The organism is Alkalicoccus luteus, assembly GCF_012034335.1.
Lineage (GTDB): Bacteria > Bacillota > Bacilli > Bacillales > Salisediminibacteriaceae > Alkalicoccus > Alkalicoccus luteus_A.
This window is the reverse complement of record NZ_JAATHJ010000010.1, coordinates 56463-99409: the sequence shown is the minus strand read 5'-3', so window position 1 is coordinate 99409 and position 42947 is coordinate 56463. Positions and strand designations below refer to the sequence as shown.

The following is a 42947-nucleotide window of genomic DNA, read 5'->3' as shown; positions in this document are numbered from 1 at the left end:
CGGCTGTATTTGGCACGGATGTAATTCCGTTTGAAATTACAGGTATTCCGACGGGACGTATTACTTACGGACACCGGTTTCTCGGCGATGCTGCTGACATATCGAACGCAGATGATTACGAAGAAGAGCTTCTTGGTCAGCACGTAATTGCAGATCCGGAAAAGCGGAAAAACGCGATCCGCACCCAGATTCAGGATATCGCAGAGGAGGCAGGGTGGCAGGTACCGATTGAGGAAGGGCTGCTGGAAGAGGTGACAAATCTCGTTGAGTATCCAACTGCGCTTTCGGGATCGTTCGACGAAAGCTTTTTAAAAGTTCCGGATGAAGTACTGATTACATCCATGAGAGAGCATCAGCGATATTTTCCTGTTAAAAACAAGCAGGGTCAGCTTGCGCCGCATTTTATTACGGTGCGAAACGGCGATCATCTTCATTTAGATAATGTCCGCCGTGGAAATGAAAAAGTGCTGCGGGCAAGACTTGCAGACGCAGAATTCTTTTTTGAAGAAGATTTAAAGCATTCCCTTGAGTCACGACTGCCGAAGCTGGCATCGATTGTCTATCACGAGGAGCTTGGATCTATGGCCGATAAAACGGCCCGCATAGAAGCGGGTGCCTTGCAGCTTGCATCCCTTCTTCACGGAGAAGGAACGCTTCAGCAAACCGTGCAGAGAGCAGCAAGATTGTCAAAGGTTGATCTCGTCACTCACATGGTAGATGAATTTCCCGAGCTTGAAGGACTGATGGGTGAATATTATGCCATTCATGACGGTGAAGAGCAGGAAACGGCCAAGGCCATCAGGGAGCACTACCTTCCAAAGCAGGCAGGTGACGCGCTGCCGGATTCGGAGGCAGGCAGAATAGTCAGTGCAGCGGATAAGCTCGATACTGTATTAACGAGCATTGGAATCGGCCGGATTCCGACAGGTTCTCAGGATCCATATGGGTTAAGACGTCAGGCCGCAGCCGTTCTGCAGATTTATCTCGATGGCAACTGGTCCTTCGATTTGTTCGCGTTTATTCAGAAACTGCTCGGCCTGCTGGATGAAAACAAGCTTCTGAACCGACCGCATGAAGACGTGTTTAAAGATGTAAAGGACTTCTTTGAGCTTCGCTTTCGTCAGCTGCTAAAAGACAGAGGTATCCGCTATGATGTAACAGATGCGGTCATTTCGTCTGGCTGGAGCCTTCCTGCTCAGGCCGTCGCAAAAGGTGATTTTTTAATGAGCCAGCTGAGTGTGGAAGAATTTAAAAAGGACACAGAGGCATTCAGCCGGGTGACAAATATCTCTAAAAAGAGTTCGCCTGGACGCCCTGATCCTGCTCTGTTCAAGGAAGATCAGGAAAGCAGTCTTGCCGAAGCCTGTATTCAAGTTGAGGAACCGCTTCAAACTGCGCTCATGGAGAGAAATGTGGAGCAGGCATACCGCCACCTGCAAAGTATCGTGCCTGTTATCAATGCGTATTTTGATCACGTGATGGTAATGGCAGATGATGAGCAGCTTAAACAAAACAGACTGTTTCAAATGCATCAGACGGCTTCGCTGATCAGGCAGTTTGCTGATTTCCAACAGATCGTGTTCCATTCCGAGTAACTGCGTCAGTGATAAGAGAGGCGGTGGCATCATGGAATTATCCGCAAGGCAGCAGAAAATTGTAGAAATCGTGAAAGAGAAAGGGCCTATTACCGGCGAAAAAATAGCTGATATGCTCGCCTTAACAAGGGCTACGCTCAGACCTGACCTCACCGTGTTAACCATGTCCGGCTATCTCGATGCCCGGCCGAGAGTGGGTTATTACTATACTGGTAAAACCGGGGGACAGCTTTTCAAGGACAAGCTGCTTAAACTGAAGGTGAAAGACTTCCAGTCCATTCCGGTTGTGATAACTGAAGCAGCTTCGGTTTATGACGCTATCGTGTCTATGTTTTTAGAAGATGTCGGCACCCTGTTTGTAACAGATAATCAAAACAAGCTGGTCGGCATCGTATCCCGCAAAGATTTACTGAGAGCAAGTATGGGTAAACAGGATCTCGAAGGTATACCGGTCAGCATCATCATGACCCGCATGCCGAACGTAACTGTTTGCTATCCGGAAGAAACAATGCTGGAGACAGCCAATAAACTGATCAGCAAACAAATCGACGGTCTGCCGGTAGTCAAGCAGGATGCAGATGGCAAACTGGATGTAATTGGGCGATTAACGAAAACGAATATTACAAAAGCTTTCGTTGAACTGAGCAGAGAAGATGGATAAAAGGAGTGGACGCGCATGAAGGAGCAGGAGCATGTCACCGTATATGTCATGTCTGATTCAGTTGGAGAAACAGCTGAACTCGTAGTGAAGGCTGCGATCAGCCAGTTTGAAGAATCGATGACTTCCATCCGCCGGATTCCGTACGTCGAGGATACGGGAACGGTGGATGAAGTGATTTCTGAAGCCAGAGAGAACAATGGTCTGATCGCATTTACATTTGTGATTCCTGAAACCCGTGAGTATGTTCTGAAGCGGGCATCAGAAGAGAACCTTCCAGTTTACGACATTTTAAGCCCGCTGCTGTCCCTTATGGAAGATCGGCTGCAGACGAAACCGAAAAATGAATCCGGACTAATCCACACGCTTGATGAAGACTACTTTCGAAAAGTAGAGGCCATTGAGTTTGCTGTAAAGTATGATGATGGGCGTGATCCTCGCGGGATACTAAGGGCGGATGTCGTGCTGGTTGGTGTGTCGAGGACGTCAAAAACTCCCTTGTCTCAATACCTGGCGCATAAACGTCTGAAAGTAGCTAACGTGCCGCTTGTTCCAGAGGTGGAACCGCCTGAAGAGCTTTTCTCTATTCCGCCTGAAAAAATAATCGGGCTGAAAATCAGTCCGGAAAAACTAAATGGCATCCGGGCAGAGCGGTTAAAAGCACTCGGTCTGAAAGCAGAGGCAAATTATGCCACGATTCAACGGATTGAGGAGGAACTGTCTTACTCAGACAAGATTATGAACCGCATCGGCTGTCAGGTGCTGGACGTCTCTACAAAAGCAGTAGAAGAGACTGCCAACATCATTTATCAGATGGTACAGACGAGAAATTCATAATTACAATCATTTTTCTTCCCAAAACGACAAAAAACAATTATAATGAAATATTGTGGTTAGTTGCAATTCAGGAAGCGAACGAGGATGTTTCGCTCAGGCTTCCATTTCGCCGCCAATATGGAGCACTTTCATTATGTGTCGTGTACGAGCGAAATTTCCACTCGGTTATTTCATGTTAACAGGCAGGAAAAACAAAGCGGGGATCGAATATATTAAATATGAATCAATTACATGTATACGCAGACGGGGATTCGATTCCTGTTGTACCTCAGCTCATAAAGCTATCTGGACAGCTCGGCTTTAAGCTGGTGCTGGTTCACTCTCATGCCCACACACGTGCATCACTGCCGGACTCCGTAAAGACGATCATCGTTGACCAGGGAGCTGATGCAGCTGATTTTCGAATGATCAGTGAATCGGCTGCAGGCGACATTGCTGTTACAGATGATCTTGGTCTTGCTTCTATTCTTTCTGCCAGAGGAGTATACGTTATCCACTCGAACGGTATCCGCTTCAGGGAGGAAGCAGCGGATGCCGTTCTCGAATGGCGTCATGCCAAAAAAGAAGCGCGGCGCCGAGGAAATTACGGTAAAGGTCCTTCCAAACGAAAGCGAACGGCTGATAGTCAGTTTGAAGTCCAGTTCATTCAATTATTTGAAGCTTTGAAAGAAGGCGGGGATAAAGGATGAGCCGTCATATTCCCGAAGAAACGGTGGAAGCAGTCCGAAAAGAACTCGATATCGTGGACGTAATCAGTGAATACGTGGATTTAAAAAAGCAGGGACGCAATTTTTCAGGATTGTGTCCTTTTCATGGGGAGAAAACACCTTCTTTTTCTGTTTCTCAGGAGAAACAGCTTTATCACTGCTTCGGATGCGGAGCAGGAGGCAACGTGGTGACGTTTGTAATGGAGTATGAAGGACTTTCTTTTCCTGAAGCTGTGCAGCAGCTTGCCGGCAAAACAAGCGTTGAGATACCGGAAGAGGCTGTTTTAAAGGAAGACGAAGAAGAGAATCCCCGATCCTCCTGGTATAAAGGACACGAGCTGGCAGCAAAGCTTTACCATCACCTGTTGCTGGAGTCTCCGGAAGGGAAAAGAGCGAGGGAGTATTTAAGAGCTCGCGGCTTTACCCGAAAAATGATTGAAACGTTCCAGATCGGTTTCGCGCCCGAATCCTGGAATTTCCTTACTGATTTTCTTCGAAAGAGGGGATTTGAACCTGATGATATGGCGGAAGCTGGTTTGCTTGCCCGTAAAGGGGACGACGGCAGACCGTTCGACCGCTTCCGGGGGAGAATAATGTTTCCTATCTGGGATAAGCGGGGCAAAGTGATCGCTTTCGGCGGCCGGGTCCTCGATGAAGGCAGCCCCAAATATTTAAACAGTCCGGAGTCTGACGTTTTTAATAAAGGACGGCTCCTGTATCACTTTCATGGAGCCAGACCGTCAATCCGCCGCAAAAATGAAGCCGTTTTGTTTGAAGGATACGTCGATGTTATTTCCGCTTACCGCGCGGGTATAGAACATGGTACAGGTTCGCTCGGAACAGCGTTATCCCAGGAACAGGCCCGGATGATCAGACGCAATGCCGATAAAGTAATCCTCTGCTTTGATGGGGACAACGCAGGACGTCAGGCTTCCTGGAAAAATGCAGATATTCTGCAGGCAGCCGGACTTGAAGTTGCTGTGGCCATGCTTCCTCAGGGAATGGATCCGGACGACTATATTCAGCATCATGGTCCCGAACGATTCGCTGAAACGATAGTCGGCAGACCTCTGACTATGATGGAATTTAAATCGGCTTTTTTGAAAGAAAGCAAAAATATGGATATGGAAGCCGATCAGCTGAAATATGTGGAAGAAATGCTGAAGGAAATCGCTGCTCTTCCAAAAGCGATTGAGCAGGATCATTACCTGAGGCAGCTGCAGGAAGAATTTTCTCTCTCTTATGACGTTCTTAAGCAGGAATTAGGGGAGAAGATCAAGAATACTGTTAAAGCCCGTACAAAGCAAAAGAAAGCAGCTATACAAACGGAATCACAACAGCATGCAGGGCGCAGGCTGATGACCGCAGATGAACGGGCAGAAAGTGATTTAATCAGTTTTATGATGCATTCTCAGGATGCGGCAGCTTTTGTAGAAGAGAGAGTTGGCGCTTCCTTTCAGCAGGAAACGTTTCAGGCACTGGCAGCATTGTTATACAGTTATTACGCAGCCGGCAATGAGAGTGACCCGGCTGCATTTATCAGCTCGGTTGAAGATCCGGGGCTGAAAAAAGAAGCAGCTGCACTTGCAATGAAACAGGTTCACCAGGACCTGCCGGAGCAGGTGCTTGAAGATTACGCCGACCAGATCCTTCATCGTGCGCCAATTAAACGGCGTATTGAAGAGCTTCAGGATCTGATGAAGCGTACGTCTGACGTAGAAGAGCTTAAGCAGTACATTAACCAGCTTGTGGAGCTGAAATCAAAGCTTCACAGCTGATCATGCCGTTGTGATCATGAGGAAGGAGGGGTCGTATGGCTGAGAAACCAATCCGTCCATTGACGGAAGGCGATTTGACCATCGATCAGGTAAAGGAACAGTTACTGGAGTCCGGAAAAAAGCGAGGCTCATTGACATACGCTGAAATTACCGAACGTCTGGGAGCGTTTGATCAGGACTCGGAGCAGATGGATGATTTCTTTGAATACCTTGGAGAGCAGGGGGTTGAAATCATTAACGAGAGTGAATCCGTGCCGAGTATTCAGCAGGTGCAAAAGGAAGACGCAATCGATTTAAACGACCTCAGCGTGCCGCCGGGCATTAAGATTAATGATCCTGTCAGGATGTATCTGAAGGAAATCGGCCGTGTTCCGCTTCTGTCAGCCGCCGAAGAAATTGAGCTGGCAAAACGAATTGAAAACGGAGATGAAGAGGCGAAGAGACGTTTAGCTGAAGCAAACCTTCGTCTTGTCGTCAGCATTGCCAAGCGCTATGTCGGTCGTGGTATGCTGTTCCTTGATTTAATCCAGGAAGGAAATATGGGGCTGATTAAAGCGGTTGAGAAATTCGACTATGATAAAGGCTTTAAATTCAGTACCTATGCCACCTGGTGGATCAGACAGGCTATTACACGTGCGATTGCTGACCAGGCCAGAACGATCCGTATCCCTGTTCATATGGTAGAGACGATCAATAAACTTATCCGGGTTCAGCGTCAGCTGCTTCAGGATCTTGGCCGCGAGCCGACGCCTGAAGAAGTATCGAAGGAAATGGACTTGACACCGGATAAAGTTCGTGAAATTTTAAAGATTGCACAGGAGCCTGTTTCACTGGAAACACCTATCGGTGAAGAGGATGACTCTCACCTTGGAGATTTCATCGAAGATCAGGAAGCGCTGGCCCCATCTGATGCTGCTGCATATGAGCTGTTAAAAGAGCAGCTGGAAGATGTGTTGGATACTCTTACCGACCGTGAAGAGAACGTGCTTCGACTTCGATTCGGTCTGGACGACGGCAGAACAAGAACGCTTGAGGAAGTCGGTAAAGTTTTCGGGGTTACTCGTGAGCGAATTCGACAGATCGAAGCTAAAGCACTTCGCAAGCTGCGTCATCCAAGCAGAAGCAAGCGTTTGAAAGACTTTCTGGAATAAAGGTGTTTCTGCATCCCTGCCGCTTCCAGCAGCAGGGATGTTTTTTTCCATCCCATGTTCAACATAATGGATACATACGCATGCAAAGCAGCTGATATGACCAGCGTATCGGTGTAAACGAACAATGAAAGGTAGAAAAAAAGCTTCTGCAGAAGAGGAGCGGGTACGATGTCAGACAACGAGGTAATTGTGAAAGAGATCAGAAAGTGGCAGAAAAATCGCATGCTGCCTGATCACTACTGTCAATTTCTTCTGAAGCTCTATGCGGAGGAGCAATCGCTGCCTAGAGCAAAACCGTGGGGAAAGGCAGCTGCTCTGACAGCTGTTCTCGCAGCATTATTAGCAGCCGTTTTTATGCTGCCCGTTCCACCCGGCACGCTTGCAGCTGCTGTAACCGCCCTGACTGCCGGTATACTGGCTTATCGGAGCAGAATCGATGCAGGGCTTGTGCATCATGTGTATTCTACTGCGGCTGCACTGCTGCTGCTTGCGGCGGCAGTACAAGTGAGTAATTGGTTAGCGCTGAATCCCGAGCAGACCGGAATGTTAACGGGGGCCGCGGCGGCAGCTTGGGTAGCCGCGGGCTTTTTGTTTAAAAGCATGTATTTGATTGCTGCCGGTACAGCCGGCATAGCGGTACTGCTGTTTTTCCTATTAGCTGGATCGTAATAGACCGGAAAGGATGGAACATGCATGGAAATAATCGGGCATCGGGGATTCAAACGTAAGTTCCCGGAAAATACGATGCTTTCCTTTAAGAAAGCGGCTGAATATCCAATAGACGGTATTGAATGTGACGTTCATTTTTCGAGCGACTATGTTCCAGTAATCATCCATGATCCAACTGTTGACCGTACGACGTATAAAAGCGGAAGCGTAAACGGATTCGCCGCTGAAGAATTATTACATATGCAGGCGGACCGTGAGTATCATAATCGGCATCCGCAAGCAGTCATTCCCTCCCTGGAAGAACTGTGTGCCTGGATAGCAGGCACACAGCTGACACTCCACCTGGAGCTGAAACAGCAGGAGCATGTGGCGGGCGGCATATTTGCGGAAGGGTGTCTCGCTGTCCTGCGTAAGCACGGATTGATTGAACGTACGGTCATTTCTACTTTTTATCATGAGTATATTTCAGAAATAAAGCGCAGAGAGCCTGCTGTTGAAACGGCGCTGCTTACAAAAACACCGTTTCGGCGCGGCGGGAAGTATGCTCAGAAAATATTGGCAGACGGCATTCATATCCGCCACGGCGTTCAGTCTTCCATGTACTATCGTCCGTGGACGAAACAGGGGCTTACGGTGAGAGCTTACAATTGTAAAACAAAAGCGGACTTTTCGAGATGCAGGCGCAGCGGCCTGACAGGGATTATTACCGATGATCCGGCTTTGATGACCAGTCTGATGAAACTATGAGCATTTTGTGAACAAACGCTTTCAAAAGGAAGAAAGCTTCTTTTGAAATCTCTTTTCATCCTTTCGTATTTCATATACAATAAAAGAGAGCTCAGCTCGGGCACTTATACAAAGCCTTAATTTATCGCATCGGAACGTAAGGGAGGTACATAGCAATGAGAGGTGGACCATTATTTCCATTTGCAGCCACGGCTGCGCTGGGTCTTCTGCTCGTTTTCTTCCTTTCTCTCGTCGGACTGAATATCGGCGGGGAAGAGGCAGCTGAAAATGGAAACGAAAACGAAGAAAACGCTCAGGAAGAAGAATTTGATGATCCGATTGAACTCGGTGAACATCTGTATGTAGGAAACTGCGCTTCCTGTCACGGCGGTGATTTGGAAGGCGGTACCGGACCTGCACTAGATGGAGGAGCTTACTCCGAGGATGAGATTGTTGCTGCAATCAACGAAGGGCCAGGTTCGATGCCTGCAGGCCTTGTTGATGACGGAGAAGAAGCGGAAGCTGTGGCGGAGTACATTCTGTCTCAGGAATAAGTGTGAACGAACAGGGCTGTCACCATCGAAAGAGGGAGACAGCCCTGTTCGTGTATTTACACGTGAGCCTCAGGCCTGAATGCCGCCTGAGGCTCTTTTATGACATCTAACTGGCCTTGCTGCTAGGAGCGCAGCAAGTCCTCATTTGTAATATGAGTGATGTTTGATACGATAAAGGTTCAGTACACGGCAGCAGACAATCAAATCTGATCATTCTGCAGAGCGGCAGAGGCTGCGTGCTTTAACGTAATGTGATATCATTTTCTCTTAGAAGAGTTGAAAAAAGTTCAGGAAATAAGGTGACAATAGTGAACGAACAGCATTTATCCAGACGATTGGAAAAAGTCGCAGAATATGTACTGCATGAAGGGACTATTGCAGATATAGGATCAGACCATGCATATCTGCCGGTTTATCTCGTTGGCAATGGTATATGTGAGTATGCGATTGCCGGAGAAGTGAATGAAGGTCCTCTTGCTTCCGCAAAAGAAAAGATCAGACAGAATCAGCTTCAGGATAAAGTGGAAGCGAGACTCGGAAATGGGCTGGAGGTTCTGGAAGGCCGTAAAGCCGATACGGTAGTTGTAGCCGGTATGGGCGGCCCTCTTATCGCTGATATCCTGGAAAACGGTCAGTCGTATCTGCCTGATGTAAAACGCCTGGTCCTTCAGCCGAACATAGCTGCTGATCATGTCAGACGCTGGCTTTATAAAAATGGCTGGTCGCTTATTGAAGAAGCAGCTGTTGAAGAAGAAGGCCACGTATATGAAGTATTGTGTGCGGACAGATCAGGAGTGAATCCTTATAGTAAGGATGAATTTGAAAAGCAAATGTGGCTAGGGCCTTATTTAATGAAACAGCGCAATGCAGCGTTTATGAGCAAATGGAAAAAAGAATATGATCAGCTCCTGAGAATTCAAGCGCAGCTGCAAATGGCAGAAAACGCCCGTACATTTGAGCGTCAGAAGGAAATGAAGCAGAAACTAACCTGGCTGGAGGAGGTATTGGCATGACGGATACACACGTGCAGACAGTATTGCAGTTTATGGAACGGCATGCACCGAAACGCTTCGCAGTAGAAGGAGATCCAATCGGTCTTCAAATCGGTTCAGTAAAAAAACGAACAGCAAAAATCATGGTGACACTCGATGTACTCGAACCAGTCGTAGATGAAGCAATAGCGAATGGAGTCGATATGATCATTGCGCATCATCCGCTCTTATTCCGGCCAATCAAGCAGCTCAACACGGATACTTCTTATGGCAGGGCTGTTGAAAAGCTCATCAAACATGATGTTACCGTGTTTGCCGCCCATACCAATCTCGATGTAGCAGACGGGGGCGTCAACGATATGATGGCCAATGCACTCGGAATTCGTGATACGAAACCGCTGGCGCCTGTAACAGAGGACAGCTTGAAGAAAATAGCCGTATTTGTACCGCGAAATCATGCCGACGCTGTAAGAGAAGCACTGGGTCAGGCTGGAGCGGGCCATATTGGCGACTACAGTCACTGCTCCTTCTCGACAGATGGAAAAGGCGCATTTGTACCGGGAAGCGGTGCGAACCCTTATATTGGTTCAAAAGGCAGCATGGAGCGTCCTGAAGAAGAGCGGATTGAAACAGTGTTTCCAGCATCAATTGAACGGAATGTAATCCGGGCAATGCTGGATGCCCATCCTTACGAAGAAGCCGCTTACGATATCTATTCTCTCGAAAACCCGGGTAAAACGTATGGATTAGGCCGGATTGGCAAGCTGGATGAAACAATCACGCTTCGTGAATTCACCGAGCGAGTGAAGCAGGCTTTCGGAGTGAATGGACTGAGAGTAGTGGGGGACCTGGATAAAAAGGTTAAGAAGGCCGCTGTATTAGGCGGAGACGGAAACAAGTATACGATGCACGCTCTTCGAGAAGGAGCGGACGTTTACGTTACCGGCGATCTCTATTTTCATGTCGCGCATGATGCCTGGATGGAAGGCCTTGCGATGATCGACCCGGGCCACCATGTGGAACAGATTATGAAAAAGGAGCTTGCCGAACAGCTTCAGTCATGGCTTGAGGAACAGAAAAGTTCGACAGAAGTAATCATTTCAGAAATCAATACAGATCCATTTCAATTTTTATAGGTTCGTTAAAGAAAGCCCGGAGACTGTCTCCGGGCTTTCAGGCTGGTGTGCCCGGCATGTCTGGCAGCTTGGTGGTGAAAGTCCACTACGGGCTTGGCAATGGGAACCGTTAGCGAATGGCAAGGGTGTCCGGGGCGACCCGGAATCTGAAGGAAGCCGGACGCAAACACACGCGGTAACGAACAGAAACAGGATACAAGGCTGAATAGGGAGGGATGAGTCTGCCAGCCAAGACGAAATCCCACATTGCCCGAATCCCGTTCAGTAAATTCTGTGCCGACGAGTGGAAAGCGGTCAGACTTACCCGGGGAGATCTGTATGGAATGCTCTAACGAGTAACGATTACCGTGAGGCAATCCTGAACATACAGAAGTCAGTTCAAGTCATAGTACCGGGGACGATCCCTGAAAAGGGAAACGAGGGAAGGACTTGACGGTTGGTATCTCCATGTCCGCAGACGTGTGAAGTTGTGATGATCACAGACAACGGAATTGAATTTCCGGCTGCTCCCGGAAGGATAGAGTGGAAATCGAACGTACTGGGAGAGCGTGTAGCAACCTTTGCGGGGAAGCGACAAGGAAGGAAGATGCCATCGAACCGCCGTGTACGAGATCCGTACGCACGGTGGTGTGAGAGGACGGGGGTTAGCCACCCCCTTCTACTCGATTTGAAAAAGTCTTACAACTTACATGTTTATTCGTTTAGTTGTATTTCCTCTCTGTTTACCGGCGGAAGCTTGCCGTGGGCTGGCCTTCAGCTATTTCTCAGGGTGACCCCTGAGAAAGGATCTTCAGACTGCGCGGCTTCCACTGGCGTCTCCGCCGGACACATCGGGGAAACGGCTCTGCTTCTTGGAGAACAACGTCACACTAGGCAGCCGTGACTGTTTTTTCCGTTTATCATGCATTCGATGAAGGACTGGCAGCCCTATTCAACATCGAAACGTTTCATCGGGAAAGTTCTATCCTGAATGGAAGCCGATCGTGCGGTCCTAACCAGGTACGTGAAACGCACTGCCAGCTGCCGACATCGGAGGATCTCGACTCCAGGAGGATCAGAACGAGGCGAAGATCCAGCGCTTCCGACAGCAGGAGGAAGCGGTTAGCTGAGCCCGTTCCCTCCGGAAAGCGAGTGTCCGCAGATACAGGCAGATGCAACGTTATTCACTTAAAATGACTTTATCCACACTCTGAAAGCCCGGAGACAAACTGTCTCCGGGCTTTCTTGATCATCACGAAGCTATTTTCCAGCTGTGCGCTTTTTACGGATTTTCGGAAGTATTTTCGAGAGCTTAACTGTGCTCGTTGTATCCCACGTATGCGGGTCGTCTTCGTCAAACTGATCTAAAAACCGGATCACTTCTTTTGTGATGAGCGTAGGTGTGCTGGCGCCTGCTGTAACGGCAACTTTAGTAATTCCTTTCAACCATTCCAGATTAATGTCGTTTACATTGCTGATCCGGTAAGCTTCGGTTCCGGCTACCTCTTTTGACACTTGAGCAAGCCGGTTCGAATTATTACTTTTTGGATCTCCGACGACAAGAAGGAGGTCTGCTTCGCCAGCCTGTTCTGAAACAGCTTCCTGACGAACCTGAGTTGCGTTGCAGATCTCGTTGTGAATCTCCGCATGCGGATAACGGTTATGGGCAGCTTCAATCAGATGGCGGACATCCCACTGGCTCATCGTTGTCTGATTGGTAATGATGATTTTCTCCGAATCGATGTGCAGGTTTTCGACGTCATCCATATTTTCTACAAGATGAACGATGTCAGGCGCTACACCGATCGCACCTTCTGGTTCCGGATGGCCGCGTTTGCCGATATAAATAAATTCGTAGCCCTGGTCTTTTCTGCCTCGGATTAAATCATGCGTCACAGTAACATCGGGACACGTAGCATCAATCGTTTTGAGACCTTTATCGGCAGCCAGCTTACGTACTTCAGGCGATACGCCGTGAGCAGTAAAGATAACGGTTCCCTTTTCAACCTTTTTAAGTATGTCAAGACGGTTAGGTCCGTCGAGAGTAATGACACCATCTTCTTCAAAAGCATCTGTAACATGCTTATTGTGCACAATCATTCCTAAAATATAGATCGGACGCGGCAGATTTGGATCTGCGGCAGCCTCTTTTGCCATCACCATCGCATCTACTACACCATAGCAGTAACCTCGAGGTGAGATTTTCATAACTTCCATTGGCGGTACTCCTCCTCCGGTATAACTTCGTACTGCACCCTATTATAATACGGGAGGGCTTCCCTGACAAACACCGTACAGGAGATTACAGCCTTTCTTTCAGCAAAGCGTCCATTGGACTGTCGAGCATGTTGGCTGCTTCTGTTTCAGATGCATCGTGAACGAGCATCAGTTCGCTGATCAGCAGCTTTCTCGAAAGCTCGAGGCTCTTTTTTTCCTGCATATGAAGCTTCTGATGGATGGTTTTTTTACATGTCAACTCGAAAAAAACGTCTGCACAGTCATCCATGGAGCCTGAACGAAGACGTTCATCCTGCCGTCCCGATGGCTTAGGAAATTCATCAACAGGATCGCGTTCTGAAAGGGATGCGAGAAGAGAATCGCATTCTGTCTGGGTATTCGCAGGTCGTAAACCGGATTCCTGAATCGTCTTTTCCGGCAGGCTGAGTGTAATTTTCTGAAGAGGAAAGAAAATAACAAAGTAGAACTGTTCTTCGTTGAGAATTGTTTTTCTGGATACGTCTTTTACCTTCCCCGCACCGTGGCCGGGGTATACAACGTTATCTCCAACTGTAAACATCAGCGTTCCTCCATTCTTTCCATAGTGATTTAAGTTTATCATATAATGGTAAAAAGCACACGAAAACCTATAGTCCAGAGCAAAGAATCGTGCTAAAATAAACTGTTAGGTTAGAAACGGCTATACAAAGCAAAGGATGATAGAAGATGACAAACCATAATTTCGAGCGGTTCCAGCTGAGAGCGGAATTAATCGATCGTTTAAAGACAAACAACATTTCACAGCCTACAGAAATACAGGAGCGGCTTATTCCGTCCATTCTGCGCGGCCAGGACGTAATCGGTAAATCACAGACAGGAACCGGAAAAACACTCGCTTTTCTGCTTCCTCTATTGACGAACGTCAATCCGGCAGACAAGAAAACACAGTATATCATTACAGCACCAACGCGGGAGCTCGCTTCACAGCTGTATGGCGTTCTGCAGGACTATGCTCCTGATGATGTCACATCGATCTTGGTCACGGGTGGAACAGACCGTGTACGGATGCTGGATAAAGTATCTGCAGGCCAGCACATTATTGTCGGCACCCCGGGCAGAGTTCTCGATATGATCCGGGAGCAGGCGCTAAAAACAGACACGGTAAAAGGATTTATCGTCGATGAAGCAGATCAGATGCTGGAACTGGGCTTTTTAGAGGAAGTCAACGGGATTGCTGCTTCTCTGCATGATGATACGCAGCTGATGGTCTTTTCCGCTACAATCCCGGAAAGTCTCATGCCATTTCTGAAAAAGTACATGAGTCAGCCAAAGCAAATTGAAGTAAAACCGAAGGAACTTTCACCCGAAAATCTCGTTCACTGGCTGATCAGTGACAAAGACCGTCCAAAAGAGGAAGTGATTGTAAAGCTGACAGAACGGATTAACCCGTTTCTTGCGATCGTTTTTTGTAATACGAAAGAAACGGCAGACTCAATTTACTCCGTTCTGTTAGATAAAGGGCTCAATGTGGATCTTTTGCACGGCGGCATTGCGCCCCGTAAGCGCAAAAAAGTGCTGAAGCGCCTGCAGGATGCGGACGTTCAGTATCTCGTCGCAACAGATCTTATAGCAAGAGGAATCGATATTACAGGCGTCAGTCACATCATTAATGCAGAGATTCCGACAGAGCTGGATTACTACATTCATCGGTCCGGACGCACTGCGAGAGCCGGCTGGGACGGTCTTAGTATTACGCTGTTCAGCAGAAGTGATGAAGCAGCGATTGCAAAGCTCAGACAAAAAGGAATCACGTTTGAGTACAAAGAATGGAAGCAGGGCGGCTGGGTCACTGTGGAAAGACGGTCGGAAAACCGTCCGGCGAAGCAGACACCTATGCCCATGAAGCGTAAAGGTACTAAAGTGAAGCCTGCATATAAGAAAAAAGCCCGCGCGAAAGCAGAGCGGGAGCATAAGCGAAAGCGCAGAATTGAACGACGCAGCACTGCCAAAGACACACGCGGCCGCAAGTGATGAATGCAAGGGAGGATAACACATTGCTTATAGGATCTCATGTTTCAATGAATGGGAAGAAAATGCTCCAGGGAGCAAGCGAGGAAGCTGCTTCCTACGGAGCCACTACCTTTATGATTTATACGGGAGCACCCCAGAACACCCGCAGAAAGCCGATCGAAGAATTGAATATAGAGGCGGGCAGCCTTCATATGAAGGAAAATGGCATGTCCGACATTGTCGTTCACGCTCCGTATATTATTAACATAGCAAATACGGTTAAACCGGAAACTTTTCAGCTGGGAATCGACTTTTTAAGAAGCGAAATAGACCGGACTGAGGCACTCGGATCCCGTCAGATTGTGCTTCATCCCGGAGCTCACGTCGGAGCTGGAGCAGAAACGGGCATTCAGAAAATTATTGAAGGCCTGAACGAAGTAATAGATCCTGATCAGGATGTTCAGATTGCGCTGGAAACGATGGCTGGTAAAGGTTCCGAATGCGGACGCAGCTTTGAAGAGTTAGCCGCTATTATCGACGGTGTGACGCATAATGAAAAGCTTTCCGTATGTTTTGATACGTGCCACGTGCATGATGCAGGGTATGATCTCGTCCACGACCTGGATGGCGTATTGGATAAGTTTGACCGTACGGTAGGTTTGGACCGTATCAAAGTTGTTCATGTCAATGACAGCAAGAATGAGTGCGGGGCAGGAAAAGACCGTCATGAGAATATCGGTTTCGGGCATATTGGTTTTGAGGCGCTTGAACGTATTATCTATCACGATACATTCAGCCAGGTGCCGAAAATACTGGAAACGCCTTATGTCGGAGAAGACAAGAAAAATAAAAAAGCTCCGTATAAGCATGAAATAAACATGATCAAAAATCGGCAATTTGACAGCTCACTGAAGGAAAAAATTCAACAGCTGTAAGCTGCAAATACGTTCCGCCTGTTCACCTGAGCAGGCGGATTTTTCTGGTTTTTGTGTGCTGCTCTTGCATTCGTAATGCCATGAGTTTCTTCAAAAGATATTCAAATGAGCAAAATCGTCACAACTAGCAATTCCGGTGATGTAACGCCTGACCCTGCGCTCAGGCTGTCTCTGAAACTGAAAGGACATAGCCGCACTGTCGACTCAGGAATATCGAGCCGAACCTTAACACCTAAACTGATTAAAAGAGTCTGACGGTCTGCAAGCAGAGCAGATAAACATCGATTGCATCTAAGCATCTTCTGCCTTATAATTGAGTTATGATAAAAAAGTTTCCTTTGTGCAACTTTTGGAAGCTGGTACAGGAGGTGCTGCAAATGCAGAATACAATTTCAGTAAAAGACCTCTCCGTCCACTATTACGGAAAGCAGGCGCTGCAACATATCTCATTTGATATAGGGGCAGGGCGAATTATCGGAATCGTAGGACCTAACGGAGCTGGCAAATCCACGTTGATGAAATCCATGCTGGGTCTGGAAAAATACAGCGGAAGCGTGCAATTTTCCGGAGAGCCGGTAGATAAACACCGCAGCAACATTGCCTATGTGCCTCAGCGTTCTGATATTGACTGGGATTTTCCTGTTCTTGTGAAGGACGTGGTAACAATGGGGCGGTTTGTTCATGTTCCATGGTACCGCAGACTCGCGCAGTCAGATAAAAAGAAGGCACTTGAAGCCCTCAAGCAAGTGGGAATGGAGCAGTTTGCCGGAAGGCAGATCGGAGAATTATCAGGAGGCCAGCAGCAGCGAGTGTTTATCGCCAGGGCTCTGGCTCAGGACACCGATTATTTCTTTCTCGACGAACCGTTCGTAGGCATTGATATGAACTCTGAAAAAATTATCGTCAGTTTGTTGAAGAAATTAAAAAACGAGGGAAAAACCATTTTCGTTGTTCACCACGATTTAAGCAAAGTAGAGACGTATTTTGACGAGCTGATTCTTCTGAACGGGCATTTAATTGCATCAGGCCCGGTTCAGGAAGCATTTCGGGCAGATACCATTAAAGCAGCTTACGGAGACAACGCTGCGGTTCTGCAGTCCGATAAGGAAATGGTGGTTGTTGGACCATGATAAATGAAATCACTATGTTCATTCAGCAGGTGGCTCAGTATCCTTACCTTCAGAACGCCTTATACACATCGGTTCTTGTCGGAATCATCTGCGGAGTAACAGGGTGCTTTATTATCCTCAGAGGCATGGCCCTGATGGGGGACGCTATTTCTCACGCTGTTCTTCCGGGTGTTGTTTTTTCTTATATGCTGGGCACAAGCATGTTTATCGGCGCGTTTATTACAGGGGTTGCAACAGCGCTTGCGATTGGATTTGTATCACGGAACAGCCGAATTAAAGATGATGCATCGATCGGGATTATGTTTACTGCGATGTTTGCCCTCGGTATTGTTGTGATGACTTCGCTCAGAGGTACTTCGGTCGACCTGATGCACTATTTGTTTGGAAATGTACTCGCTGTCTCATCCGCGAATTTTTACACGACGCTAGCCATTGGTGCCGTTGTGCTGATCAGCATCGTCATCTTTTACAGGCCGCTGCTGCTCAGTACGTTTGATGAAACGATGGCAAGAGCAGCTGGTTTTCCGGTCAAACGTATTCACTATATGTTTATGTTTCTGCTCTCTCTCGTAACTGTAGCGTCCTTGCAGACGGTTGGTATTATTCTCGTAGTAGCAATGCTGATTACACCGGGAGCAACGGCATACCTTCTGACGGATCGTTTTCCTGTCATGATCGCTCTGTCAGCCATGTTTGGAGTTCTTTCATCCGTTATCGGGCTTTTTGCTTCTGTCGTTTACGATGTGGCTTCCGGAGGTTCCATTGTCCTTGCGGCTTCGTGCTTTTTTGCACTAGCGTTCTTCTTCGCGCCAAAAAGAGGGTATTTCATTAGACTGCTCCGGCGTCCGGGAGCCGGCAGAGAAGCAGAAATAACCTCGTAACCGCAGTTACTTGCAATTTTTTTTCGCCTTCGTTATCATGGTTTATTGTGTCAATCGGTGTGTCATGAAATGAAGGAGGAACAAAGATTGGATCGTTCTTTTATATCGATGCTGGCAGCGGCCGCGCTGTTGATCGTAACCGTTTTCTCTCTAGGGAGCGGCTATATGGAAGCGCAGCAGGAAGTGAATGAGCTGACTGGTATGGACAGAGAAACGAAAGAAATCAGAACAGAAATAGATGAACATTTTCTCTCACTGCAGGAAGAAATAAGCGAGCTCCCGCCGGAGTATGCCGTATCAGGTGCAGCTAATTGGGAAGAAGCTCTGGAGACAGCGAAGCTGCTGTATGAAGACAGTGAAGGAGAGTTCAGGAAGGATTGGGGTCTGCTCCTTGCACTTGAAGCCGAAAAGCATGGTATCAGCCCGCTGCTTGTTTACGAACTGCTCAGGATTGAAACCGGAGGTACGTTTGATCCTGATCTTGTAGGTCCGGAAACAGCTTATGGTCATGCCTATGGGCTTGCCCAGTTTATGGAAAACACAGGTCCGTGGATTGCTGAAAAAGCAGGATTACCGTATGAGAAAGAATTACTGTATGATCCACACTATGCGATTCAGCTATCGGTTACCTACCTGGACTATTTGTATGATAAATACGAAGACTGGGATTATGCATTAACGGCTTACCATAGAGGCATGAACGGCATGGAAGCATATGTAGAAGAGCATGGAGATGCTGAAAGCTGGTATGCTGTGAAAATTCAGGAAGAAGCGGAAAGCATGGCTTCCCGCTGATCAGAAAATATGAAACCGGTGTACAGAGTGGAATCTGTACACCGGTTTTACGTTTACTTTTATGCTGCGGTTGCTTAGCTGTCTTCCGATTCTCCTTGAGCCATTTCCTGTAAAAGGACCTGGCTGTTAACAGGAGGCTTTTCGTTTCTAATATATTCATACGAGCCGTCCGGGTTCATTCGGCGAGCTTTTTGATTGTCCTTTAGCGAGATATGCAGCACGTCCAGAATACGAGCTTTCATATTTACGTCATACACGGGAAAAACAATTTCTATCCGTTTTTCCATATTGCGGGTCATCCAGTCGGCAGAGGATAAATAAATGCGGTCGGCACCGTTCTGTCGGTAGTAAAAGACCCGGCTGTGCTCAAGAAACCTTCCGAGAATGCTTGTCACACGTATGTTCTCACTGATGCCTTTAACGCCAGGCTTCAGGCAGCAGATCCCCCTGATAATCAGATCAATCTCTACACCAGCGCAGCTCGCTTCGTAAAGCTTCATGATCAGTGGTTTGTCGGTAAGAGAATTCATCTTGACGATAATACGGCCGCCGCCATGCTTTTTGTGAGAATCTATCTCCATATCAATTTGCTTTAAGAACGCTTCCCGTATTTCAAATGGAACAGTTGCGATTTCCTTCCAGTCCGGCTTGGAGCTGTAGCCGCTTAAGTAGTTAAAAAAGTTAGTTGCGTCAATTCCGAATGACTCTTTTGTTGTCAGCATGCCCATGTCGGTATAGAGCTTCGCCGTCGAATCGTTGTAATTGCCTGTGCCTAAATGAACAAAGCGCTGAATCCGGTTTTGATCATGCCGAACGATGAGCGTAATTTTGCTGTGGGTTTTTAATCCGGTGATCCCGTAGATAACGTGACATCCGGCTTTTTCCAGCTGCTTAGCCCACTGAATGTTGTTTTCCTCGTCGAAACGGGCTTTCAGCTCAACCAGCACGGTCACTTGTTTGCCTGCCTCGGCAGCGCGAGCCAGCGCAGCTATCACCGGGCTGTCACCGCTTACCCGATATAACGTCTGCTTAATCGCCAGCACATTTTCGTCCTCGGCTGCCTGCATCATTAAGTCAACGACAGGCTGGAATGATTCATATGGATGATGCAGAAAAACATCTCTTTCCTGCAAAATGTTCAGTACATTTTCATTGTGCAGATCGGCTGGCGGCTGAGGAATAGCCGTTTCAAAAACGAGGTGCTCGTGATGGGGCTCCAGATCTTTATACAGCCTGAAAAGAAATGTGAGATCAAGCGGACCATCGAGTTTATACAGATCCTGCTCCTCTAGTTCCAGCACTTTCATCAGCAGCGACAGCACATCGTCGTCCATCCGGTTTTCCATGTACTCAAAACGGACAGCTGCACCCCATTTTCGTTTTTTTAGTTCTTTTTCAATTTCCTTAAGCAAATCGCGTGCTCCTTCTTCATGAATGGTCAGGTCAGCGTTCCTGGTGATTCGGAAAGGGGAAACACTGATGACGCGGCTGCCGCTGAACAGAATACCGATAAATTCACTGATCACATCTTCCAGCATGATGTAGGCAGCTTCCTCTGTAAAAACGGTTCGATGGAGAACTGACGGAACCTGGACGATAGCCAGTTTTCTCTCTGCACCGAATTCCAGTACGACTGCAAGATTCAGGCTTTTATTCGACAGTTTAGGAAAAGGCCGGAACGCATCGATCGCCATAGGCGTCAGCACAGGAAGGATATAATTTTTAAAATGGTTTTCCTGTTTCTTATAGGCGGTGGAGCTAAGATCCTGCACCTGTTTCTCTATGATACCTTCTTTTTTCAGTTTCGGCTGAATGACTGTTTTGAAGTGTGCATACTGTCTGCCAGTAAGCTCACGGTTAACGTCTGCAATCTTCTCGAGCTGTTGTTTTGGTGTAAGTGCGGTTTTATTGTCAGGTCTGTTATAACCGGCGCTCACCTGATCTTTCAAACCGGCCACCCGCACCATAAAAAATTCGTCCAGGTTCGAGCTGAAGATAGCGAGAAATTTCAGCCGCTCCAATAGCGGATTGGAAGAATCCTGTGCTTCTTCAAGCACGCGTTCGTTGAAACGCAGCCAGCTTAATTCCCTGTTCAGATAGTATTCCGGCTGGTGAAATGATTTTTGCTTCTTTGCCATACAATGCTTCACCCTTTACCTGTCATGATCGCTTTCCCTTTAAGCCTATCAAATGAATATTAACTGCTTGTAAAGATTTGCGAGCACAGCTTCCTGTTGGAACATCAGGAAACAGGCGGCTCTTCCTGAGTAAAGAGGAGATTGATGCTCCGTTTCAGCGGACGTTCCAAATGCTTCTTGTACTTATTGGCCTGTTCGGCTTCAAAATAAATATCTCCCTGGTAATACACTTGCAGCGTAAGCGACGACTTGTTCATTTTTACTGCTTCTACTTTTGTAATCGAACTTTGTTCTGAGATGTTAAGCGCATAGCTGAACTTGTTAACAGCACCAAGCAGTTCGTACAATTTTAAGTCATCTTTGCTGATCCATTCGCGGAAAGGTCTGGCAAACTGTTTCAAATAAGCTTTTGATTTAAACGAAGCAGTGAACGCGACAGCGAGGCGCTCTTGATGACTCATGCCATCAATAGACTGGTTTGTGAGCAAGTAAAACGTATGCTGGCTTTTGGATTCAGGATGGATTTTTTCGCCGATATAAAAAATGGAAGCACTCAGCCGGAGCAGGCGGGCTTGTTCCGGCTCTACCTCGATTGCACCTCGCTTTTGCAGCTCATTAAGAAGGTAAGCAGATAAGATCGTAATCCTGCGCTGATGAGCATTGTTCAGCCGGTAATGATTGCTGAGCTGATAAAAGCTTTCTTCTTTAACATTTGGAAAGTGGGTGACTTCAATCGAACTAAGCATTTCCTCGAAGAACATACCGTCCCGGAGTCCTTTTGTACTGACAATAAACGGACCTCCGCCTGTTACCTCAATCAGCATCTGCATAGCCGCAGCCGCCGGCAGTATAATATCAGCCCGGTCTTTAGAGAGGCCGTCAATCTTTTCCCGTTTTTTCATCGGCATATCCAGCAGGCTGTCAATGGTTTCCTTCATTTCGTCTGTAGACATTCGGTATTGATGCAGTCCGGAAAGAGGGTAACCGATCATTTCCTGGTGCACGAGCGCCAGGTTTCTCGCGGAGCCGCCGATCCCGATAACAGGAACGTCTTTATCTGAGAGCCAGTCAAGTGTTTCATAAGAATTGGTTAAAAATTGCTTTAATTTCTTCCACTCTTTTTCATCAGGGGTGTCTCCGTCAATGAACTGTTTTTTCAGCGTTAAAGCTCCAAATGGAAAACTGATTGACTGCTGGAGTTCCCGGTCTTTGAAATAAGTGATCTCTGTGCTTCCGCCGCCAATATCAATCGTGACGCCTTCTTCAATATCAGTGGAGTTAGTTACCGCAAGATAGCCGTAGTAGGCTTCTTCTTCCTCTGATAAAATATCGAATGGGAAGGCAGAGACTTCTTTTACAGCTGACATAATATCATCCCGATTCGAAGCGTTTCTCACAGCTGCAGTAGCTGCTCCTTTAATGGAGGTCAGCGAGTAATTATCGGCAACTTTTTCAAAACGGTGCAGAATGTCCAGAATCAGTTGAATGCCTTCCTCATTCATGGCACCTTCTTCATCGATATATGTACTGAGGCGGGCGGTAACTTTTAAGTTTTGTACTTCCCTGAAACAGGCATACTTGTCAATTTCATAGATTACGAACCGTACAGAGTTCGATCCCATATCAATAATTCCGATCTGCTGGCTGTTCATCGCGATTCCTCCTTCATATTCCATGCATATGGAACTGTCTGCTCTTCTTATCAGTATAGCGTCTGCTTCCTGACGCTGTCAGCCCTCCTTGTTTACTTTACCCTTATTTGTACGTTATACTACCAGAAGATAAATCGTAATTATTACTAAATGAAGGGCAGGCTGATCTATATGAGTGCTGATCGTGAAGCCGTACTCGAACTTCAAGGGGTTCAATTCGGCTACAGCAGCAGACCTGTACTGGAAGATATACAGTTAAGTGTGGCACCAGGAAGCTTTTTAGGGCTCGTAGGTCCGAACGGGTCGGGTAAGTCGACGCTGATGAAGCTTCTGCTCGGTCTGCTTGAAGCAGATGAAGGAACGATCAAATTATTTGGAACCCCGGTCCAATCGTTTCGTGACTGGAACAGAATCGGTTTTGTTTCCCAAAAAGCGGGGAGCTTTAACAGCGGCTTTCCTGCAACAGTTTTTGAAGTTGTCTCGATGGGGCTGTATGGCAAGATTGGGTTGTTCCGGTTTATGAAAAAAAAGCATAAAAACCGGGTAATGGAAGCGCTCCGGCTCGTCGGATTGGAAGAATACAGCGGCAGGCAAATCGGTATGCTTTCCGGCGGACAGCAGCAGCGGGTTTTTATTGCGAGGGCGCTGGTCAGCGAACCGGAACTGCTTATTCTTGATGAGCCTACTGTCGGAGTGGATGCTGACTCTGTGAGAAACTTTTATGAGCTGCTGAAGGAACTGAATCGAAACAAAGGAATTACTTTATTGCTCGTGACGCATGATATCGGCGCCATGAGTGACTATGTAACCGATGTAGCCTGCCTGAATAAATGCCTGCACTTTCACGGTGCTACAGGTGAGTTTATTTCCAACAAGGACGAAATGATGCGGGCGATGTACGGACATGATGTCTCCGTAATCGAGCACAATCATGATCACGGCCATCATGATCATCATCACGATCATGATCGTTCGGAGGCAGTGAAATGATTGATGTGTTTTTTCAGTATGATTTCCTGCGCTATTCCTTTTACACATCGTTAATGATCGGCATTTTGGCGCCGTTAGTCGGCGTCTTTATTGTGGTCAGAAGGCTGGCGCTGCTTGCTGATACCCTGTCTCATATAACGCTGACAGGTATTGCATTCAGCATGATGATGGCTCGCTATTATCCTGCTTTTGCTGCGATCAATCCCGTATATACCGGGATGGGATTTGCAGTTGCCGGTTCCCTGATGATAGAGCAGCTCAGAAAATCATATGCATATTATAAAGAGCTTGCAATTCCGGTCATTTTATCAGCTGGTATCGGCATCGGCGTCGTTTTTATTTCACTTGCAGATGGCTTCACTACGGATTTATTTAACTATTTATTCGGGAGCGTAGCCGCTGTTTCCAGAAATGATTTTACTGCAGTTGCAGTGCTGACCGCCGTTGTGTCACTGCTTTTGCTGCTGTTTTATAAAGAGTTGTTTTTCCTCAGTTTCGATGAGGAGCAGGCGGTGCTTTCAGGAATTCCGGCACGGGCTCTGCATCTGATGTTTATTGTCATTACGGCGGTTGTCATTGGAATATCCATGCAAATCGTAGGCATCCTCCTCGTTTCTGCCCTGATGACACTTCCTGTAGCAGCAGCGATGCGGATTGCCGCTTCGTTTAAACAGCTGTTTTTATTCGCCGTACTTTTTGGAGAGCTGTCTGTCATCGCCGGTATGACAGCTGCGTTCTATGCAGACGCTGCTCCGGGTGGAATGATTGTCGTTATTAATCTGCTTATTCTCGGGGCTGTCTTATCTGCTGACCGCTTTTTGAAGCGAAAGGAGAAACCAGTATGGACATCATCCTGAATCTTTCCTTCCTCGAACGGGGCATTGCAGCAGGCCTTCTGATTGGGTTTATCAGTCCTGTGATCGGCGCATTTTTGCTTGTCCGCCGGATGACAATTATTTCAGAAGGACTCTCGCACGTCACGCTGACCGGAATCACGGCCGGGGTGCTGGTAACACAGGTTGCTCCCTGGTTTAATCCGCTTTATGCAGGGTTTCTGTTTTCGCTTGGCGGTTCACTGCTGATTGAAAAACTGCGTCAGGTCTACCGGCATTTTGAAGAGCTCGCGATCCCGATTATACTGTCAGGCGGAGTAGGGGTAAGCGCACTGCTTATTAGTTTGGCAGATACCGGCTATACAGAGTGGTATGCCTATTTGTTTGGAAGCATCATAACGGTTACGACAGCAGATCTCGGCTTTATTTTTCTAACTGGAGCTGCAGCCTTGATCGTAATTCTTTTATTTTACAAAGAGCTTGTTTCGATCTCATTTGATCCGGAATTTGCTTCCAGCTCAGGTATCGGTGTTAAAAAGATCAACTTTCTTTTTTCTGTTTTAACAGCGCTTGTGATCTCCATGTCGATGAAAGTTGTCGGGATTTTACTCGTTGGGGCGTTAATTGCGCTGCCGACTGCTGCGGCGATCCTTTTTGCAAAAAGCTTTCGTCAAGTGCTTATTCTTGGTATTCTATTTGGAGAGGCAGCTGTAGTCGGTGGAATCACCGCGTCGTATTACTTGAATATTGCTACTGGAGGAGCCATCGTTGTGATGGGAGTTCTTCTGCTGGCAGCAGCGTTTTTCGTAAAAAAGCTGCAGAATCTCTGGAATCGTTCAGAGCGAAAGGAGCATGCCGCATGAATGTTCAGGAAGCAATGGATAAATTAAAACAAAATGGGTATAAATACACGGATAAACGAAAGGATATGCTGCAGCTGTTTTCTGATGAGAGCAGGTATCTCGCCGCAAAAGATGTACTGGAACATATGCAGGATACGTATGAAGGAATGAGCTTTGATACGATCTACCGCAATCTCTCTCTGTTTACTGAGCTTCATATTCTGGAAGCAACGGAGCTCGAAGGGGAGAAGCGCTTCCGATTCAGCTGTTCCACCGATCACCACCATCACCACGTCATCTGCCTGGATTGCGGAAAAACGAAGCATATTCACCATTGTCCAATGAATGACACACCTGGGGCTCCGGGCTTTCAGGTAACAGGGCATAAATTCGAAATATACGGATACTGTGAGCAGTGCAGCATGAAAAAGGATTCCGCTGTTCGATAAATGCAGAAAGGAGCCGGAGATCAATTGATCTCCGGCTCCTTTTACGTTAAATAATGGAGAGTATTGATAATCAGCGGCTCATAGTGGGTGTAAACAGCGCGTTCACAATGCTCCGGGCGTGGGTCCAGTCTCTCGCCCGATGAACATTTTCCGGGATAGCCTTCTGGTTATATGGTGTATCCATCAAGATAACGGGGATTTTAAATTCTTCCGCAATATTAACGGCATTATCATGCTTGTCTTCAAAAAATGTGTCTACTTTATGCTCACGCACGGCTGCAATTTTGTCATGCTGACCGAGAAGTTCGATATGGTCGTAAGGTACGTTGAGACGCTCGAACCATTCTTCCGTAACATGATATAAATAATCCGGGCGGGCGCTGATATAAAACAATTCCACCTGGCGATTCCAGTTGTTCAGCGTTTCAAGTGCCTGATCGGCAAGCACCGACTGCCGGTAAAGTGTCGATTCATGTTTTTCCATCCATTTCCAAAATTCCGCTTCTGTAACGCCCAATACACGTGTTAAGTCATACTCGGTCAAATCATCAAGCGTCAGATTTTTGTTGAAATGTTTATTTAAGTGCGGGATAAATGTTCCCGGGTGAGTTACTGTGCCGTCAATGTCAATTCCAAATCGATAATGAGCCAATGAGATCGCCCTTTCTGCACGAAGCTTTTCATTACTAGTGTCTATTGTGCACGTCTCGCCAGGTAAAATCAATACCCGGCTGTTTCACCTATAAAAAAGTCCGGAACCTGGCTGTTAAGCCGTTCCGGACACCGTTAAAAAAGATTAGGCGTTTTGTTCCTGTTCAAGTCGCTGCTTTTCATAATGTTCTTCAGCAAGCTTATCGATTTCCTTCTTCAATTCTTCAACCATTGTTTCTTCAGGAACTTTTCGAATCGTTTTTCCTTTCATAAAGAGAAGCCCTTCGCCCCGGGCACCGGCAATTCCGATATCGGCTTCCTTCGCTTCGCCGGGACCGTTAACCGCACAGCCCAATACGGAAACCTTAATCGGTGCGTGAATGTTCTGAAGATACTCTTCTACTTCATTGGCGATACTGATCAAATCAATTTCGATTCTGCCGCAGGTCGGACACGAAACGAGAGTCGCCGCGTTAGCAGCCAGTCCGAAGCTTTTCAGAAGTTCTTTCTGCACTTTGATTTCTTCCACTGGATCAGCGGACAAGGAAATGCGCATCGTGTTGCCTATTCCTTTATGCAGGAGCACACCGAGACCGGCTGCGCTTTTGATCGTACCGGCAAAAAGGGTTCCGGATTCCGTAATGCCCAGATGGAGGGGATAATCAAAAGCCTCAGCCGCTTTTTCATAAGCTTCAATCGCAAGGTGAACGTCTGAAGCCTTCATGGACACAATAATATCATGGAAATCAAGATCTTCTAAAATCTTAATGTGATGCAGCGCGCTTTCAACCATGCCGTCTGCTGTAGGATATCCATATTTGTCGAGAATCCGCTTTTCCAGTGAGCCGGCGTTCACTCCGATGCGGATCGGAATTCCTTTTTCTTTCGCGGCGTTCACTACCGCCTCCACTTTCTCGCGGCGACCGATGTTGCCTGGATTGATGCGGATTTTATCTGCTCCGCCTTCAATCGCTTTTAACGCCATCTTATAATCGAAATGTATGTCGACACAAAGCGGTATGTTAATGCGTTTTTTAATTTCAGGAATAGCTTCTGCATCTTCCATATTCGGACAAGCGACTCGAACCAGCTGACAGCCTGCTTCTTCAAGCCGCAGGATTTCAGCTACAGTAGCTTCAACATCATGTGTTTTCGTCATAGTCATGCTCTGCATGATGACTTCATCCCGGCCGCCAATCGTTAATGGTCCTACTTTTACCGGGCGTGTATTTTTTCTATGGGTAAACTGCGTCATGTTAAGCATCGCTCCTTCTCCAATATCGAACGAATAAACGTCTGATTCACACTACATTGTAACAACGCCTTCAGAAAACTACAAGCGTTCCCGCCCTTCAGGTGTGTAAAGTTTTCATGAAGTGATCGATTGTCCTCTTGTATGTGCGTGAAAAACCAAAGAACATGTAAAGACAAAATATATGTGAGGTGAAACTTTCCTTGCGCATCAGCGTCTGTAAAATTGAACGGAATGAAAGTAAAGAATGGAAAGAAAAGAGGGGACATCTTATGAAATATATGTGGAAAACAGCAGCAGCTACTTTTGCAATCTGGTTTGGACTAACGTCCGTCGTCTCAGCTGATGCTGTGACAGGAGAAGAGATCGTAACGCTTGGTGAGGACCTTAATCCGCAGCAGCGCGAGGAGCTGCTTCAGGAAATGAATGTGGAAGAAGGAACCGTTGATATTATTACAGTTTCTAATGATGAAGAACACCAATACTTAGGGGATTATATCGATGCATCAGTCATAGGAACGAGAGCACTTTCCTCATCCAAGATTACGATGGGAGAGTCTGGTTCCGGTATTGATGTGGAAACGAACCGCATCACATGGGTATCTGAAGGAATGTATGCAAACGCCTTAATTACAGCCGGCGTTGAGGATGCGGATATTTACGTGACGGCTCCATTTGATGTGTCCGGTACCGGCGCACTGACGGGATTGATTAAAGCGTATGAGGAATCCACAGAAGAGGACATTCCGGAAGAGCAAAAGCAGGCGGCCAACGAAGAGCTGGTCAAAACAGCCGAGCTTGGTGAAGAGTATGGTGTAGAGGATGCAACAGAACTTATGGCTCGTATTAAAGAGGCGCTTGCAGAAGAAGATGTGGAAACAGAAGAAGATCTGCGTGCACTTATTCAGCGGATTGCTGAAGAGCTGGGGATGAATCTCAGTGATGAAGAACTTGACGGACTTGTTTCGCTTTTTGAGCGAATCCGGGGTTTGAATATTGACTGGAATCAGGTGCGCACACAAATAGACAGCATCCGTACAAATATTGGTGATTTTGTAGACAGTGAAGAGGGGCAATCCGTTATTCAATCTGTTCTGGACTTTTTCAATCGACTGCTTGACACGATTACTGGGTGGTTTCAATCTCGTTCAGAAGAATCTTAACTATGAACAATGAGAAAGACCGGATGGCGATCCGGTCTTTTTTTATGGATTCAGAAGGAATACTGCTTCAAAGATAATACGTCAAAACACCTTCTTCGATTGTGGAGACTGAATCATGCTAAAATGAAGAAAGAAAAATGAAACTTTCACACTCGGTTACTCGTACGTGATAAGAGAGACGATATTCTGGTAGAATAGAAATGAAAGCGGAAACGCTTAAAGGAGTGACACAATATGGAATTTCTTGATATGGCGGTTATCGGATTTTTCGTCATTTTCCTTGCCACACTCTTTTTGTTTGGAGAAGTGATGGTAAGAGCACGTGGACTGTTTGCTGTCATTGGAATTGTAATCATGTCGCTTTACTTCACGTATCATCTTGATGGTACGGATGGAATGTGGGTCATTCTGCTCTACGCAGCAGGTCTTGCACTTATTATTTTCGACGGCAAAGTGACGACTGACGGCACGATTGCTGGTGTCGGTGTACTGCTGATGGTATTTGGACTGGCGCTCCCGGCTCCGGATTTAACGTACGGCATTCTGGTCGCAATGGCATTTTTGTTCGCCGCTCCGACTTCGTACTTGTTTACAAAAGTGTTTCCTGCGCGAAATATGTGGGACAAAATGATGCTGAAAGACAGTCTCTCAAGTGAAGACGGATACAATTCCATGAATGATTCTTACAAAGAACTTGTTGGAAAAGAAGGAACGACAAAAACCCCTTTCAGACCAACTGGCACAGTAGAGATTGACAGTAAATATTACAGCGCAACGTCTGATAATGTCTGGGTAAAGGAAGGTACACGTGTAAAAGTACTTTCCGCTGATGGAACAAGGATTCTTGTTACACCAGTACAAGAGGTGGAGGAAAAAGAAGAATCTACGTCTGAAAGTTCGTAATGAAGCGGCTCTGCACTCCGGTGCAGGGCCGCTTCTGTTATACAATTTATTTATTGCTTAAGAGCCTAATCGGTCAGCGGAATGGGATAAAAAATAGGCTTCAGTAGAACTACTGAAACCTTCCTGCATGCTGACAGGATTAAGAATAATCGGCTTTTTGCTCATCCTTATCCATTATTTTATCGAGTGGTATATCTAAAACGACGAAAAGCCGTTTAACAATTGTAATAGAAGGATTTTTCTTTTGATTTCTCTCCAAATAACTTAAATAAGATTTAGATACGCCAGTCCTGCGAGAGAGCTGGGAAAGCGTCCAGCCTTTTCGTTTGCGCTCATGACGGATCAGATCACCTATGCTCATCATAAACCCACCTTCCTGTGACGGATAAGTTCATTATATCGCACGATTTGGTGGGTGTCCAGTAATTTGCTCATATTTGTGCGAAATAAAGAACGATCGTTCTAAAAAACTGCCGGTTTCACCGGCAGCTATTTCTGCTTCATTTTCCACTTGTTATACTCCAGAAAATCTCTGAATTGATCCTTTGAAACGCCTGAATGCATCGCTTCTGCTATCAAACTCTGCCATTCATCATCGAGCGCAGCTGTTTCATCCGCGGTGTACTCGGCAGGGTCTTTTAAGAGAACATTCATATCAATATCAAGCACAGCAGCAATTTTCTCTAAAAATTGAATGGAAGGATTAGTCTGAATGTCCCGTTCAATCGCACTCAAATAGGATTTAGCCACTCCAGCCCGCTCCGCAAGTTCACTCATCGTAAACCCCCGGGCAGTCCGGTGCTGTCTTACTCGTGCTCCGATCATATCTGGTCACCTCCATCAATGCAGTTCCTGTACTATATAATATACCTCATTCACGGCCGGCGGAAAACTAATAACCGCCGAATTTTAAAAATAATTCGTTATAACGCATTAACATTCGGCGGCAGTGATTATTCCGGTGCTTTTTTGGGTGCCGGCACGTGCTTCAGTACGGCATGTAACATGACGATCGCAATCGTCCAGTACACGATAAAGGAAACAGGAAATGGCAGCGGGAAGCCAGCCAGCTCAAGCACGGCAAATAATAACGTCGGAAGTGTGACTGTGTATGCGGCAAGCACCCAGCAGTGACGATAGCGAAGCTGATCTGCTCTGTTACGCTTTAGTAAGAGCGCGATTGCAGATAAAGCGAAAATGCCGATAAATTTCAGGGCAGTATTAAATAGATAAAAACCTGCAAGTACTACCGAGATAATGAGAAGTGACACATCGTCAAGTGTCGTGAAAAATCCTTCAATTTCCTGTTTGGATAAATCAAGTCCGATTTCCTGGTAAGTAAACCGGTCTGCCTGTCCGCCTGCGGAAAAGATGAGCTCTCGTTCAAGCAGGGCAACAACATTCCCATAATCATCAGCGTCTTCAGCACCAAGCTCTCCGGTGGAATCAAATACGAGCGTCATATCGTTTTCATCGTTAATGTAAGGTTCGTCAAGGTCCGATTGCAGAACACCGTTCTCAATATCAAAGTCCGGTATTTCATCTAAGTAATCGTTTCCTGCCTGAAACAAGCTGCTAATCGTAATTGACAGCCCGATAAAAGCTGGTAGAGAAGCAATCAGCATCAATAAAAAAACGTAAAGGATCGTTCTTCCGATTTTAGCCATGCGGAATTTAGCTATTGTTTCGGGTGAATATGTACTTTTAATCAGTTGTTGAAAAATATTCATATCGCTGTCCCCCCTGCATTAACTCATGCCTGTACATTTTACAATTCGTCACCGTTAATTACAACAAACGTCCTTTTAATACGTCACAGAATGATGCCGAAGATACATCAGATTTGCTCAAAACGTCTCATGATACAATAATGCAGGCGATTTTAATAAACTTAATAAAATCTTTACAAAACGTTAACGTATAATTAACAATTGATGCGTAGCATGTACAACGGTTCACGAAAGCTATATGACTGAAATCAGGGGGATGTTGTTGTTGGAACTGGAACTGCGGGATTTACTGTTTATGTTTTTCGGGGGTCTGGCAATCTTTCTATTTGGAATCAAATACATGGGGGACGGCCTTCAAAAAGTTGCAGGGGACAAGCTTCGCGATATACTAGATAAATTTACGAGCAATCCGGTGATGGGTGTACTGGCCGGGATTACAGTCACTGCGCTGCTTCAGACCAGTACTGGTACGACAGTCCTGGCGATAGGACTGGTTAACGCAGGGTTTATGACGCTCAGACAGTCAATCGGCGTTATAATGGGAGCCAATATCGGGACTACCATCACGGCCTTTATCATCGGACTTAACATATCCGAGTACGCACTTCCAATTCTTACAATTGGAACATTTTTGATTTTCTTCTTTAAAAATAAAAAAGCAAATAATTTCGGGCAGGTATTTTTTGGTTTTGGTGCGTTGTTTTATGGTTTGAACCTAATGGGGGACGGGCTCCGGCCTCTGCGAGAGCTGCAGGCATTTGCGGATCTCACCGTCAGTATGAGTGACAATCCGTTTCTCGGCGTGTTAATCGGGACAATCTTTACCGTAAGCGTACAAAGCTCATCGGCGGCAATTGGACTTTTACAGCAGCTGTTCGCCCAGGGAGCACTGGACCTGAATGCAGCGCTGCCGGTGTTGTTCGGTGATAATATCGGGACGACGATTACGGCCGTTCTGGCAGCCCTCGGTGCATCGATTGCAGCAAAACGGGCAGCCTTGACGCACGTTATCTTTAACGTGGTGGGGACAATTGTTGTGCTCATTTTACTTGTACCTTTTACGAATTTAGTTGCATATTTGCAAGAATCACTGGCGTTAAATCCGGAAATGACAATTGCGTTTGCCCACGGTATCTTTAACGTGTCGAACGTTCTAATACAGCTGCCGTTTGTCGCGGTGCTGGCACTGATCGTGACGAAACTGATTCCTGGCAACGAAACGGTTATTGAATATAAAGCGCAGCATCTGGATCCGAGCATTATCTCTCAATCGTCGTCCATCGCTTTAGGACAGGCGAAGAAAGAAACGCTGCGCATGAGCGAACTCTCTGCTCAGGGTCTTCAAGAAGCATCCTCTTTTGTGATGACGAATCAAAAGCGTCATGCAGAGCTGACGTATCAATTTGAAGATGCAATCAATAATTTAGACCGGAAGATCACAGATTATTTAACGAGAATTTCTACTAACTCACTAACAGCAGCAGATTCAAGGTACCATTCCATGCTGATGGATACGGTCCGCGATATTGAACGAGTCGGTGACCATATGGAAAACTTAGTGGAATTGAAAGAGTATCAAATCGCCAATAAGGTTAAGCTTTCCACAGCGGCGATGGATGATTTGAAAGAAATGTTTGAACTGACGATTGATACGCTGAAAGAGTCATTTGCAGCTTTAGAAAATGACGATATTCTCGTTGCCAGGTCTGCAATATTGAAAGAAGATCAAATCGATAAGATGGAGCGTCAGCTTCGTAAAAAGCACATCATGCGTCTAAACGAAGGCTTATGTGACGGATCTGCAGGAATTGTTTTTGTCGATATGATCAGTAACCTTGAAAGAATCGGCGATCATGCTGTAAACATCGCTGAAGCAGTAGCTGAAGAGGAAAATTAATTCACGTATTACAAAAGATCAAGCCGTCCTGCTGGGCGGCTTTTTAATGTTAGCTTTTTTAAAATAGAGATTGTAAAAAATCGGTTGACGGTATTAATTTATTCATGCTAAGATATATCTTGTCTTTGTTCAAATGGCGGTGTAGCTCAGCTGGCTAGAGCGTACGGTTCATACCCGTGAGGTCGGGGGTTCGATCCCCTCCGCCGCTACCAATACACAAATTAGCTGGACCCTTAGCTCAGTTGGTTAGAGCTGACGGCTCATAACCGTCCGGTCGCAGGTTCGAGTCCTGCAGGGTCCACCATTTTTCCTTCGGAGGAATACCCAAGTCTGGCTGAAGGGATCGGTCTTGAAAACCGACAGGGGTGTCAAAGCCCGCGGGGGTTCGAATCCCTCTTCCTCCTCCATACATATCATTTAGAGTCCGCTTAAGCGGGCTTTTTTTCATTATCAGCCTCAGTTAAAGCTGGCTTTGAATCGTTTATGCTATTTCAGGATAATCCAGATAAAAATAATAAGTCATTCAAGAGATATTTCGCTGGGTTTCTGCAATGAGTTTATTGGTTCTTTTTTTTTCTTTTCACTTTGTACTAAAATGTAAGAAAAGAAAAAAGAAAGGAGGCATTCATATATGAAGCTTACCATCAGTGCTGCAGCAGAGGAAAAGCTGCAGCAGCGTCTTACACAAAATCAAGTGCTGTATATCTGGTATGATACAGAGGGGACCGGCTGAGTTATTAACGGGGTAGTCAGGCTGGCTGCCGTAACAAAACTGCCCGTAGAGGCGGAATCAATCGAAACATCATCTGCGTTTGCTGCTGCTGTTGAGAAGGGACCGGACTGGCTTTATCATAAGGAACTCATACTGGATTACAGACCGGAAAAAGAGTGGTTTCAGCTTAAATCAGCAGAAGGCATGCTGAGCCCTTCCATAAAACTTCAGAACTGGAATTAGAATGCGAGGTTTAACATTTGATGATGGGTGGAATATTTGATAATGTATGTGAGGCAGGCACATTTGATTCATCGTACCTGCGCCGATATATTCAGAAAAACAGGAGGAGATAAGAATGGCTTTTACACTACCAGATCTGCCTTATGCCCACAATGCGCTTGAGCCGCATATTGATGAAGAAACAATGAAGATTCATCATGGCAAGCACCACAACACGTATGTTACCAAGCTGAATGATGCACTGGAAGGACACAGTGATCTTCAGAGCAAGAGCATCGAAGACCTTCTTACAGACCTGAACTCTCTTCCGGAAAGTGTACGCGGTCCAGTTCGTAACAACGGCGGCGGTCACTACAATCACACGCTTTTCTGGAAACTGATGTCCCCGGACGGCGGCGGAACGCCATCGGGCGATGTAGCATCAGCGATCGATTCTGCATTCGGTAGCTTTGACAAGTTCAAAGAAGAATTCAAAAATGCAGCGTTGACTCGCTTTGGCTCCGGCTGGGCCTGGTTAGTTGTTAACGGCGGCCAGTTAGAAATTACCAGCACTCCAAACCAGGATACGCCAATCAGCGAAGGCAAAACGCCATTGCTCGGTGTTGACGTCTGGGAGCACGCTTACTACTTGAAGTACCAGAACAAGCGTCCGGATTACGTTGAAGCATTTTTCAATGTAATTGACTGGAACGAAGTTGAAAAGCGCTATCAGGAAGCAAAGTAATAGATAAAAGTCCGCCACTTGGCGGACTTTTTTTGCTGTAATCAGGCCAGTTCCTGGTTAATTACATTTCATTGGTCGTTGCGAGGGAGCTGCCGTATTGTACGAAAGCAACCTTGTACGCGCAGCTTAGACGATACGTTTTTAACAGCCGGTCCAGTCTATCCCTGACTGATTGAAGCAAACAGTATTGCGACTATTGAGGTGCTATTGTATAATAAGACTACATAGTAAACATGCCTGCGGTGTTGGTGAACTTCCAGTTTAATTCGAACCGAACACCAATTCACATTGGGAGCCTTACATTGAAAAGCGGCCAGCATGCCCTGGATTTCAGGGAAGCTGAATGCTTTTCTGCAGGCACCCACCTGCCTAGGGCGGGTTCGTGAAATCTTGAAGATAACCGCACATGCGGGCTGTCCTGATTGACTGCGGTGTGAAACCGGCAGTCTTTTTTAGAACATTTTTTTATTCGGCAGAAGAATCGGGTCGATATATTAGAAGTGAATAGAGGGCTGATATGAGCGATAAATTAATTCATAAATCTCATTTATCCATACGTCTGAACATCTTGTTTTTTGTTGTGTTTCTGTTGTTCTCCATACTGGTGCTCCGGCTTGGGGTCGTGCAGATCGTTCAGGGCGAAGGATTTCAGGAACAGCTGGAAGGGGAAGTCAGTACAAGTGAAGCAGTTGAGGCACCGAGGGGGCTCATGTATGACCGGTACGGAAATAAACTGGTGGATAACGAGCTTCAGCTGACCGTTACATATACAAACAGGAACCGTCCTCAAGAGACGCTTTTGGATACTGCTGAACGGTTAAATGAATTTATCACGTTAGATACTGAAGGCGTTGAAACGAGATTTGACAGAGAACGCAGGGAATTTTGGTCTTTATTAAATGAGGAAGAGTTCCTCGAAAAGCTGTCGCTGGAAGAGCAGAGCGAAGCGGATCTTTCAGATGGAGAAGCTCATCAGTATCGAATAGAATCGATTACAGAAGAGGAACTTGCCACATTCAGCGATACAGATTATGAAGTGTTTATGATATGGCGTGAGCTTAATGCCGGATTCAACGATGTTCCACACAAAGTGAAACGCGGAGTGGAGTATGAGGAAGCGGCCCGGATCATGGAACACATCGATCAGCTAGAGGGCGTTGACATCATTCGTGATTCCGTCAGACGGTATGTTTATGCGGATCAGCTCCGGAACGTATTTGGATCGGTCGGTTCGATTGAACGCGATGATCTGAGTGCTTATCTCGCTCAAGGGTACGAACGAAATGAGGAGGTAGGCAACAGCTATCTTGAAGCACAGTATGAATCTGTGCTGCGAGGACGTAAAGGCGAGCGCGAAAGCTATTTAGACAGCAGTGGAAGCACAGTCCGCCAGCCTTCCGAAAGTCCGGGCAGCCGCGGGCAGGATCTGAAGCTGACATTCGATATGGAGCTTTATCAGCAAATCAGCACCGTTATCGATGATGTACTGGAAGACCGCTCTGGAGATTTCGTCGGTGACCCGGATGCCTACGTGGTGATGATGGAGCCTGACACTGGTGAAGTGCTGGCAATGGCCGGCGCTGGAGGTGGAGCCGCAGATTTACGCACATTTAATGCGAGTTTTGAGGTTGGTTCTGCGATGAAGGGGGCGACGGTTCTTGCCGGATATGATACAGGCGTGCTTCCGCCGGGATCAGGTGTTTATGACCGCCCGCTTAACCTGCCCGACTCTCCTACTATCAGCTCTGTTAATAACATGGGCTATGTGGATGATTTGACTGCACTTGAACGGTCATCCAACATTTACATGGTAGAGGTTGCCATGAGGCTCGTTGACTATGTGCCGGGTGTATCGGGCAGAAACTGGGGCAATTTCACACAGGGTTACGATATATTACGATCCTATTATCATCAGTTTGGCCTTGGCGTAGAAACCGGGATTGATTTACCCGGCGAATCAGCAGGAATCAACGGTGGGAATCCGCTGTTCCCTGGTAACATGCTCTACCTTTCGTTTGGTCAGTTTGATACGTATACGCCAATGCAGCTGGCACAATATGCGTCCGTCATTGCAAATGACGGTGTCCGGATTGCGCCGAGAGTTGTCAGTGAAATACTGGAGCCGGATCCTCAAAGCGGAGGACTTGGCACGATTGCACATCAGTTTGAACCAAAAATATTGAATACGATAAACGTCGATCAGCAGTACTTTGATCGGATTCAGACAGGGTTTTACCGCGTAGTAAACGGCAGTCAGGGAACAGCGAGAGCTTATTTCCAGGACCTCGATGTGGAAGTTGCCGGGAAGACGGGTACTGCACAGGTGCGAGTGGATGGGCAGGATGCCAACAACCAGACCTTTGCCGGTTATGCTCCTTATGATGACCCCGAAGTAGCATTTGCTGTTCTCGTACCGGGAGCGGATTCAGATTCTGATGCTTCCGGAATAGCGAATACGATTGCAGAGCAGGCACTGGAAGCCTACTACGAGCTCCAGGAAGAACGCAGCGGACCGGAGCGACCGGAAGGCGGTTCTGAAGTCGATGAACCTGAAAATGATCCCGCAGATTAATCATAATTCTGACCATAAACAGGCGGTTTCTTTCTAAGAGGAGACCGCCTGTTTTGTCGGTCAGACTGAAAATAGTACTTTTCATGTTTGTACAGAAAGGGCCGTGCAATTCCGTCTGTTCTTCGTTATAATAGTAAACGGTTTTATATTAGACCGATAACTAAATCGTAAAGGATGACCGATGTATGTGGATATTGATTGGCGTTTTCTCTCTTTCTGCGTTGTTTTTCGCGGTGGCTTTTTTAAAGAAAGACCCTTATAAACAACTGGACAGGCAGCTCGAGCAGCAGTCTATACAGATGATGCAGGAAGTTTACCTGCTTAAGAAAAAAATTGAACAGCTGGAGGCAAGAATTGATGGGCCCGTTGTTTCCAGAGATGAGCTGCTGACTTGGCAGGAGAAGGGACATTCTCCGGAATCGATTTCGCATAAAACGGGAGTTCCCGTAAAAGATATAGAACGGATATTAGCTGGATAACAGCACAATAGATACAGAAAGGGTTTCTACTAATGACGAATGATTTCTATAAAGGGGCCGGGTTTATTACGTTTGCAGCCGGAATTTTCTTGGCTGTAAACATGTATTTGTCAACAGATTCCATTACTTCATCTCAATCAGAGCAGGCGAAGGAAGAAGAAGCGGCTGCAGAGGAGCCGGGTCCAGACGAAGAAGTGGCAGCTACCTTGGAGTTGGAGATAAGCAACCTTCGTGAGGAGCTTGCTGAAGCGCAGGAGGAAAATGCACGGTTAAATGAAACGGAGGAGCCAGCTGAAGAGAAAATTATTACTTTCTTAACGGTTGAATCGGGAATGACGACTGGCGATGTAACGGATTTCCTGGTTCAGACACGCTTGGTAGAAGACGAAAGTGATTTTCGGGATCAATGGCAGGAGAGCGGCAGAGAAGAATTGCTGCAGCAGGGAACTTTTGAATTAAACAGCAGCATGGACTATATGGAAATGATTGAAACGTTTACCTCGGCGCCTTCGGAAGATTAAAATCAGTATAAAGGAAAATTCCTTTACGGATTCTCTTGATAAGTGAAAAAGAGTCTGCTATTATTTTATGGTATGAGTAAAAATGAGTTTGGAGGGGTATTAATATGCGTGTACAAGTGACTCTTGCCTGCACTGAGACAGGTGACCGTAACTATATTACGACAAAAAATAAGCGTACAAACCCGGACCGTATGGAATTGAAAAAGTACAGCCCGCGTCTTAAGCGCCACACGCTTCACCGTGAAACGAAGTAACGGCTGAAACGGACCCGGATTTCCCTGCGAGGAAATCCGGGATTTTTTTGTATATGCCTGTTGCTTACCGATGTTATAGATCGTGAAAGGTGTGATGAAGTTGGATAAAAAACGCTTGAGGGCGCATATGAAGGCAAAACGCGAGAGTCTGCCTGCTGAAGACAGAGCAGCATTTGATCGTCAGCTTCAGCATGAACTGTTTTATCAATCCAGCTGGGCAAAAGCAGATTCGATCGGGATAACTGTCTCTGTAGGATCGGAAACAGATACATCGGCAGTTATTACACGTGCCTGGCAGGAAGGTAAGCTTACGGCTGCCCCAGTTGTGGAAAAAGGGAAGATGGTATTTCGCTATTTTTCAGCAATGGAAGAGCTTGTCGCTGCTCCCTTCGGCTTGCTGGAACCCGTTTCGGGAAAATTAGCGGAAAAAGAAGACATCGATATGATCATCGTACCTGGTCTCGCATTCAACACATCAGGCTACCGGCTTGGCTATGGAGGCGGCTATTTTGACAAATATTTGAGTAACTATTCCGGAAGTACGGTATCACTCGTTTATCCATTCCAGTTAATAGATTCCCTTCCGGTTGAAGCTTATGATATAGCAGTCGGAAAGCTGCTCGTTGCAAAGGAGCAGAAAAAATGATCGCTTCTTTGGCTGCCTGCATTGCTGCTGCGGCCGCTTATGCCTGCAGGCTCCTTACCATCACCGGACTAGCTGCAGCGCTTGCTGTAGGGCTGTCTGTCTCGTTACTGGGCTGGAATGGTTTATACCTTCTTGGGTTCTTCTTTATCTCCTCTTATCTGCTGGAACGTATATTTCGTCCAGCTGAAGAGGTGGAGGCGAAGGGGGCAAGGCGTGACGGAACTCAGGTGATCGCAAACGGAGGTGCAGCGGCTCTTGCAGCTATCATATATAGTATCTATCCAAGTGAAGCGGCGCTGACTGCTTTTGCCGCAGCCTTGTCTGCGGCTGCTTCTGATACGTGGGCCTCAGCTGCCGGAAAAAGCGCCCAAGGTCCGGCAGTGCTTATATTTTCGCGAAAACGGGTAGATGCTGGAATATCCGGCGGAATCACAGTGAAAGGAACTAGCTGGGCTTTTGCAGGAGCCATATTGACTGCAGCCGCAGCACAGCTGCTGTTCACAGAGCTCCGGATAGAGCATGCTATCCTTATTGCAGCCGCAGGGTTCACCGGACAGCTGATTGACTCCGCTGCAGGTGAAAAAATGCAGCTGCTGTATAAATGTCCGCAATGCGGCACGTTAACAGAAAAAACAGAGCACTGCCGCAGACAGGCGATGGCAGTTAAAGGAATAAGCGGCATCAATAATGATATGGTAAACTTGATTGCCACCTCTGGAGCTGCCGTACTCGCTGGTATTTATGTCATGTTGTTCACTTAAGGGTGAAGGAATATTGATCTGTCTCTTTTCAAATGAGGAATTATCCGGTATAATTAATTGTGAAGTAATTCACAATATTGAAGGGAGTCATGGTAATGACCATCTCAAAAGGACCTTCCCGCGTTGTCGTAATAGGGACTGGATACGTAGGATCAAGTTATGCATTTTCATTAATTAATCAAAACATCACAGATGAATTAGTGCTGATCGATCTCAACAAAGAGAAAACCGAGGGAGACGTCATGGATTTGAACCACGGCGTGCCGTTTGGAGCGCCAACGAAAGTGTGGGCCGGCACGTATGAAGACTGTAAAGAGGCAGATATAGTTGTCATCACTGCCGGAGCGAATCAGCAGCCGGGAGAAACGAGACTGGATCTGATTGAAAAAAACGCAGCCATCTTTAAATCCATTGTTGACAGCGTCATGGGAGCATCGTTCGACGGATTGTTTCTGATCGCAACAAATCCGGTAGACGTATTGTCTTATGCAGTATGGAAATATTCCGGACTTCCTATGGAACGTGTAATCGGATCTGGTACTATTCTTGATACAGCACGGTTCCGGTTTATGCTGAGTGAGTATTTTGAGCTGGATGTCCGTAATGTTCACGGCTACATTATGGGTGAACATGGTGACACAGCGCTGCCTGTATGGAGTCAGACTCGCATCGGTTCGGAGCATATTGACAGATATATGACTAAATATAAGCCTGAAGGCACGCAGCAAGATCTCGACAACATCTTTGTAAATGTTCGAGATGCTGCTTATCATATCATTGAGCGGAAAGGTGCCACACATTATGCGATTGCTATGGGGCTCGCCCGGCTGACGAAAACAATTCTGCGCAATGAGCATTCCATCTTAACGGTCTCGACGCTTCTGCAAGGCGAATACGGACTGCACGATTTATATATCGGAGTGCCGGCTGTCGTAAGCCGCAAGGGTATTGAGCGGGTTGTGGAAATCGATCTGTCAGAAACAGAAGAAAAGCAGCTCAGGCATTCAGCTGAAGTTCTGAAACAGGCAATGAAGCCGGTTTTTAATGTACAATAACAGGTAGAAGGCGGAGGCTGGATGACACCCCCATCCTGATCGGGTGGGGGTTCCATACGATGTCCGGAAAAAAGATGTCTGTTAGGGAGGGGGCGGCTGAATGATGGATGCATTACAGGCGGAAATTCAATTTTGGGAGCTTGCTGATCATCTTTCCGGGAGGGAAGGTCTGAACATTGTGCACGTGAATGAAGACGGCCCGATCGTCTGGATGGAGGATGACAGAAAGAAACCGGGATCAGTCATTCGTTTGCAGCTTAAAAGCTATGATTGGAGCAGGCAGCTCCGAAACGATATCAATCGAACCTATGAATCAGCAAAGACAGTCCGCAAAAGACTGAAGATGCGGTCTGCCAACGTTATTAATCTGATCCTTGCCCCATTTACACCTGTGGACAGCTATGAAGAGGATGTATCGAAGCCGCTCCCATTAACAGCAGGCGGGAAAAATCAGATGAGAACCATTCTGATCGCATCTCCCGAACTGGAAGAAAAACTGTTCCCGCTAGCAGTGGAGTGGAAGCTTGAGCATATGCCGGATTTCTCGGGCGCAGGAACTGCGCCGGATGATGATATGTACGTAAGACAGCTGAAACACCGGGTAAAACAACGGTATGAGAAACGACAGAACGAAGTAAAAGAAGTTTTTTTCTTTGGTAAGCCAAGGCTCACGTTTTTTCTTTTGGCATCGATTGCAGCCGTTTTTTTGTGGATGGAGATGGAAGGGTCTTCCATGAGTACAATGACGCTGATTGAGTTTGGAGCGAAGTTTGATCCGCTTATTCTGGAAGGGGAATGGTGGCGGTTTTTCTCGGCAATGTTTCTGCATATCGGGATGCTTCATTTATTTATGAACTCACTGGCTTTATTTTATCTCGGCACAGCTGTTGAACGAATTTTTGGAACGGCCAGATTTGCCTGGATTTATTTCGCAGCCGGTCTTGCTGGTTCACTGTCCAGCTTCGTGTTCAATGATAACATCTCAGCAGGAGCCAGCGGCGCGATCTTTGGTTTGTTTGGTGCTTTACTCTATTTTGGCGTCAGAAATAAAAAGCTTTTTTTCAGAACGTTTGGAACGAGCATTCTCGTTATTTTAGTCATTAATATTGTTTTCGGATTCAGCGTACCGATGATCGACAACGGAGCACATCTTGGCGGTCTGGCCGGAGGTTTTCTGGCTGCATCCGCCGCAGGTCTTCCGAACCGGAATGGCGGATGGCTCAGGCCTGCGGGACTTATTACAATGGCCGCAGCCGGAGGGATTTTAGTCGCTGTCGGCTACGGACAGGAAGTTGACGGCAGCCAGCTGCAGGCGGTGTATTATGAGCTGGGAAGAGAATCTGTCGAGGCAGAGGAGTATGAACAGGCAGAGAACTATTTAACGACTGCTCTGTCCTTTGATCCGCCGGAAAACGGTCAGATTCCTGCGGATGTACTTCTCCCGAATGCTTATTTCCTGCTGGCATATGCACAAATTCAGGAAGAGCAATACGATCAGGCGGAAGAAAATCTGGAGCAGGCTGTCGAACTCCGTGATGATTTTCACGAAGCATATTACAACCTGGCACTGCTACAATATGAGCGAGGTGACTATGATCGGGCTCTCCAGTCTATTGACCGGGCTATTGAAGTAAATAATGATGAAGACTATCTGGATTTACGGGATCAAATTACCGGTTCGTCCGGAGTTTGATTCCGCCTTTGTGTCTGAACCGGGCTGCTGCCCAGCA

Annotated in this window: 42 protein-coding genes, 3 tRNA genes and 1 other RNA gene; 37 read left to right on the top strand and 9 right to left on the bottom strand. The window is 46.7% G+C overall.

Annotated elements, in window-relative coordinates; genetic code table 11:
- From glyS to HCN83_RS08985, 11 genes are all read left to right on the top strand, one after another.
- Positions 1–1595: glycine--tRNA ligase subunit beta (gene glyS / locus HCN83_RS09035; protein WP_168006489.1), on the top strand; the 1595-nt coding region annotated here is incomplete at its 5' end.
- A 31-nt stretch (positions 1596–1626) separates the two neighbouring features.
- The gene (locus HCN83_RS09030) at positions 1627–2256 is read left to right on the top strand and encodes a helix-turn-helix transcriptional regulator (protein ID WP_168006487.1); all 630 of its coding nucleotides are present in this window, start codon (positions 1627–1629) and stop codon (positions 2254–2256) included.
- A gap of 15 nt (positions 2257–2271) precedes the next feature.
- Positions 2272–3090, top strand: a complete 819-nt coding sequence (locus HCN83_RS09025) for a pyruvate, water dikinase regulatory protein (RefSeq protein WP_168006485.1) — start codon at positions 2272–2274, stop codon at positions 3088–3090.
- 218 nt (positions 3091–3308) lie between these two features.
- Entirely contained in the window at positions 3309–3779 is a 471-nt protein-coding gene (locus HCN83_RS09020; RefSeq protein ID WP_168006483.1) for a DUF188 domain-containing protein, read from the top strand.
- A complete protein-coding gene (gene dnaG, locus HCN83_RS09015) occupies positions 3776–5575 on the top strand; it encodes a DNA primase (RefSeq protein WP_168006482.1) in 1800 nt (599 codons plus the stop codon). The genes HCN83_RS09020 and dnaG overlap by 4 nt, the downstream gene beginning before the upstream one ends.
- A gap of 35 nt (positions 5576–5610) precedes the next feature.
- The gene (rpoD, locus tag HCN83_RS09010; protein ID WP_168006481.1) at positions 5611–6726 is read left to right on the top strand and encodes an RNA polymerase sigma factor RpoD; all 1116 of its coding nucleotides are present in this window, start codon (positions 5611–5613) and stop codon (positions 6724–6726) included.
- 168 nt (positions 6727–6894) lie between these two features.
- Positions 6895–7395, top strand: a complete 501-nt coding sequence (locus HCN83_RS09005) for a hypothetical protein (protein ID WP_168006479.1) — start codon at positions 6895–6897, stop codon at positions 7393–7395.
- 24 nt (positions 7396–7419) lie between these two features.
- On the top strand, positions 7420–8142 hold the full coding sequence (locus HCN83_RS09000) for a glycerophosphodiester phosphodiesterase (protein ID WP_168006477.1): 723 nt from the start codon (positions 7420–7422) through the stop codon (positions 8140–8142).
- Positions 8143–8297: 155 nt separating this feature from the next.
- A complete protein-coding gene (locus HCN83_RS08995) occupies positions 8298–8675 on the top strand; it encodes a c-type cytochrome (protein ID WP_168006475.1) in 378 nt (125 codons plus the stop codon).
- 308 nt (positions 8676–8983) lie between these two features.
- Positions 8984–9688 (top strand): tRNA (adenine(22)-N(1))-methyltransferase TrmK, encoded by a 705-nt coding sequence (locus tag HCN83_RS08990; protein ID WP_168006473.1) that lies wholly within the window; start codon positions 8984–8986, stop codon positions 9686–9688.
- Complete coding sequence (locus tag HCN83_RS08985) at positions 9685–10803, top strand: Nif3-like dinuclear metal center hexameric protein (RefSeq protein ID WP_168006471.1); 1119 nt, start codon at positions 9685–9687, stop codon at positions 10801–10803. The genes HCN83_RS08990 and HCN83_RS08985 overlap by 4 nt, the downstream gene beginning before the upstream one ends.
- A gap of 1239 nt (positions 10804–12042) precedes the next feature.
- Here the strand turns inward: HCN83_RS08985 and HCN83_RS08980 are convergent.
- Complete coding sequence (locus HCN83_RS08980; RefSeq protein ID WP_168006469.1) at positions 12043–12999, bottom strand: 4-hydroxy-3-methylbut-2-enyl diphosphate reductase; 957 nt, start codon at positions 12997–12999, stop codon at positions 12043–12045.
- A gap of 85 nt (positions 13000–13084) precedes the next feature.
- Positions 13085–13579: a CarD family transcriptional regulator gene (locus HCN83_RS08975; protein ID WP_168006467.1), complete on the bottom strand. Its 495-nt coding sequence runs from the start codon at positions 13577–13579 to the stop codon at positions 13085–13087.
- A gap of 146 nt (positions 13580–13725) precedes the next feature.
- Between HCN83_RS08975 and HCN83_RS08970 the strand changes: the two genes are divergently transcribed.
- The 5 genes from HCN83_RS08970 (at position 13726) to HCN83_RS08950 (ending at position 18750) form a co-directional block, all read left to right on the top strand.
- On the top strand, positions 13726–15030 hold the full coding sequence (locus HCN83_RS08970) for a DEAD/DEAH box helicase (protein WP_168006465.1): 1305 nt from the start codon (positions 13726–13728) through the stop codon (positions 15028–15030).
- On the top strand, positions 15030–15944 hold the full coding sequence (locus HCN83_RS08965) for a deoxyribonuclease IV (RefSeq protein ID WP_168006463.1): 915 nt from the start codon (positions 15030–15032) through the stop codon (positions 15942–15944). Before HCN83_RS08970 ends, HCN83_RS08965 begins: the two co-directional genes overlap by 1 nt.
- A gap of 377 nt (positions 15945–16321) precedes the next feature.
- Positions 16322–17074 carry a metal ABC transporter ATP-binding protein gene (locus tag HCN83_RS08960; RefSeq protein WP_168006461.1) on the top strand — a complete coding sequence of 251 codons (753 nt, stop codon included), beginning with the start codon at positions 16322–16324 and terminating at the stop codon, positions 17072–17074.
- Positions 17074–17955, top strand: coding sequence for an iron chelate uptake ABC transporter family permease subunit (locus tag HCN83_RS08955; protein ID WP_168006497.1), 882 nt, complete (start codon positions 17074–17076; stop codon positions 17953–17955). Before HCN83_RS08960 ends, HCN83_RS08955 begins: the two co-directional genes overlap by 1 nt.
- Before the next feature lie 87 nt (positions 17956–18042).
- A complete protein-coding gene (locus tag HCN83_RS08950) occupies positions 18043–18750 on the top strand; it encodes a lytic transglycosylase domain-containing protein (protein ID WP_246238163.1) in 708 nt (235 codons plus the stop codon).
- A 74-nt stretch (positions 18751–18824) separates the two neighbouring features.
- Here the strand turns inward: HCN83_RS08950 and HCN83_RS08945 are convergent, their stop codons facing one another.
- Together HCN83_RS08945 and HCN83_RS08940 are read right to left on the bottom strand one after the other, a co-directional pair.
- Positions 18825–20888 carry an RNA degradosome polyphosphate kinase gene (locus tag HCN83_RS08945; RefSeq protein ID WP_168006457.1) on the bottom strand — a complete coding sequence of 688 codons (2064 nt, stop codon included), beginning with the start codon at positions 20886–20888 and terminating at the stop codon, positions 18825–18827.
- 104 nt (positions 20889–20992) lie between these two features.
- Positions 20993–22540, bottom strand: coding sequence for a Ppx/GppA family phosphatase (locus HCN83_RS08940; RefSeq protein ID WP_168006455.1), 1548 nt, complete (start codon positions 22538–22540; stop codon positions 20993–20995).
- Between the two features lie 171 nt (positions 22541–22711).
- Here HCN83_RS08940 and HCN83_RS08935 point away from each other — a divergent pair, with 171 nt between their 5' ends.
- The 4 genes from HCN83_RS08935 to HCN83_RS08920 are packed head-to-tail and all read left to right on the top strand — an operon-like array spanning position 22712 to position 25654.
- Positions 22712–23530, top strand: coding sequence for a metal ABC transporter ATP-binding protein (locus HCN83_RS08935; RefSeq protein ID WP_168006453.1), 819 nt, complete (start codon positions 22712–22714; stop codon positions 23528–23530).
- Positions 23527–24387 carry a metal ABC transporter permease gene (locus HCN83_RS08930; RefSeq protein ID WP_168006451.1) on the top strand — a complete coding sequence of 287 codons (861 nt, stop codon included), beginning with the start codon at positions 23527–23529 and terminating at the stop codon, positions 24385–24387. Before HCN83_RS08935 ends, HCN83_RS08930 begins: the two co-directional genes overlap by 4 nt.
- A complete protein-coding gene (locus tag HCN83_RS08925; RefSeq protein WP_168006449.1) occupies positions 24372–25226 on the top strand; it encodes a metal ABC transporter permease in 855 nt (284 codons plus the stop codon). Before HCN83_RS08930 ends, HCN83_RS08925 begins: the two co-directional genes overlap by 16 nt.
- Positions 25223–25654 carry a Fur family transcriptional regulator gene (locus tag HCN83_RS08920; protein ID WP_168006447.1) on the top strand — a complete coding sequence of 144 codons (432 nt, stop codon included), beginning with the start codon at positions 25223–25225 and terminating at the stop codon, positions 25652–25654. The genes HCN83_RS08925 and HCN83_RS08920 overlap by 4 nt, the downstream gene beginning before the upstream one ends.
- A gap of 70 nt (positions 25655–25724) precedes the next feature.
- Here HCN83_RS08920 and HCN83_RS08915 read toward each other — a convergent pair whose 3' ends face one another.
- Positions 25725–26306 carry a hypothetical protein gene (locus HCN83_RS08915; protein WP_168006445.1) on the bottom strand — a complete coding sequence of 194 codons (582 nt, stop codon included), beginning with the start codon at positions 26304–26306 and terminating at the stop codon, positions 25725–25727.
- A gap of 144 nt (positions 26307–26450) precedes the next feature.
- On the bottom strand, positions 26451–27560 hold the full coding sequence (ispG, locus tag HCN83_RS08910) for a flavodoxin-dependent (E)-4-hydroxy-3-methylbut-2-enyl-diphosphate synthase (protein ID WP_168006443.1): 1110 nt from the start codon (positions 27558–27560) through the stop codon (positions 26451–26453).
- 269 nt (positions 27561–27829) lie between these two features.
- Here ispG and HCN83_RS08905 point away from each other — a divergent pair, with 269 nt between their 5' ends.
- Both HCN83_RS08905 and HCN83_RS08900 read left to right on the top strand, forming a co-directional pair.
- Positions 27830–28720, top strand: coding sequence for a DUF1002 domain-containing protein (locus tag HCN83_RS08905; protein ID WP_168006441.1), 891 nt, complete (start codon positions 27830–27832; stop codon positions 28718–28720).
- 234 nt (positions 28721–28954) lie between these two features.
- Positions 28955–29623: an NfeD family protein gene (locus HCN83_RS08900; protein WP_168006439.1), complete on the top strand. Its 669-nt coding sequence runs from the start codon at positions 28955–28957 to the stop codon at positions 29621–29623.
- A gap of 139 nt (positions 29624–29762) precedes the next feature.
- Here HCN83_RS08900 and HCN83_RS08895 read toward each other — a convergent pair whose 3' ends face one another.
- The 3 genes from HCN83_RS08895 to HCN83_RS08885 form a co-directional block, all read right to left on the bottom strand.
- Positions 29763–29984: a helix-turn-helix domain-containing protein gene (locus HCN83_RS08895; protein ID WP_168006437.1), complete on the bottom strand. Its 222-nt coding sequence runs from the start codon at positions 29982–29984 to the stop codon at positions 29763–29765.
- A gap of 128 nt (positions 29985–30112) precedes the next feature.
- Positions 30113–30448 carry a helix-turn-helix domain-containing protein gene (locus tag HCN83_RS08890; RefSeq protein WP_168006435.1) on the bottom strand — a complete coding sequence of 112 codons (336 nt, stop codon included), beginning with the start codon at positions 30446–30448 and terminating at the stop codon, positions 30113–30115.
- Positions 30449–30576: 128 nt separating this feature from the next.
- Positions 30577–31353 carry a DUF1189 domain-containing protein gene (locus tag HCN83_RS08885; protein ID WP_168006433.1) on the bottom strand — a complete coding sequence of 259 codons (777 nt, stop codon included), beginning with the start codon at positions 31351–31353 and terminating at the stop codon, positions 30577–30579.
- 256 nt (positions 31354–31609) lie between these two features.
- Here HCN83_RS08885 and HCN83_RS08880 point away from each other — a divergent pair, with 256 nt between their 5' ends.
- The 15 genes from HCN83_RS08880 to HCN83_RS08810 all read left to right on the top strand — a co-directional run bounded on the left by HCN83_RS08880 (position 31610) and on the right by HCN83_RS08810 (position 42910).
- Positions 31610–33250, top strand: coding sequence for a Na/Pi cotransporter family protein (locus tag HCN83_RS08880; protein ID WP_168006431.1), 1641 nt, complete (start codon positions 31610–31612; stop codon positions 33248–33250).
- Positions 33251–33385: 135 nt separating this feature from the next.
- Positions 33386–33462, top strand: a tRNA-Met gene (locus tag HCN83_RS08875).
- Positions 33463–33477: 15 nt separating this feature from the next.
- Positions 33478–33554: transfer RNA gene (locus HCN83_RS08870), tRNA-Ile, on the top strand.
- 10 nt (positions 33555–33564) lie between these two features.
- A tRNA-Ser gene (locus HCN83_RS08865) sits at positions 33565–33657 on the top strand.
- Positions 33658–33881: 224 nt separating this feature from the next.
- Positions 33882–33983, top strand: a complete 102-nt coding sequence (locus tag HCN83_RS18385; RefSeq protein ID WP_168006429.1) for an iron-sulfur cluster biosynthesis family protein — start codon at positions 33882–33884, stop codon at positions 33981–33983.
- Between the two features lie 337 nt (positions 33984–34320).
- Complete coding sequence (locus HCN83_RS08855) at positions 34321–34929, top strand: superoxide dismutase (protein WP_168006427.1); 609 nt, start codon at positions 34321–34323, stop codon at positions 34927–34929.
- Positions 34930–35160: 231 nt separating this feature from the next.
- Positions 35161–35347: non-coding RNA, 6S RNA (gene ssrS / locus HCN83_RS08850), on the top strand.
- Positions 35348–35446: 99 nt separating this feature from the next.
- On the top strand, positions 35447–37501 hold the full coding sequence (locus tag HCN83_RS08845; protein ID WP_168006425.1) for a peptidoglycan D,D-transpeptidase FtsI family protein: 2055 nt from the start codon (positions 35447–35449) through the stop codon (positions 37499–37501).
- Between the two features lie 185 nt (positions 37502–37686).
- On the top strand, positions 37687–37980 hold the full coding sequence (locus HCN83_RS08840) for a hypothetical protein (RefSeq protein WP_168006424.1): 294 nt from the start codon (positions 37687–37689) through the stop codon (positions 37978–37980).
- A gap of 32 nt (positions 37981–38012) precedes the next feature.
- Complete coding sequence (locus HCN83_RS08835; RefSeq protein WP_168006423.1) at positions 38013–38501, top strand: endolytic transglycosylase MltG; 489 nt, start codon at positions 38013–38015, stop codon at positions 38499–38501.
- Positions 38502–38605: 104 nt separating this feature from the next.
- Positions 38606–38755 carry a 50S ribosomal protein L33 gene (rpmG, locus tag HCN83_RS08830; protein ID WP_168006422.1) on the top strand — a complete coding sequence of 50 codons (150 nt, stop codon included), beginning with the start codon at positions 38606–38608 and terminating at the stop codon, positions 38753–38755.
- Positions 38756–38849: 94 nt separating this feature from the next.
- Positions 38850–39401: a 5-formyltetrahydrofolate cyclo-ligase gene (locus tag HCN83_RS08825; protein ID WP_281351714.1), complete on the top strand. Its 552-nt coding sequence runs from the start codon at positions 38850–38852 to the stop codon at positions 39399–39401.
- Positions 39398–40162, top strand: a complete 765-nt coding sequence (locus tag HCN83_RS08820) for a DUF92 domain-containing protein (protein WP_168006420.1) — start codon at positions 39398–39400, stop codon at positions 40160–40162. The genes HCN83_RS08825 and HCN83_RS08820 overlap by 4 nt, the downstream gene beginning before the upstream one ends.
- 95 nt (positions 40163–40257) lie before the next feature.
- On the top strand, positions 40258–41217 hold the full coding sequence (locus tag HCN83_RS08815; RefSeq protein WP_168006419.1) for an L-lactate dehydrogenase: 960 nt from the start codon (positions 40258–40260) through the stop codon (positions 41215–41217).
- A 100-nt stretch (positions 41218–41317) separates the two neighbouring features.
- The gene (locus tag HCN83_RS08810; protein WP_168006418.1) at positions 41318–42910 is read left to right on the top strand and encodes a rhomboid family intramembrane serine protease; all 1593 of its coding nucleotides are present in this window, start codon (positions 41318–41320) and stop codon (positions 42908–42910) included.
- Positions 42911–42947 lie beyond the last annotated feature (37 nt).

Excerpts from the sequence above, each read along its gene's own strand:
- HCN83_RS08925 (WP_168006449.1), top strand. The coding sequence starts at position 24,372 with ATGGACATCATCCTGAATCTTTCCTTCCTCGAACGGGGCATTGCAGCA.
- HCN83_RS08825 (WP_281351714.1), top strand. The coding sequence starts at position 38,850 with ATGAAGTTGGATAAAAAACGCTTGAGGGCGCATATGAAGGCAAAACGC.
- HCN83_RS08980 (WP_168006469.1), bottom strand. The coding sequence starts at position 12,999 with ATGGAAGTTATGAAAATCTCACCTCGAGGTTACTGCTATGGTGTAGTA.
- HCN83_RS08905 (WP_168006441.1), top strand. The coding sequence starts at position 27,830 with ATGAAATATATGTGGAAAACAGCAGCAGCTACTTTTGCAATCTGGTTT.
- HCN83_RS08960 (WP_168006461.1), top strand. The coding sequence starts at position 16,322 with ATGCAGAATACAATTTCAGTAAAAGACCTCTCCGTCCACTATTACGGA.
- HCN83_RS08890 (WP_168006435.1), bottom strand. The coding sequence starts at position 30,448 with ATGATCGGAGCACGAGTAAGACAGCACCGGACTGCCCGGGGGTTTACG.
- HCN83_RS08835 (WP_168006423.1), top strand. The coding sequence starts at position 38,013 with ATGACGAATGATTTCTATAAAGGGGCCGGGTTTATTACGTTTGCAGCC.
- HCN83_RS09020 (WP_168006483.1), top strand. The coding sequence starts at position 3,309 with ATGAATCAATTACATGTATACGCAGACGGGGATTCGATTCCTGTTGTA.
- HCN83_RS08995 (WP_168006475.1), top strand. The coding sequence starts at position 8,298 with ATGAGAGGTGGACCATTATTTCCATTTGCAGCCACGGCTGCGCTGGGT.
- ispG (WP_168006443.1), bottom strand. The coding sequence starts at position 27,560 with ATGACGCAGTTTACCCATAGAAAAAATACACGCCCGGTAAAAGTAGGA.
- HCN83_RS08965 (WP_168006463.1), top strand. The coding sequence starts at position 15,030 with ATGAATGCAAGGGAGGATAACACATTGCTTATAGGATCTCATGTTTCA.
- HCN83_RS08935 (WP_168006453.1), top strand. The coding sequence starts at position 22,712 with ATGAGTGCTGATCGTGAAGCCGTACTCGAACTTCAAGGGGTTCAATTC.
- HCN83_RS08920 (WP_168006447.1), top strand. The coding sequence starts at position 25,223 with ATGAATGTTCAGGAAGCAATGGATAAATTAAAACAAAATGGGTATAAA.
- rpoD (WP_168006481.1), top strand. The coding sequence starts at position 5,611 with ATGGCTGAGAAACCAATCCGTCCATTGACGGAAGGCGATTTGACCATC.
- HCN83_RS08840 (WP_168006424.1), top strand. The coding sequence starts at position 37,687 with ATGTGGATATTGATTGGCGTTTTCTCTCTTTCTGCGTTGTTTTTCGCG.
- HCN83_RS09030 (WP_168006487.1), top strand. The coding sequence starts at position 1,627 with ATGGAATTATCCGCAAGGCAGCAGAAAATTGTAGAAATCGTGAAAGAG.
- HCN83_RS09005 (WP_168006479.1), top strand. The coding sequence starts at position 6,895 with ATGTCAGACAACGAGGTAATTGTGAAAGAGATCAGAAAGTGGCAGAAA.
- HCN83_RS08940 (WP_168006455.1), bottom strand. The coding sequence starts at position 22,540 with ATGAACAGCCAGCAGATCGGAATTATTGATATGGGATCGAACTCTGTA.
- HCN83_RS08845 (WP_168006425.1), top strand. The coding sequence starts at position 35,447 with ATGAGCGATAAATTAATTCATAAATCTCATTTATCCATACGTCTGAAC.
- HCN83_RS08900 (WP_168006439.1), top strand. The coding sequence starts at position 28,955 with ATGGAATTTCTTGATATGGCGGTTATCGGATTTTTCGTCATTTTCCTT.
- HCN83_RS08895 (WP_168006437.1), bottom strand. The coding sequence starts at position 29,984 with ATGAGCATAGGTGATCTGATCCGTCATGAGCGCAAACGAAAAGGCTGG.
- HCN83_RS08885 (WP_168006433.1), bottom strand. The coding sequence starts at position 31,353 with ATGAATATTTTTCAACAACTGATTAAAAGTACATATTCACCCGAAACA.
- HCN83_RS08970 (WP_168006465.1), top strand. The coding sequence starts at position 13,726 with ATGACAAACCATAATTTCGAGCGGTTCCAGCTGAGAGCGGAATTAATC.
- HCN83_RS08815 (WP_168006419.1), top strand. The coding sequence starts at position 40,258 with ATGACCATCTCAAAAGGACCTTCCCGCGTTGTCGTAATAGGGACTGGA.
- HCN83_RS08880 (WP_168006431.1), top strand. The coding sequence starts at position 31,610 with ATGTTGTTGTTGGAACTGGAACTGCGGGATTTACTGTTTATGTTTTTC.
- HCN83_RS09025 (WP_168006485.1), top strand. The coding sequence starts at position 2,272 with ATGAAGGAGCAGGAGCATGTCACCGTATATGTCATGTCTGATTCAGTT.
- HCN83_RS09000 (WP_168006477.1), top strand. The coding sequence starts at position 7,420 with ATGGAAATAATCGGGCATCGGGGATTCAAACGTAAGTTCCCGGAAAAT.
- dnaG (WP_168006482.1), top strand. The coding sequence starts at position 3,776 with ATGAGCCGTCATATTCCCGAAGAAACGGTGGAAGCAGTCCGAAAAGAA.
- rpmG (WP_168006422.1), top strand. The coding sequence starts at position 38,606 with ATGCGTGTACAAGTGACTCTTGCCTGCACTGAGACAGGTGACCGTAAC.
- HCN83_RS18385 (WP_168006429.1), top strand. The coding sequence starts at position 33,882 with ATGAAGCTTACCATCAGTGCTGCAGCAGAGGAAAAGCTGCAGCAGCGT.
- HCN83_RS08975 (WP_168006467.1), bottom strand. The coding sequence starts at position 13,579 with ATGTTTACAGTTGGAGATAACGTTGTATACCCCGGCCACGGTGCGGGG.
- HCN83_RS08810 (WP_168006418.1), top strand. The coding sequence starts at position 41,318 with ATGATGGATGCATTACAGGCGGAAATTCAATTTTGGGAGCTTGCTGAT.
- HCN83_RS08945 (WP_168006457.1), bottom strand. The coding sequence starts at position 20,888 with ATGGCAAAGAAGCAAAAATCATTTCACCAGCCGGAATACTATCTGAAC.
- HCN83_RS08930 (WP_168006451.1), top strand. The coding sequence starts at position 23,527 with ATGATTGATGTGTTTTTTCAGTATGATTTCCTGCGCTATTCCTTTTAC.
- HCN83_RS08985 (WP_168006471.1), top strand. The coding sequence starts at position 9,685 with ATGACGGATACACACGTGCAGACAGTATTGCAGTTTATGGAACGGCAT.
- HCN83_RS08855 (WP_168006427.1), top strand. The coding sequence starts at position 34,321 with ATGGCTTTTACACTACCAGATCTGCCTTATGCCCACAATGCGCTTGAG.
- HCN83_RS08820 (WP_168006420.1), top strand. The coding sequence starts at position 39,398 with ATGATCGCTTCTTTGGCTGCCTGCATTGCTGCTGCGGCCGCTTATGCC.